The following is a 57,110-nucleotide window of genomic DNA, read 5'->3' on the forward strand; positions in this document are numbered from 1 at the left end:
TCAAGGACCCCGGCGTGCCCGCTGCTGAGGCCGCCGGCCGGCCCGCCGCTGAGGTGGCCGGCCTGTCCGCCGCTCAGCGCGACATCTGGCTCGCGGACCGGCTTGCCGGCGCGACGGCGGCGCACACGATGAGCGCCGCGCTGCTGCTGCCCGGCCCCGTGGACCTGACGGCGCTGCGGCGGGCACTGACCGCCGCCGCTGACCGGCACGAGGTCCTGCGCACCGGCATCGGGGAGGTGGCTGGTGAGCCGGTCGCCCGGACGGTGCCGCCGCCGGTGCCTGAGCTCGCGCCGCAGCCACCGGATCCCGGCGACCCGGCCGAGGTGCTGCGGGAGCTGGCCGGGCGGCCGTTCGACCTCACCGCCGAGGCGCCGCTGCGCGTCCATCTCGTGCCTCTCGGCCCTGGCCGGCACCTCCTGCTGCTGCTCCTGCACCACGTCGCCGGAGACGCGCCCACCCTGCGGATCCTCGTCGAGGATCTCGCGGCGGCCTACCGCGGCGCGGCCCTTCCACCGCCCGCGACGCGCTACGCGGACCTGGCGCGCCACCACGAGGAGCGGGCCGCACGGTCCGCCGCCCGCGCGGGCGCGTACTGGCGGGATCGGCTTCGCGGCGCCCCCGCAGTGCTCGACCTCGGCCCGGTCCCGGCCGTCCGCACGTATCGCGGGCTGGTCCGGACGATCGCGCTGCCGGACGAGCTGATCTCGGCTGCCGGCCGGCTCGGGGTGCGCGCCGGTGGCACCCTGTCCCTCGCGGTGATGGCCGCATGGGTCGCCGTGCTGCGCCGGCACACCCGGCAGGACGACCTCGTCGTCGGCACCGCCGTCGACCTTCGCGAGGCGACGGACGACGAGCGCACGGCCGGCCCCGCCGTCAACCTGGTGCCCGTGCGGGTGCGGGTCGGCCCGATCGCGTCCGCCGACGACCTCCTGGCCGAGACTCGGGCCGCGCTGCTCGGGGCACTCGACCACGCCGCGACACCGTTCGCGCGGCTCGTCGAGGCGGTCCGCCCGGCCCGGGTGCCCGGCCGCCATCCGCTGCTCCAGACGACCGTCGACGTCACCCGCGCCGGCGCGGACCCCGTCGACTTCGGCGACGTGCGGGCCACACCGGTGCCCCTCGACGTCGCGCCGGCGCGCGTGGACCTCGCGTTGTCCGTCGACCGCGCCGCGCCGGGCTGGACCGCCCGGCTGGTCGCCGCCGCCGACCTGTTCACTGTGGACGGCGCCGACGCGCTGCTGGAGGGCTTCGCCGGCACGCTGCGGACGATGACGACCCCGGCGGCCGTGCCCGCACCGGTCGCCGTCCCCGCGGCGCCGACGGTGCTGGAGGCGTTCGACGCCTGGGTCGAGCGGCAGCCGGCGGCGGTCGCGGTCGAGGACGGCACCCGGGCGCTGACCTACGCCCAGCTCGACCGGCGGTCGCGGCGGCTCGCCGAGCAGCTGGCCGGACCGGTGGCCGGGCCGCCCGGGACACCGGTCGGCGTGTTCCTCGATCGTGGCGTCCGGCTCACGACCGCGTTGCTCGGCGTGCTGCGGGCCGGTCGCGCCTACGTGCCGCTCGATCCGGAGCATCCCCCCGCCCGCACCGCCGCGATCCTCGCCGACGCGGGCGTGCGGTGCGTCGTCACCCATCCGGGACTGCACGACCGGCTGCCGCGCCGGCCCGCACCGGCGCCGCCGGGCCGGGTCGGGGACGACGCCGCGTATCTCATCTACACCTCGGGGTCCACCGGCACGCCCAAAGGCGTCGAGGTGACCCACGCGAATCTCGGCACACTGCTGCACGCCATGGCCCACCTGACCGGCTTCGGCCCGACCGACACGCTGCTCGCCGTCACCACGGTCACGTTCGACATCGCGGCCCTCGAGCTCTTCCTGCCGCTGACCGCCGGTGGCCGGGTCGTCCTCGCGCCACCCGCCGCGGCCGGGGACCCGGCCCGGCTACGGGCGCTGATCGCGCGCCACGGGGTCACCGTCCTGCAGGCCACGCCGGTCACCTGGCGCGCGCTGCTCGACACCCCCGCACCGCGGCTACGGGTCGCGCTGTGCGGCGGCGAGCGGCTCCCGGCCGACCTCGCGCGGCGCGTCGCCGCGGCGGCCGAGCGGGCCTGGAACATGTACGGGCCCACCGAGACGACCATCTGGTCCACGGCGCACCAGCTCGACCCGGCCGAGGCGGAGCCGGTGCCGATCGGGCGGCCGCTGCCCGGCACCGGCGTCCACGTGCTCGACGACCAGCTGCGGCCGGTGCTGCCGGGCGACCCCGGCGAGCTGTGCCTGTCCGGCGGGGGCGTCGCCCGCGGCTATCACCGCCGGCCAGAGCTGACCGCGGCGCGGTTCCCGGCCGGGCTCTACCGCACCGGGGACCGGGTGCGGATCCGCCCGGACGGGGCGCTGGAGTTCCTCGGCCGGCTCGACGACCAGCTGAAGATCCGCGGCCTGCGGGTGGAACCCGGCGAGGTCGAGGCCGCCGCGCGCACCGTCGACGGGGTCCGCGACGCCGTGGTGACGGCGCCGCCCGGGCCGGACGGTGAGCCGGTGCTGTGCTGCCATGTCGTCGTCGACCCGGTGCGCGGTGCCCCGCCGGAGCGGATCCGGGCCGCGCTGCGCCGGATGCTGCCCGACCACCTGGTCCCTGGCACGGTGATCGTCCTCGACGCGTTGCCGCTGTCGCCCAGCGGCAAGGTCGACCGCAGGGCGCTGCCGCCGCCGGCCGGTGCGCCGGCCGGACCGGCCGCGGTGCTCGCGCCGCGCGACGACGTCGAGCGGGCCGTCGCCGAGGCCTGGCACGAGGTGCTCGGCCGGCCGGCTCCAGGCATCGACGCTGACCTTTTCGCCGGAGGTGGTCATTCGCTGCATGCGATCCGGATCGTGGCGCGGCTGCGCGAGCGGTTCGGCGTCGAGCTGCCGCTGCCGCGCGTGCTGGAGGAGCCCACGGTCGCGGGCATCGCCCGGATCCTGGGCAACGGCGACGGCAACGGCAACGGCGACGGCGACGGCGACGGCGACCGCCCGCTGGACCTGCCGTCCCTGGACGTCACGGACCACCGCCACGGTGAGCCGGCCCCGCTCACCGCGGCCCAGCTCGCGGTGTGGCGGGTGAGCCTGGACCCGGCCGCGAGCCTGGCCTACCACGTGCACACCGTCCTGCACCCGCCCGCCGGAGCGCCGGTCACGGCGGCCGTCGCCGCGCTGACGGCCCGGCACTGCGTGCTGCGGACCCGCTACCTCGACACCGGCGACGGACCCCGCCAGGTCGTGGACCCGTCCGGACCCGCCGACGTCGACGAGGTGATCGTCGCGGCCGGCGGGGAGGCGGCAGCGATCGCCGCGCACGTCCGCGAGCCGTTCCAGCTCACCACCGCCGCGCCGGTGCGATGGCTGGTCGTCCGCGTGGCCGGCGGCCCGACCCTGCTGTCGCTCACCGCGCACCACGTCAGCCTCGACGGCTGGTCCGTCGGCCTGCTCGCCCGTGAGCTGGCCGCGCTGTGGTCCGGCCACCCGCTGCCGCCGGCCCCGTGCTTCATCGCCGTCGCCCGCTGGCAGCGCGCGGCGCAGTCCGCGCCGGTGCTGGCGCGGCAGCGGCGGTACTGGAGCCGCCAGCTTGCCGGGGCCGGCGCCGCGCCGATCCTGCCCTACGACCGCGAGCCCCCACCGCGGCCCGACTTCCGGGGCGACGTCGTGCACTCGCACGTGCCGGTCGACGCCGCCGCACTGGCCCGGCGGCTCGGCGCGACGCCGTTCACCGTCCTGCTGGCCGCCTTCACGACCCTGCTGCGCAGCCGCAGCGGCCGGGACGATCTGTGCGTGGGCGTCCCGATGGCCGGCCGGCGGCTGCGCGCCCTCGAAGACGTCGCCGGCATGCTCGTCAACCCGGTGGCCGTGCGCTGCGACCTGTCCGGCGACCCCACCTTCGCCGAGCTGGTCGACCGCCTGCGGCACACCCTCTTCGCCGCGCACGTGCACCAGGAGCTGCCGTTCGCCGAGGTGGCCCGCGGCGGCCCCCGCGCCGGCCGCAACCCCCTCTATCAGACGATGCTCGGCCTCGACGAGGGCGCGCCGCGGGCGCATCCGGGCGCGGCGAAGCTGGACCTGACGGTCATGATCACCCCCGATTCGGGCGCCCGGTGGGAGTACGCGACCCAGGTCCTGGACCGGTCCACAGTGCAGGACCTGGCCAGCCGGTTCAGCGCACTGGTCGCCGACGCCTGCGCCGACCCGCACCGGCCGCTGAGCGAATTCGCCCCGCCGCGGGTCACCGCACCCCGGGCACGGCCCGTCCCGGCTCGCGACCGGCGGCGGTCCACCCTCATCGAGGAGATCATCGCTCGCGTGTTCGCCGAGTCGCTCGGGGTGGACGCCGTCGACCCGGACGCCGACTTCTTCTCCCTCGGCGGGCACTCGCTGTCGGCGGCCCGGGTCGCCGCCCTGCTCGGCGAGCGCCTCGGCGCCGGCGTGGCCCCCCGCACCGTCATGGAGCACCCGACGGCAGCCGCGCTGGCCGCCGCCGTCACGCGAGCAGCGGCGCCCAGACCGGCGCCCAGTCCGGCGTCCCGCACCGGGCCCCGGCCCGAGGGCCCCCTGGTCCTCGTCACCGGCGGCACCGGCCTGGTCGGCGCCGCGGTCGCGGCCGAGCTGCGCCACCGTGGTGCACGGGTGCGCATCCTCACCCGGCCCAGCACCCGGCACCGCGCCGAGGCCCTCGCCGACGAGGTCGTCGAGGGCGATCTGCGCGGCGACGGCCTGCGTGACGCGACCCGTGGCGTCGACGCGATCGTCCACGCGGCGTGGTCGTTCACCGACCCCGACCTCAACGTCGAGGCGACGGCCCGCCTGCTGGACGCCGCCGTACGGTTCGTGTTCATCAGCAGCACCGACGTCTACGGCCGCCCCGGCACCCTGCCGATCGACGAGTCGTTCCCGGTGCCGGCGGACGGCCTCACGCCGTACGCGCGGGCCAAGGCGGCCTGCGAGCGCCTCGTCGCCGACCGGGCGCGCGCCGGTCACGCCCTGCTGCGCCCGCCGTACGTGTGGGCGCCCCAGCCGTACTGCCTCTGGCAGCTGCGCGAGACCGCGGCGGCGCCGCTGGAAGCGCCCGGCCCGCTGGTGGTGCCGCCGCCCGGGCGGGGCCACGCCTGGGTCGACGCCCGCGATCTCGCCCGGGTCGCCGCCGGGTGCCTGGACCGCACGCCCGACGGGCCTCTCGACGTCATCGGCGGCCACTTCGCCTGGCGGGACCTGGCCATCACCCTGATCCGGCTGCGCGGGCTGGACCGCACCTGGCGGGACGGCACCCCGGACGGTCTCTACGGCTCGCACCGCAGCTTCAGCGGTGCCCGCGCCGCGCGGCTGGGCTTCCGGCCCCGGCACCGCTGGCCCCGCACCCTGGCCGCGGCGGTGCGCAGCGCCGGGGTGGACCGGTGACGGACACAGTCGTGTTCTGCTTCAAGGGCCGGCACGGCCTCGGGCACACCCGCCGCGCCCTGCTCTCGGCCGAGGCCCTCGCCGCCGCCGACCCGTCGCTGCGCGTCGTGCTCGTCAGCCAGTGCCGGTCGATCGACCTGCTGCGCCGCACCCGGCTGCCCGTCATCAACCTGCCCGTGCTGGAGCGCCTGCCCAACGACGCGGTCGATGCCGCGTTCCTGCGCCTGCTCGACGCGCTCGGCACCCGGCTCGCCCCGGCGCTCGTGGTCGAAGACACCTACCCCGACCCGCGGCACCTGTTCCTGGCGCCGTTCCGCGACGCCGCCAAGGCGCTGCTGATGAGCGGCATGACCAGTGGCACCTATCTGGAGCGCATCCGCCAGGACGGCCTGCTGCGGCACTACGACCGCATCCTGATCGCCCGGGACGAGGCGTCCGTGGCGGGCATCGGCGACCTGACCCCGCCGATGCGCACCGTCCTCGGCCACAGCGCCCGCATCCGGTACACCGGCCCGGTCTACGCCGCCCCGTCCACCGACGAGGTGGCCGCGGCCGCCGCCCGCTTCGGCGGCGGGCCGCTCGTCGTCGTCAACGCGGGCGCCGGCGGCGACGTCACCACCCAGGCGTTCCCGGAGCGCCTCTTCCGGTCCATGACCGAGGTCGCCGCCCGGCTGCTCGACGAGCGCACCGACGCCCACGTGGTGCTCGTCGCCGGCCCGTACTACGCGGGTTCCCGCCCCGCGGCCCTGCCCAACGTGAGTTTCGTGCCGTTCGCGCCGGACCTGCCCGCCCTGCTGCACGCGGCCCGGGTCGCCGTCATCCGGCCGGGCAGCAACGTGCTGCGCGAGACCCTGTCCGGGCCGGCCAGCACCGTCATCGTCCCCAACTTCTCCTGGGCCGAGAACCAGCAGGACACCGCCGACCGGCTCGTCGCGTCGGTGCCCTACGTGGCGCAGGCCACCTGCGACGACGTCGACGCCCTGCACCGGCTCACCCGCGAGGGGCTGCGGCACCCGCCGCGGCCGCCGTGGGAGGAGGCCCGGTCGCCCGCCGCCGACCTCGTCGCCGCACAGCTGCTGGAGGTCCTGCGCGACCCGGTCCCGCCGGTGGCCGATCTGTTCCTGCTCGCGGGCGGCCTCGGCACCGCGGAGCGCCGCGAGGTGCTGGCGCGGCACCTGCCCGGCGCGGCCGACGCGGACGCGGACACCCGGCTGCTGCTCCTCGACCGCGTGCCGGCGGTACACCTGACACCGGCGCTGCTGCACGAGCGGGGCGTGCGGCTGGTCGCGGTGCCGGACGGCGCGTCCCACGATCCTCGTCACGGCGTGAACTACGACGACGGCTACGGCTTCGACCTGCCCGTCTGGCAGCGGGCACACCGGCTCGCCGACCACGGCCTGGCGAGCGTGCGCGTGCACCATCACCGCGCGGTCGCCGACCGGCCCGAAGCGGTGCGCTACCGGCTCGACCGGCTGCGACACGACACCGCGCTGCCGGCGGTCTGGCTCGACCTGCGCGCCGTGCCGACCGGCGCGCTGCCCGCCTACGCGGCCGGCGTCGGCACGGCACTGTCCGGCCTGACCTTCGCCACCGTGACCGACCTGCTCGACCGGCAGGTGTCCGCACAGCTTCTGTGAGGTGCCCGTGACTGTCATCGAGATCAATGTCCGGACGGACGGCGACGCTTCGCTGGACGCCGTCGCGGAGCGGGTGGTCGCGCTGCTGGACCGCGGCGAGGCACAGCTGGTCGACTTCGCGGGGTCCAGCGACGAGACCACCATCCGCGCGGTCGCGTATCCAGGGCCCGGCGATGAGGACTGACCCCGCGCTGCACGACCTCGTCGGTCACGACCCGGAGCGCGTCGCGGTGCGGGCCGGGGCACGGACCCTCACCTACGCCGCCCTGCACACCGCCGCCAACCGCGTCGCCCACGAGCTCGCCGCGCGTGGCGAAGGCCACGGCACGGTGGTCGCGGTCCGGCTGCCCCGCGGTGCCGACCTGCCGGTCGCGATTCTGGGTGTGCTCAAGTCCGGCGCCGCGTATCTGCCGCTCGATCCGCATCACCCGCCGGAGCGGCACCGCCGGCTGCTCGAAGCCGCCGGCGCGCGGACGGTGCTCGACGGCCCGCTGGCGTTCGACCGCCCCGGCACCGCGCCGGACGTGCCGGTTCCCGTCGACGCGCTCGCCTACCTGATCCCGACGTCCGGCACCACGGGCGAGCCGAAGATCGTCGAGATGTCGCACGGCGCGGCCGTCAACACCCTGTCCTTCCTCGGCACGGGCTGGGGTGTCGGCCCCGGCGACGTGGTGCTGCAACTCGCGGACCTGGGCTACAGCGCCGCCGTCCGCGACGTGCTCGGCCCGCTCGTCAACGGCGCGACCCTGGAGCTGCTGGCCGAGGCCGGCGCCCGGGCGGTGCAGCAGGTCGCCGACCGCCTCGCCGCCGGCGGCGTCACCTGCCTGCTGTCCTGCCTGCCGCAGGTGCTCTCGGCGCTGCTCGACCTCGGCGCCCCGGCCGGCGACCTGCGGCTCGTCGTGACCATCAGCGAACCGCTGAGCGCCGACCTCGCCACGCGCGTGCGCCGGGCGTGGGGGAGCGGGGTGCGCCTCGTCCACCAGTACGGCCTGACCGAGTGCGCGATGACCTCGCTGCAGATGGACGTGCCGGCCGATCTCGCCGGGCTCGACCGCCTCCCGGTCGGGCGGCCGCTGCCGGGCACCCGGGTGTACCTGCTCGATCCGCACGGCCGGCCGGTCCCCCCGGACACGGTTGCGGAGCTCTACGTGGCCGGCGCCGGGCTGGCCCGCGGCTACCGCAGCCGGCCCGTGGCGACCGCCGGCCGGTTCCTGCCCGACCCGGCGCACCCCGGGGAGCGGATGTACCGCACCGGCGACCTCGCCCGGCAGCGGCCGGACGGTGTCGTCGAACTGATCGGGCGCGCCGACCGGCAGGTCAAGCTCCGCGGCTACCGGGTGGAACTCGACGAGATCGAGCTCGCGCTGCGATCCCACCCGGCCCTGCGCGACGCCGCGGTGCACGCGGACCTCCGGTCGGGGGAGCCGGAGCTGACCGGCTACGTCGTCCCACGGGCCCCGACCGTGCCCAGCCCCGCCGAGCTGACCGCGCACCTCGTCCGGACCCTGCCCGAGCCCTGGACCGCGCTGCGCTACGTGACCGTGCCCGAGCTGCCGAGACTGCCCGGCGGCAAGGTTGACCGCCGGGCCTTGCCGTCCGCCGAGGTGTCACCGGCCACGGCGGGCGACCAGGAGCACGGGCCGGCGGTCGCAACGGCCGAGGTGTCACCGTCCACGGCGGACGGCCAGCGGCACGGGGCGACGGTCGCAACGGCCGAGGGGTCACCGTCCACGGCGGACGGCCAGCGGCACGGGACGGCGGTCGAGGCGGTCGAGGCGGTCGTGGACGAGGCGTGGCGGGCTGTGCTCGGGCTGGCCGAGCTCGGCCCTGACGAGGACGTGTTCACCCGCGGGGCGCACAGCATGCACGTCGTCCGGATCACCGCGCGGCTGCGGCGGGCGCTCGCGATCCCGCTGCGGGTGCAGGACGTCTTCGAGCACCCCAGTGTCGCCGGGCTCGCCGGTCGACTGGCACTGCTCGCACCGGAGCAGTCCCCGCCACCACCGGCGCCGACCGGCGAGCGGCCCCGGCAGTGGCCGATCACCGCGGCGCAGCGTGGGCTGTGGTTCCTCGACCGGCTCCGCCCGGGCGGCGCGACCTACACGATCGCGTTCGCGCTGGATGTCGACGGACCGTTGGACACCGGCGCGCTGCGGCGCGCCGTCGAACGGGTGGTGCTCCGACACCCGGCGCTGCGCACCACCTTCACCGACCACGACGGCGAGCCGGCCGCCGTGCCGCACGAGGCGGCGGCGTTCGAGTTCACCGTGGGCGACGTCGTCGAGGACACCTGGGTGGCCAGGCCGTTCGACCTGGCGACCGGGCCCCTGCTGCGGGTCGCCGCCGACCCGGCCGGCGGGACGGTGCGCGTCGCCGTGCACCACATCGTCGCCGACGGCTGGTCGGTCGGTGTCCTGCTGCGCGACCTGTGCGCCGCGTACGCCGGTCGGCCGCTACCCCCGCCCCCGCCGCCGCCCGGCCCGGAGCCGGAGCCGGCCGACCTGCCGGAGGCGTGGCTGGATCGGCTGCGCGCGGTCCCGGCGCGGCTGGAACTGCCCGCGGACCGGCCGGTGGTGGCGTCGGACGGCGGCGCGGTGGTGTGGCGGACGCTGCCACCGTCCACCGTGGCCGCGGTCGAGGCCGTCGCGCGGGCGGCGCGGGCCACGCCGTTCATGGTGGTCCTGGCCGCCTGGTCGGCGCTGCTGGCCCGCTGGACGGGTGCGGGGGACCTGCTCATCGGCACGCTGAGTGCCGGGCGGACCGGCCCGTTCTCCGACGACGCCGTCGGCCTGTTCGTCAACACCGTGCCGGTGCCCGTCGCCGTCGCGCCGGACGCCCCGTTCGACGGGCTCGTCGCCGCGGTCCGGGCCGAGGTGCTGACGGCGTTGCAGCACGCGGAGGTGCCGTTCGACACGCTCGTCGCCCGGCTGGCGCCGGCGCGTGAGGCCGGCCACGCGCCGCTGGTCCAGGTCGCCTGCGACTGGTTCGACGAGCCGCCCGGCAGCTGGCCGCTCGGCGACGCCACCGCCCGGCTGCGGGACATCGAGCCGCCGGCGGCGAAGTTCGACCTGTGGCTGTCGGTGCGCCGCCGCGGCGACACCGTCCGGACCCGGGTCGAGTACCGGACCGACCTGTTCGCACCGTCCACGATGGAGCGGTTCGCCGACCGGTTCGAGGCGCTGCTCGGCCACGCGCTCCGCGAGCCGCGGACCCGGGTGTCCGCATTGGACGTCCTGCCGCCGGCCGAACACGACCTCGTCGTGCGGGACTGGAACCGCACCGCGTCGGCGTGCCGTGCCCGTTCGATCCTCGACCTGCTCGACGGCCACGACGGGATCGCGGTGCGCCACGGCGAGCGGACCCTCACCTACACCGAGCTGCACGCCGCCGCCGGCTCGCTGGCCGGGCACCTGCGCCGGCTCGGCGTCGCCCCCGACGACCTGGTCGGCATCCTGCTGCCGCGCACCCCGGAGCTGGTCGCCGCCGTGCTCGGCGTGCTGCGGGCGGGTGCCGGATACCTGCCGCTCGATCCCGCCTACCCCGCGCCGCGGCTGACCGCCGTGCTCGACCAGGCCCGTCCGCCGCTGCTCGTGACGGCGGGCGACCCGGATCCGGCGATCGACCTGCCGCCCGGCATGCGGGTCCTCGACCTCGCGGCGCTGCCGGCCGTGGCGGCGCCGCCGCCGGTCGCGCCGGAGGCCGGCCACCTGGCGTACATGCTGTTCACCTCGGGCTCGACCGGGGCCCCGAAAGGCGTCGCCCTGACCCACCGCGGTGTGCTCAACCTCATCGAGTGGGCGGGCCACGCCTACGACCGGGAGGAGCTCGCCTGCGTCGCCGCCGGCACGTCGGTCTGCTTCGACCTGTCGGTGTTCGAGCTCTTCGCGCCGCTCAGCGTCGGCGGCACCGTCGAGTTGCTCGACGACCTGCTCGCCCTTGTGGCCGGTCCGGCGGCGGCCCGGGTCACGCTGCTCAACACGGTCCCCAGCGCACTCGCGGCGCTGCTGGACAGCCGGGTCGAGCTGCCGGCGCTACGCCGGGTCAACGTCGCCGGCGAGGCACTGCCGGCGGCGCTCGTGGAGCGGGTCGCGGCGGCGCTGCCCGGCCGGCGGCTCACGAACCTCTACGCGCCCACCGAGACGACGACCTACTCGACCGCCGCGGACTGCACGGCGGGGAAGCCGGTGACGATCGGCCGCCCGATCGCCAACACCCGGGTGTACCTGCTGGACGAGCACCTGCGGCCGGTCCCGCCCGGCACCGCCGCGGAGCTCTACCTGGCCGGCGCCGGCGTCGCCCGCGGCTACCACGGCCGGCCCGACCTCACCGCGGAACGGTTCCTCGCCGACCCGTTCCACCCGGGCGAGCGGATGTACCGCACCGGCGACCTCGCCCGCCAGCGACCCGACGGGATCGTCGAGCACCTCGGGCGCGTCGACCGCCAGGTCAAGATCCGGGGGTACCGCATCGAGCCCGCCGAGGTCGAGGCCGCGCTCCTGGCGCAGCCGGCGGTGCGGCAGGCGGTCGCCGGCCCCGGCCCGGAGCCGTCCGGAGCGGCCCGGCTGGTGGCCTGGGTCGTCCTCGACGGTCCGGACCCCGGGGTCACCGTCGCTGATCTGCGGCGCGCTCTCGCCGGGCGGCTCCCGCACTACCTGGTCCCGTCGGTGATCACCCCGGTCGGCGTGATCCCGCTGAACCGCAACGGCAAGGTCGACTGGCCCGCGCTGCCGCCGCCGACCCCACCCACCGACCCCGGGGCGCCGGCTCCAGGGCCGGACCTCTCCGCCGCCGAGCAGGCGGTCGCCCGGCTCTGGCACGACCTGCTGGCCGTGGACGGGGTCACCGCGGACAGCCACTTCTTCGAGCTCGGCGCGCACAGCATCACCGCCACCCGCCTCATGGCCCGCATCAACCGGACGTTCGGGGTGGACCTACCCGTGAGCCTGGTTTTCGCCGCCCCTCGGCTGGGCGAGCTCGCGCGCCGTGTCGAGGATGCCCTCCTCCGTGCGATCATCGAGGAACGCGCCAGCCGGGAGGACGGATGAGCGGAACGCACGTCGAGGTCGACGCGGTCCACGGTGGACGGTGGACGTCGCTGAGAGGCTCGGACGGCAAGCAGTGGCTGTGGCGGCGCGACGCGCCCGGCCGGGACACCGTCGGCCCGGGTGATCCGTTCGTCGACGTGGGTGGCATCGAGGAGTGCTACCCGACCATCAGCGGCACTCCCGACCACGGGCACGTGTGGAGCCGCCCCTGGCTGCCCGACGGCGACGCGCTGCGGGTGCGCGGCGACGACTTCGATCTGACCCGCCGCATCGAGGTGGACGGCGACGAGATCGTTGCCGGATACCGCCTGCTGGCCCCGCCCGGCCAGCGGTTCATCTGGGCGGCCCACGCGCTGCTGGAGTTGTCCACCGCCGCCCGCGTCGTGCTGGCACCGGGGACGCCGATGATCGTGGATCTGCCTGACGACACGTCCGTGCCGACCGCATGGCCGGCGCTCGGCGACACCGACGTCAGCCGGTTCGGCCCGGTTGACGGCACCGTGATGGGGGTGCGCCTGCCGGGGCTGACCGAGGCGGCCGTCGAGGACGGCGACAGCCGGCTGACGTTCACCGTGGAGGTCGAGGGCCAGCCGACGGGGTTCATGCTGTGGCGCAACCTCGGCGGCTGGCCCGAGCCCTCGCCGTACCGCTCGACCGGGGTCGAGCCGATGATCGGGCAACGGGCCACCCTCGCCAACGCCGGCCCGGACGAGGCCGCGACGGTGCCACCGTCCGGCGAGGTGACGTGGACCCTGCGGATACGCACGACCTGATCGACCGACCGGACAACGACGAGAGGCATCGAGGCACGCGTGAAGGAATTCGTTGAGGTCCCGGTGGACGAGGGCCTGGGCCTGATCGTCGAGACGGTCGAGGTGCGCGCCGGCACCGTGGCCGCCGGCCGGCTGCACGACATGGCCGACGCGGCCGTCGAGTCGTTCGACTCCGCCATGAGCCGCGTGCGGGTCGCCGCCGGCACCGTGGTGCGGCGCATGCGCGACATGGCGGACCCGCCGGACGAGGTGACGGTGGAGTTCGCCGTGAAGCTCGCGACCCAGGCCGGCGTGGTCATCGCGAACACCAGCGCCGAGGCGAACCTGTCCGTGACGCTCAGATGGACCCGCGACGCCGGCCAGGCGGAGCCGGTGGTGAGCCCAGTGAACCCCTGATCCCACGCAGGTCCGCCGGGACACCCAGTGAGGGGGCGAGCGGTGATCAGTGCGGCCGGCTTCTGCGCGGCCCTGGACGGCGCGGGTGTGCGGCTGGTGACCGGCGTGCCGTGTTCCTACTTCGCCGGGCCGCTGCAACTCCTCGAACGCGACCCGGGCCGCTACGTCCCGGCCGCGAATGAGGGCGCGGCGCTGGCCATCGCGGCCGGAGCGGAGCTGGCCGGCCGGCGCAGCGCGGTGCTGATCCAGAACTCCGGCTTCGGCAACCTGCTGAACCCGCTCACCTCGCTGCTCATGACATTCGACCTGCCGGTGCTGGTGTTCATGAGTCTGCGCGGCTGGCCCGATCCGGCACTCGACGAACCACAGCACGCGGTGATGGGACGGACCAGCCAAGGGTTGCTCGCCGCCCTCGGGCTGCCCTACTGGGTGCTCGCGCCCGACGAGGACCACCTGGCCGAGGTGCTCGCCGTTGCGGATGCGGCGCGTCGCGGCGGGCAGCCCGCGTTCGTGCTCGTGCCGAAGGCGGTCATCGAGCCGGCCGGGCCGGAGCCCGCCGTCCCGGCGCCGTTCGGGCGGCGGGAGGCCCTCTCGGTGATACTGCCGCACCTGACCGGCGCGCTTGTCTTCACCACCACCGGCTACGTGAGCCGGGAGCTGTACGGGCTCGCGGACCACCCGACGACGTTCTACATGCAGGGTTCGATGGGGCATGCGCTCGCGCTCGGCGTCGGAGCGGCACTGGCCCAGCCGAGTCGCCGGGTCGTGGTGATCGACGGCGACGGTGCGGTGCTGATGCACCTCGGGACGTGCGTGACGGCCGGCGCGTTCGGGTCCGGCGGGCTGGTGCACGTGGTGCTGGACAACGGCGCCTACGAGTCGACCGGCGGGCAGCGGACCACGTCGTCCACTGTGGACTGGCAAGCGCTGGGCGCGGCGGCCGGGTACACCTCGACCGCCGTGACGGACTCCGCGGCGGGACTGTCCGGTGCGCTCGGCGGGCTACCGGACCGGCAGGGCCCGCACCTGGTCGTGGCGCGGATCGACGCCACGCCGGGCGTGCTGCCGCCGCGGGTGACATCCGGGCTCAGCCCGGCCGAGCTGCGCCACCGCTTCCAGCGGGCGGTGTCCGGGGGCGCTGGTTGACCGACGTCGAACTGGTGCGTGGCCGGGGCGCCGTGTCGCGGCTGCCCGAGCTCGTGGACGCCTGGGCGCCGCAGCGCATTCTCGCCGTCGGCGGGCGCACCGCACTGGCCCGCGCCGACGCGGCGGGCCGCCTCGCCGCGCGCCAGGTGACGTGGTTCAGCGACTTCACCCCCAACCCGCGCCTGCCCGAGGTCCTGCGCGGCTGCGCACTGGCCGACGCGGTCCGGCCGGACCTCATCCTAGGCATCGGCGGCGGCTCGGCGATGGACGTCGCGAAGATGGTGCGTGGGCTGCCGGCCGAACCGGCCGCCGCGCACGAGGTCCTTGCCGGTCGTCGACCGCCGCTGTCCCGCGCGCCTCTTGTGCTGGTGCCCACGACGGCCGGCTCCGGCAGTGAGGTCACCGGCTTCGCGACGGTGTACGTCGACGGGGTCAAGCACTCGCTGGATCACCCGTCGACCCACGCCGAGTTGTCCATTGTGGACTCCGCCCTCACCGGGAGCTGCCCGGACGACGTGACCTACGCCGGTGCGCTCGACGCGCTGGCGCACGCGGTGGAGTCAACGTGGTCACTGCGTTCCACGACGCCGTCCCGGGCGCTGGCCGGCGCGGCGATGTCGGCGCTGGTCGCCGTGCTCGGGCGAACCCCGGCCCCGTCGTTGTCCGCATCCGACCGGGAGGCGCTGAGCACCGCCGCCACCACGGCCGGACTGGCGATCGACCGCACCCGCACAACGGCCGGTCACGCGTTCGCGTATCCGTTGACGGCCCGGTTCGGGGTACGCCACGGGGTGGCCTGTGCGCTGAGCCTGGTCTGGCTGCTGCCGTTGACGGCCGAACGGCTCGGGCGCGACTGCCAGGACCCGCGCGGCGAGCGGTTCGTGCGCCGCCGGCTCGACGAGATCGAAACGACGCTGGCCGGCGCCGGCGGGATGGCCGGGGTGCTCGCCCGCACCGGAGTCTCGCCGTGGCTGGCGGACCACGGTGTGACCGAGGCGCACCTGCCCGGGCTCGTCGACGCAGCTCTGGGCTCGGGGCGCGCCACCAACGGTCCGGTGCGGCTGGAACCGAAGGTCGCGCTGCACACGTTGCGGGCCCGGCTGCGGCGCTGACGTGTACGAGCAGCGCACGTCGCGCCTCCATGTCCTATCCGTCGTGGCCCCAGCTCGCCCGGTCACGCCGGCCGCGCCGGGCTGTCGCGGCCGGGTTGTAGGTGTTGGTCAGTTCCACCAGGTCGAGGTAGCCGACGTGCGCGCCGGAGCCGAACTTCAGCAGCGAGGCGTGCCCGGACCAGCGGTGCCGCACGAACGGGCCGACCCAGGCGGACGCGTCGGCGGGCAACCGTGCCGCACGGACCTCGCCGGCCGCGTCGAGCCATTCGAGGGTCGCCTCGCCGGTCGTGACCAGGTAGTGGCACTCGGCCGGTTCGACCAGGTCGGCTTCGCCGCCGGCCCGGTCGGCATCCACGCGCAGGAACAGACCGGTCAGGTCCGGCAGATGTGGCGCGCTCGCCATCGAGGCCACCTCGTACGGCCCGAAGCGCCGCTTCGACGTCCGGGCCTCGTCGAGGCTGAAGCACGTCTTGCCGACGTCGTCGTGACGACGTTCGGGAGGCAGCAGCAGTCGGTAGTCGATGCCGACAGCACGGCCGACCGCGCGGAACGTCGCGAGACCGGACAACGGATCGGCGATGGCCGCGGCCAGTTCCTGCGACGACACGCCTGCGGCCGCGCTCACGCCCTGCCGGTCGTAGCCTCGCCTCGCGATGAGCAGGTCGAAGACGTCGCCTGGGTTGAGCCCGCGATCGAGGCGCTCCAGGTACGCGGCGAAAGCGGTGTCGGACCAGCCGTTCACCTCGTCGGCGAGGGCGGCGATGTTCGACTGCCCGGTGTAGGACACGATCCGTGCGGGCCGTTCGGTGGCCAGCGAGTACGCATGCGGGCAGTACGACGGCTCGATGTACGAGTCGCCGGTGATCCACGCGTCGACGCCGGAGCTGGCGGCCAGCACCTGCCAGGTCTGTGCGGACAGCTGCTCGCCCCACCGTCCATGGATGTCGCCGGGGCCGAGGTTGACGGTGATGGCCGGCTCGAGGTGTCCGTTGTTGAGCGCGGGCAGCCGGCCGGCTGGGCAGAGGATGTCGAGGATGACCGGTGCGATCCGCCCTGTCGGCGCGACCATCGAGTAGTAGTTGTAGAAGTGGATGCCGTCACGCTGGATCGGCCGGCGGGTCTCGTGCAAGGCCTCAGGCGTCTGGTGCAGCACGGTCAGGTCGCCCCGCAGCCGCTCGCCGAGCTGCGACGGGTCGATCCGCAGCGCGCCGGCCACCGCCGTCACCTGCTCGGGCGGCACGGTCGTCGCCCCACCCGCCAGCAGCGCGTCGATCGTCTCCCGCGAAATGCCGGCGAGGTCGGCGACCTGTGCCGCCGTGTACTTCCGCGCGTTCAGCCAGTGTCTGAGCTTGAACGGATCAACGAGCATGGCGATCACGCCCACCCGCTCGCGCGTTGTGCGCGGCGACGAGATCGGGGAGCTCGACGAGTGAGTCCAGCCGGAACAGGCAACGCCGCAAGGCCTCTTCGCCGCGAAGGACGTGACCCCATGGGCCTCGGCGCAGCGCGGCGGTCTGGATGTTCAACGCCTGTGCCGGCCTGATGTCATTGTCCAGCCGGTCACCGACGTAGAGGATCTCGTCCGGTTCGCAGTTCGTCTCGGCGAGCAGACGTTCGAAGAATGCGACGGCGGGCTTCTCCACGCCCCACTCCGCCGACGTCCCGATGACCGGCAGGCCCAGCGAGCGCACGTTCGCCCCGGCCCGGACGGACTGGTTGCCGGCCAGGCCGACGAAGAGGTGCTGCGCGCGCAGCGCCGCCACGCACGGCCGGACGTCGGCATACACGTCCGCCTCGGTGAAAAGCTCGGGGTGGCCCGCGGCGGCGCGCAACTCCCGCTCGCGGGCGAGGTCGAAGCCCGGTTTGAACAGCTGGAACGTCTCCCGCGAGTCCCCACCGCGGGCGATGACCGCCCCGAACACCGCCGAGAAGGTGTGCCGCGGCACACCGAGCCAATCGGCCCAGAGGCCATACTCCGCGGTTTCGTCGATGACTGTCTCGCCGACGTCGAACACCACCGCCCGCAGAAAGGCCATCCCGCCCCCAGCCCGCCGGCAACACAAAACCCACAACCACCGTATCCGATGATGGCGATGCATCGATGCCGCAGCACCGAGATGGCACCCTTTCGCCGGGAAGGACCCATCGTGCACATTGACGATAACTTCGTCCGACGAATCGTCAGTGCGCGGCTGGTGTTCGCGGCCCGACATGTCAGATTCTGGAGCGGGAATCGAGGACAAGGATTCCGCCGCGCGTGCGCTGCACGAGGAGGTCGGAGTGACCGGTGCGCCGAACCGGCCAACCCTGCGAGCCATTGTCGCGGCGGACAAGTTCCGGGGCTTCGCCACGGCGCTGTCGGCGTCACGGGAGATCGCGGCCGGAATGCGCGAGGTCGGCGTCGACGCGGTGCCGTTGCCGGTCGGCGACGGTGGCGAGGAAACGGCCCGAGCCGTGCATCACGTCACCGGCGGCACCTGGGTCGTGGTCGATGCCGTGAACGCCTGGGGACGCCCGGTCGCCGCGCAGGTGCTGCAGGTGCCGAACGGCGACACGCTGCTGGAGGCGGCCGATGTCATCGGACTCCACGCGCGCCCCGCCGACGCGTCGCCCCTGACGCTTTCGTCGGCCGCGCTGGGACAGCTGATCCGCCGGGCCGCGCCACACGTCGACCGCCGTCTGGTGGTATGCCTCGGTGGCACCGCCACGATGGACGGCGGCAGAGGACTCGTCGAGGCGCTCGACGGCCGTCTCCCGGTCGACCGGGTGCTCGTCGCGGCCGACGTCGACGTCGGATACTCCGACTGCGTCCGCCTGTTCGCCCGGCAGAAGGGCGCCACACCGGCGGAGGCGGCGCAGCTGTCCCGCAATGCCCGCCGCACCGGGGCACAGCTCGAGCGGGCGGCCGGCATCGACCCTCGGGTGCTCCCGTTCGGAGGCGCCGGCGGCGGGATCGGCGGGGCGCTCGCCTGCCTCGGCGCGGAGCTGCGCGGTGGGTTCTCGGTGTACTGCGCGCTCACCGGGTTCGCCGATGCCGTGCGGGGTGCGGATGTGCTCATCGCCGGCGAGGGCTGCGCCGACCGGACGACCTGGCTCGGTAAGGCGCCCGGCGAGGTGATCCGGCTGGCACGGCGCGGCGGGATGATCGCTGGCCTGGTGGCGGGAACCATCACCGCCGAGGCGCGCCAGTCGTTCGCCGACGCCTGCACGACGGTGGTCGCCCTCGATGAGCTGGCGAAGCCGGGCGACCGGTGGAGCGCCGATGCCGCGGCGGATGAGCTGTGCCGGGTCGCGGGCCGGGCGGCGGCGCGTTCACTGATCACCTCCGGATCACCGAGGGGGACGGGTTGAATCCACGGACGTATTCGCTTCGCGACGCGCTCTGCGCACCGAGGCTCGTGCGGGCATTCGGTGCACACGACGTCCTGTCCGCGGTCATCGGCAGTCGTGCCGGATTCGAGGCGATCTGGGCGTCCGGGTTCGGCGTCAGCGCTGCCATGGGTCTGCCTGACCTCAGCCTGCTCGGATTGTCCGATCAGCTGACGGCGGCCTCGGCGATGGCGGCCGCGTGCCAGGTGCCGGTGCTGGCGGACGTCGACGGCGGTTTCGGGGGCAGGCTCAACGTGGCGCACACCGTGCAGATGTACGAGCGGGCCGGGATCGCGGGTATCTGCATCGAGGACAAGCAGTTCCCGAAGACCAACAGCTTCGTTCCCGACCGGCAGCGACTGCTCAGCGCGGATGAGTTCGCGGCCAGGCTGGAAGTGGCGAAGCGTGCCCAGCGGCACAGCGACTTCGTTGTCGTGGCACGCACCGAGGCGTTGATCTGCGACGAGAAGGTGGAGGAGGCGTTGCGCCGGGCGCACCAGTACGTGGACGCTGGCGCCGACGCGATTCTGGTGCACTCCAAGTCGAGACGGCCCGATCAGATCACGGACTTCCTGAAGCAGTGGCAGAAGCGGGCGGCGGTCGTGGCCGTGCCGACGACGTACTACTCGTGGCCGGTCGAGGAGGCATGGGAGGCGGGCGTCTCAATGATCATTTATGCGAACCACGGAATCCGCGCGGCGATGCGGCGCATCGCCGAGGTCGCCGACGAGATAGTCCGCAGCGGCTCATCCGCGACGGTCGAGCCGACCATCGCGACAATGGACGAGGTGTTCGAGGCCACCGGACTCCAAGGGTGGCTGGCCCTCGATGGCGATGACCGCTGACGGACCGCGGTCGGCCGCGGAGCGGGCGCAGCACGACCAAGCCATGCGGGAGTCGCCCGGCAGCCCCGTCATTGTTCTCGGAGCCGGGCTTGCCGGCCTTGCGACAGCGCTGCATCTGCGTGACATCCCGGTCGTGCTCGTGGAACGCGACAGCATGGTCGGTGGCAAGGCGCGCAGCCACCGGCGTGACGGGTTCACGTTCGATGTCACCGGCCACTGGTTGCATTTGAAACACCAGACGACGCAGGACCTTGTCCAGGGTCTCCTCGAACCCGGCGCGCTGATCGAGGCGCAGCGGCGCACGACCATCTACACCCACGGCGTCATGCTGCCGTACCCGTTCCAGGCAAATCTCCACGGTCTGCCGTTGGCGGTCATGGGGCAGTGTCTCGCTGGTTTCATCGGCGCCTGGCTGCGGACCAGAAGCGGGAAGGTCATCGAGCCCAGGGACTTCGAGGACTATGTGGTGCGCCGGTTCGGCCGGGGGATGGCGCGGCACTTCTTCATCCCGTACTACTCGAAGTACTGGGGCATGTCGCTCAACGAACTCGCCAGCGACTGGCACGTCAACTATGTGCCCGTTCCCACCTTGCGACAGGTGTTGAGCGGGGCGGTCGGATCGCGTCAGGACGGGCTCGGCTACAACGCGCGCTTCCTGTACCCGGCGGCCGGCGGCATCGACATGATCCCGCAGGCCATGCACCGGGCCTGCACGGCCCTGGACACGTGCACGACGCAGCTCTCCACGAGCGTCGAGGAGATCGACCCGCGGCTGCGGCGAATCAGGCTCACCAGTTCGCCCGACTGGGTGACCTGGCACTCGCTGGTGTCGACCATTCCGCTTCCCGACCTGCTCGACCGGATTCCGGCGCTTCCACCGGAGGTCATGGCGGCGCGCGGCGCGCTCCGGTCCCTCCCGCTGCGATACCTGAACGTGGCGACCCGCACGCGATCGCCGATGCGGGAGCACTGGGTCTACGTGCCTGACCCGGGATTCCCGTTCTACCGCGTCGGCACGTTCAGCAACGCGGTTGCGGCGATGGCACCGCCGGGCTGCGCCGGGTTGTGGGTCGAGCTGTCCGACCACAGCGGTCGCGTTGACATTCCCGATGCGCTCAGGGCGCTGGCTCGGCTGGGCGCGATAACGGACGTCGAGGACGTCTTGTTCGTGGAGCAGCACGAGGTCGAGCACTCATACGTCATCTTCGACAGCGCCCGGAAGGCCGCCGTTCACACGATCCAGTCCTGGCTCGCCGAACACGACATCCACATCTGCGGTCGCTACGGCGCCTGGGCGTACGGCTCCATGGAGGACGCCATCGTCGACGGCATCGCGGCGGCGCGGCGGATTCATACGCGGCACCCGGCCGGCGGATCCTGACGACCGGTTCGGCGACGCTCCACCGTCACGCCAGCCAGGCCGCGAGCCAATCGGCCTGGTGACCGAGGCGGAACGCCTCACCTCCCTCGTGGCCGTTCCATTCGTACGCCAGCATCTGCTTGGGCCCGCCGTACTGATTGAAACAGGCATATCCCCCCGACGGCGGGCACTTCTCGTCGCGCAGCGAGATGCCGAACAGGGCAGGGCAGCGTGCGCTGCGGGCGAGAATCGCGAGATCGAAGTACGCGAGTGTCGCAAAGGCCGCGTCCACCTTGGTGTGCTGCACCTCGCACCACTGCACGAGTTCGCGGTACGGCCCCAGGGTGGCGACCTGTGCGGACCGTTTGATGTTGCACAGGAACGGAACACTCGGCATCGTCCTCGCGACGTTCGGGTGCAGCGACGCGGCCGCCAGCGCCAGCGCACCACCCTGGCTGATGCCCGTTGTCACCAGCCGGTCAGGGTCGCAGAACGGCAACTCGGTCGCGGCGTCCACAGCACGGACAGCGTCGGCGAACAGGCGCCGGTAGTAGTAGCGATCCCGATCGGGCAACCCATCGGTCAGGAACCCGGGAACGTGCGGCAGGCCGGCGGAGCCGCCGTCAACCGTGTCGCCCGACCGCCACGCGCTTCCCTGGCCGCGGGTGTCCATGATTAGGTGCGGGTAGCCGGCGGCCGACCAGAACAGCCATTCCTGCGGCAGGCCCCGGCCGCCGCCGTAGCCGATGTACTCGATGACCGTGGGCGCCGGCCGGTCGAGCTGCCGGGGAACGAGGTACCAGGCGCTGATCCGGTGACCGCCGAATCCCGAGAACGTGACGTCGTACACGATCACCGACCGCAGCGGTGTGTCCCGAACCGGCTCGGCGACGACGTCGAGCGGATGCTCGGCGACCTCGGCCAGCGTGGTCTGCCAGAAGCGGTCCAGATCGTCCGGCACGGCAAGGTCAGGCCGGTACTGCGACAGTTCCGATACGGGCATCTCGGTGAACATGGCGACCTCCGCGGTGCAGATGTCCTGAGCAGGCAGTTCCAATACCAGTGCGGCGCGCCGCACCGCCCGATCCCTGATCCATGCCGACATGTCAGCCGGTCCGCATTCTCGCATTATTGGTCGGTGGCGCGCAGCTCCCACTCGAGCAACACGGTGTAGTCCACGACGGCCGGGGTGCGGACCTTCAGCGGCGCCGCGCCCGGCACCATCTCGCCGAAGGGGTGCGGGTTCGTCAGCGACAGCAGCGTCCGTTCGTAGCCGAGCAACGTGCCGGTGTCGGGGTCCACGATGATCGTGTCGCGGACGGGTCCGGTCATGGCGTCGAAGTCGAGCGAGAACGCCTCGCCGGTGCGTCCGGCGCGGTCCCTGGCCCGGCCGGTGTAGGCGATGCCGGGCAGGTCGGCGAGCACTCGCAGGACCTGCGCCCGCACCCCGGGCGGCAGCACGAGACCGCCGGCCAGGTGCGCGTATCCGCCCAGGGGCGACTGCTCCCCGGTCACGTTGACCATCTTGCCCTGACCGCTGATGAACAGGACATCGCGCAGGAGGTTCGGGTCCATGAGCTTGTCGGTCGGGCAGGACTGCGGGACCACGCCGGTCGTCCAGCAGACGTAGCCCACCTGCGTGCCGGCCGGCTGGCGCGTCTCGTGCCGGCCGAACTGCGGGCTGTCCTGCACGACCCTGGTGGAGCGATCGCTGTCCCTGTACCACAGCCAGGTCTCGGACGGATCCACGGTGAGGTAGACGCCCTTGGGGGCCAGGCTCGGGTTCGCCAGCTGCCACTGCCTGGTGTGGATGTAGCCGTAGCCGCCCGACCCCTTCGTCGGGGAACGCTCGGCGGTGTCGGCGAGGCCGCGCAACAGCTCGGCGGCGGTGGGCCCGCCGGTCGCGCGCTCGTAGCGCAGCGGCGGTGCCGTCGCCGCGTACGCCGGGGCCGGGTCGTGCCGCAGGACGGCGACGGTGCCGGTCGTGGCGGCGGCCGCCACGGCGAGGGCCGCCCCGGCCAGGAGCAGCCGGCGGCGGGGCCGGACGGCGGCGGGGCGGGGCTCGTCGCGCGACGCGGCCAGGATGGTGCTCAGCACCGTGCGCCGGTCAGTGCCTTCGCGGAGATCTCCGTCGAGGTCGGCTGCGGGGTCGAGGCCGGCGAGCACCGATTCGGCTCGCCGTGCGGAACGGGTCATCACGATGCTTCTCCTGTCGTCGAGGGCACAGCGCGGATGCGGGTCGCCGTGGGAGGCGACGGCGAAGGCTCCAGCGCGGCCCGCAGCCGGCGGCGCGCGCGGGCGAGCCGCATCGCGAAGGCCGGAATACTGCAGCCGAGCACCCGGGCGGCATCGGCCGTCTTCAGCCGCTCCCACACGACCAGGCGGAGCACCTCGCGGTCCGGCTCGCCGAGCCGGTCGAACGCGGCCGCGACCGCCGCCCGTTCGGAGATCTCCTCGGCGTGGTCGGTCTCGACCGGCGGCGGGCTGAGCGCCGCGACGCGGTCGGTGAGCCGCCGCTGCCGCTGCCGACCCCGGATCTCGTTGGCCAGGACGTTGCCCGCCACCGCGTAGAGCCACGGCAGCGTCTTGTCCGGCGGCATCCGCTCCCACCGCCGCCACGCGACCAGGAACACCTCGGCCGCCAGGTCATGCACCGATACGTCCGCTGCCCGCCGGTGCAGGTACCGCTCGACGTCGCGATAGTGCCGTTCGAACACGGCGGAGAACTCTTCTTCGGCTGTCACACCCACCTCCACCCCGTCTGTGTCCGGCACCGGCCCGACCATCACACCCGGCGGAGCAGCTTTCTCGGGGTCGAGCGGGCCGACGAACGTTCCAGAACGACGGAAAGCGGCTCTTGCTTCACCTGACGGTCAGATCCAGGCGAGCGGCCACAGGAAGGTCGTCGGCGTGATGCCCTCCACCTCGGTGAACGCCGGGACCGGCGGCGCGGAACCGTCGGCGGGCGCGGTGCGCCAGCCGTTGCCCGTCCACAGCAGCAGCTTGCCGCCGTCGGGCGAGGCGAACGCGCCGATCAGTCCGCCGGGCGGCGGTTCGGCCAGGACGGGACGCAGCGTGGCGGTGTGCCTGGCGGGATCGACGCTCACCGCGACCACCGCGCCGTGCACTGGCCGCGTGTCGGCGAAATCGGCGACGCACCAGACGGTCGTGGCGCCGGGGCGGGCACCGCACTCGTACGGCGGGTCGTCACCGCCGCCGATGCCGCCGTCGGCGAGCCGGGCGTCGGGCGAGATCGCCCACTGGACGACGACGCCGTCCTTCGTGGTCGCCTTCCCCAGCTGGTGCGGGTCGCCGACCGCTGTCGTCTCGTGGCGCGGCTGCTCGCCGGGCCTGGCCGGATCGGCCGAATACCACCGTTCGGAGTCGTCGTCGACGTCGCGCGGGACCGCGTTCGCGACCACGCGGCCGGTGCCGTGGTCGAACCACCCCACGATGTACCAGTTCTTCGGCAGGTCCGGCACCTTCCAGCTGGTCTCGTCCTCCCAGCGGCCCCCGCGTCGGGCCTTGACCGTCACGACACCGTCCCCCATGGCGGCCTTGAGGTCCCAGTCCTTGCTGTGATACCTGCCGTACCCCCAGCGGGGCGTATACCAGTCCTTGGCCCGGACCGCGGGCGTCATCGGCTCGGCGGGATCGAGGCCGGTGTCCTCGTCGTCCGCCTCGGCCTGCGACCAGATCCGCTTGCCGGTGGCCGGGTCGATGACGACCAGCACCCGGTGCTCCCGCCGCGCGTCGGCGACGACCGCCAACAACCCGGCCGGCGGTCGCCCGTCCGTCGGGACGGCCCGCTGTCCGGCCTTCGCCGGCGGTACCGCTGCGGGATCCCCCGCATCGCTGTCGCAGCCTGCGGTAAGCAGCGCCGCCACCGCCACGCCGGCCATCCAGTGTCGCTTGCTCATGTGTATCCCCCCGGGTCCGGGAGGAGTGTAGAGGTTCAGCGCATCGCCACTTGTCCAGCGCGGGGCGGCCGGCTGGAGTAGCGGATCAGGGCGTCGATGCCTCGGCCACCGAGGAACGACAGCCAGGCGGGCGGGACGCTTCGTCGCGCAGCAGCGCGCTACGAAGGGCCCTGCCGGTCGTGCGGTCAGCGGCTCGGCGGGCACGTCGCGGACGATGAGGTCGGCCCCCCGCAGCCACTCACCCGCGTCGATGATTTCCGACGCGCCGCCGAAGGCCGGCTCCTCCTCGTCAGGACCATGCCGGCGACCTTACGCAGGGCTAGGCTTGCCGACGGCAGTCGACGGGTGGACGCGAGGCAGACGATGGTCGCTGGTGCGGTGTTGCTGGATCTCCTGCGACGGTTCGTGTTCTACGACGACGAGACCGTCGTGTGGAGCAAGGACTCCGCGCCGCATGCCGCACTCGCCGTCGAGACCAGCGACCGGCTGTTCAACGTCCGGGTCGTGCCCGACCTGCTGCGCGTCGGTGCGGCACCGTGGGTCGAAGCGCTCGTCGTGGCGATCCGCGAGGACCAGGAGGTCGAGGGCCCGGCGCCGCAGGACGTCTTCCTGCTGCGCACCGACGGCGAGGCCCTGCACCTGCGTGACCCGGGCACCGTCGCCGCGCTCGGTGCCCTCGTCGTCACCGGCGACCTCTGCCCGGTGGCGTATGCGGAGGTGCTCGCCTCGTGCCACTGGCCGGGCGGCTGGTGCAAACAGGTCGTGACCGATCCGGCGGCGTGGCGCGGCGAGCATCCGCCGGAGGCGGACCTGCCGCAGGTTGAGGCGCCGCAGGTGCGGGACACGGATGACGCGACGCAGCTGACGTTCTTCGCGTCCCGGCAGACCACCGAGGTCGTCGGCGGCAGGCCGGTGCTCGACGTGAGCCGGTGGACCGTCCGGATCCCGAAGGCTCCCCACGGCGCGCCCGCGGCCTGGGATCGTGAGGCGGTGGCCGACGCCGTGCCACTGGCGCCGCCGTGGTGACGAACGCAGACGCCGTGGGGAGCTCGTCCTCGCCTGGGAGGCCGGCCGTGAGCGCCTGGACGATCCGCGCCGCCGCCGCCAGCGGACGATCGCCGACGGGGCGGTGAACGGCGCGGATCGATGGCAGGATGGCTGGATGTCGCAGCGACGGGCGGTGCTCGCCGTGGGGGCGTTCGCGTTGACCTTCGCGGTGCTCGCCGTCACGGCGCTGGTGATCGAGCGCATCGAGCCGGTCGCGCCGTCGGCTCCGCCGGCACCGGCGGCCTCGAAGCAGAGGCTGTTCGCGTGTGCCGTGCCCCAGGGAGCCGACGCCGACTATTGCGGCCGGGTGGTGCAGGACCTCAACCAGCGCGCGGAAATCACCGACCAGACCCGAGCGGACCTCAGCGACGAGGCGCGGACCGTCGACGAAGTGTTGAACCCCAGGCAGGCGTGCCGCGCGGTGCAGACGACACCCGGCGGGCCGGCCAGGCAGGTGTGCGACCGGGTGCTGCCCGACCCGGCGGTGCTGCTCGCCAGGCTCGATGACGCCGGGTTCACGGGCGCCGTCGTCCGCCCGGCCGCTGCCGGCGACCCGGCACCCGCGGGCTCGCTCTTCTACGCGGTCCCGGTCCGCGGGGCGTGCATCATCGGCGCGGTCACCGGGCTCCCCGACGGTGTCGGCAGCCGCGTCGCGGGCACACTGGCAAGCGGCGCCTGCGCCTGATCCGGCCGATCGCGTGCCGGGCCACGGCGACGGGCAGCCACAGGTGCCCGGCCGCCTGGACACCTCAGCTGAGAGCCGCCCCCGGCGGTCTGAAGGCGGCGCGGAACGCGGCGACTGTCGCGGCCTCCTCGCCGGCGACCAGGGTGGCGGCGGTCTTGACGGCGTTGATCGCGGCCAGGAGCTGGTTCTCGTCGCGGGCGGAGGTGACCGCGAAGAGCGCCGACACCCGTGGGTCGATCCGGGGCGGTGGCGCGTCGTCGCCGAAGTGGATCGTGACGTGTTGGGTGAGGCTGCCCGGTGGCACCTCCAGGAGGTGGGCGAGGGCGGTGTCGAAGTCCGTGAACGCCGGCGGGGCGGGGGCGCCGCGGTCCAGGGCGTCGAGGGCCTCGGCGACCCAGGGGCGGACGGCAATGCCGGTCCGGTCGCAGACGTTGCGGGCGGCCCACGCGGCCATCGCCCGCAGCGTCGCCGGGGCGGTGGCGTCCAGCTCGTCGACCAGGTCACGGTCCACGGCGGCGAGGCCGACGGCCCACGGCGCGATCTGCAGCAGCCGTTCGCTGGTGGGGACGCGGCCGCTCCAGTACCGTGCCTCGTCCTCGCGGCGCCACTGCTCGTCCTGCCGGTCGCGGGCAGCCTGTTCGAGGCGGGCCGCCTCGGCGCGGGCCTCGCGGGTCGGCGGCGGTGGTGACTGCTGGGCGTGGCGGTGCCAGGAGGCGGCGCCCGCGCTGGTCTGCTTGACGACACGGTCGGGGGCGGGCGGCGCGGGCCAGAACTGCACCAGGTACCGCTCCGGCGGGTCGGTGCGCTCGTCTGCGTCGTTGTCGAACCCGACGCCGCTGAACCGGACGCGGTAGTCACGCGGATCCAGGGCGATCCGGTGGCCGGGCCCGCCCCACTCCTGGAGCCACACGTCGGCGGTGTCCGGCAGGTACGAGACCTCGACGACCTCCTCCCACACCCGGTCCGGCGGCGGCTCCGTGTCGTGCAGCTCGACCCGGACCGGCACCCGGCCGGTGTGCAGGCCGGTGGTGAACGTGAGGCTGCCGGGGTCGGCGGCGCCGCAGAGGCCGTTGCGCTGCCCGCCGACGCCGGTGCTGGTGCCGTATTCGTCGCCGCTGCGGATGGAGAACAGGTGGTAGTGCACCGGGATGACCTGCTCGAACAGCGTCCGCACCACCCGATTCTCACCCGCCGGAGCCGGCGCCGTGGGTGGTTCGTGACGTTTGCGGCTGGCCGTCGCGGTCAGTGTGCGGGCATGGCTGAACTGTTCCTGGTCACCGGGGCGACCGGCAAGACCGGCGCGTACGCCGTCCGTCAGCTGCTGGAGCGCGGCGCGCCGGTGCGGGCGCTCGTGCACCGGGCCGACCCGCGGTCCGCGGAGCTGGCGGCGGCGGGTGCGGAGGTCGTGGTCGCGGACCTGCTCGACCCGGCCGCGGTGAGCGCCGCCACCCGCGACGTCACGGCCGCCTACTTCGCCTATCCGATCATCCCGGGGCTGCTGGAGGCGACCGCCACCTTCGCGCAGGCGGCCGCGGAGGCCAGGGTCGAGGCGATCGTGAACATGTCACAGATCTCCGCGCGCCGGGACGCGGGCAGCCACGCGGCGCGGCAGCACTGGCTGGCCGAGCGGGTCCTGGACTGGTCGCCGGTCGCGGTCACCCACCTGCGTCCGACGTTCTTCGCCGAGTGGCTGATCTCCTTCTACCAGCCCGACGGGACGCTGCGGCTGCCGTTCGGCGCCGGACGGCACGCGCCGATCGCCGCGGAGGACCAGGCCCACGTCATCACCGCGATCCTGCGGGAGCCGGCGCCGCACGCCGGGCGGGTGTACCGGCTGTTCGGCCCGAAGGAACTGAACCACCACGAGATCGCGGCGGAGATGTCGGCGGCGCTCGGCCGGGAGGTCCGGTACGCGCCGGTCAGCCGCGACGCGTTCGCCGACCAGCTGCGCGGCCGGGGGTTCGGCGAGCACATCATCCAGCATCTGCGGGCCGTGGCCGTCGACTATCGCAACGGGGTGTTCGCCGGCACCAACGACGTGGTGCGCACGATCGGCGGGAGCGAGCCGATGGGCGTGCGGGAGTTCGTCACCCGCAACAAGCGGTACTACGACGAGCGGTCGACGATCGACTTCTGGTGATGCGGGGGCGGAGGCGCGGGCAGGAGGCGGCATAATCCGGGGCATGCCGTCGAGCCCGGATGATGCGCCCGCCCGTGGCCGGCGTGGGCGCCGGCCGGGGCAGAGCGAGACCCGGCAGGCGATCCTCGACGCCGCGCGGGCCCGGTTCGCCGCCGACGGCTTCACCGCCACGACGATCCGGAAGATCGCCGCGGACGCCGGCGTGGACGCGTCGCTCGTCATCCAGTTCTTCAAGTCCAAGGACGAGCTGTTCGGCGCCGTGCTGTCCGTGCCGCCGGCGGCGCTGGAGCGCATGACCGACGCCTGGGGCGGTCCGGTGGACGGCCTCGGGGAGCGGGTCGCCCGGGCCTTCCTGAGTGTCTGGGAGCAGGACCCGGAGGCGTCCGGGCCGCTGCTGGCGATGCTGCGCGGCGCGATCGCCCAGGAGCAGGCGGCCGCGCAGCTGCGGGACTTCATCGAGGCGCGGCTGATGCGGGGCGTACACGCCCACCTGCGCGACGACCACGACACCCGGCTGCGGGTCGGGCTCGCCGCGGCCATGCTGATGGGCATCATCGTCGCGCGATGCGTCGTGCGCGTGCCGACCATCGCCGACGAGGACCTCGACGCGATCGTGGCCACGACGAGCGGCGCGCTGCAGACGCTGCTCGTGCCCTGACGGGTTCGCAGGTGGTTCACAGCTGGGTCACGGCTGGTTGTACACGTTCACCGACACAGTGGGTGCTCAGCAGGCAAACTGTGCGTAGTGAGCGGAGGAACGATGCGGAACCAGCCGACATTCGAGGGGCGGCCGCTGGCCCGGCCCGATGAGGAGCTCGTCGACCAGGGGCTGGGGTTCGACCTCGGGACCTTGATGGGGCGCCGGCAGATCCTGCGGGTGTTCGGCATCGGCGCCGCCGCGGTCGGGCTGGCCGCGTGCGGCAGCGACCCGTCCGCCGAGACGGGCACGTCGTCGTCCACCGGAACCTCCGCCGGGTCCACCGGGTCGTCCGGTGAGATCCCCGACGAGACCGCCGGCCCATACCCTGGCGACGGATCCAACGGGCCGAACGTCCTGCAGCAGAGCGGGATCGTGCGCAGCGACATCCGGTCCAGCTTCGGCACCGCCAGCGGCACGGCGCAGGGCGTACCGATGACGCTCGAACTGACGATCAAGGACCTTGCCAACGGCGGCAAGGCGTTCGCCGGCGTCGCCGTCTACGTCTGGCACTGCGACCGGGAGGGCCGGTATTCGCTGTACTCCGAAGGCGTCACCGACCAGAACTACCTGCGCGGTGTGCAGGTCGCCGACGCCGCCGGCAAGGTCCGCTTCACCAGCATCTTCCCCGCCTGCTACTCCGGGCGCTGGCCGCACATCCACTTCGAGGTGTACCCGGACCAGGCCGGCATCACCGCCGCCGGCAACGCCATCGCCACGTCGCAGGTGGCGCTGCCGAAGGACGTCGCCGACAAGGTCTACGCCACCACCGGCTACCAGGCGTCCATCGCCAACCTCGCCCAGGTCACCCTGCAGGACGACAACGTCTTCGGCGACGACGACGGCGTCAGCCAGCTCGGCACCGTCACCGGCGACGTCGCGGGCGGCTACACGGTCTCGCTGACCGTCGGGGTCGACACCGCCACCAAACCGACCGGTGGCAGCATGCCCGGCGGCGCGGGCGCGCCGGGTGGCCCGGGCGGTCCCGGCGGCTCCGGTGGCCCGGGCGGGGCGCCGCCCAGTGGCCCCCGCCCGAGCGGCGCTCCGTCCTGACCGGCATGATCGGTGGCGATGCCGAACACTCGGAACCTCCGCCACGACCGTGTTTCCGCCTCGCTCGCCGCCCGCAGTGACGACGAGCTGACCGCGTCGCTGCGGGCCGCGCCGGCCGGGGCCGTCGGCGTCGGCGGCGGGTCGTCTGTGATCGACGTCGAGGGCGCGCCGGTGTTCGCCAAACGGATCCCGATCACGGACCGGGAGCTGGCCCATCCGCACAGCACGGCGAACCTGTTCGACGTGCCGGTGTTCTGCCAGTACGGCATGCACACATTCGCCGGGCCCGGCTTCAGCGCGTGGCGGGAGCTGGCCGCGAACCTCGCCGTCACCGAAGGGGTGCTCGCCGGTGAGGCGGAGTGCTTCGCGCTGCTGCATCACTGGCGGGTGCTGCCCGGCCGCCCGCCCGTCGCGGACGAACACCTCGACGTCGACGCCGTCGTCGCCCACTTCGACGGAAGCCGGGCCGTGCGGACCCGCTTCGACGAGCTGGCCGCGGCGACCTCGAGCCTCGTGCTGTTTCTCGAGTTCGCCCCGTTCGCACTGCCCGACACGCTGACGGACCCGGTGGCCCGGGCCGCGACGATCGAGCGGCAGTTGTTCGACATCGTGGGCTTCCTCGGTACCCGCGAAATCCTGCACATGGACGGGCACTTCGGCAACATCCGGGCCGACGACGAGCGGATCTACCTCGTCGACTTCGGCCTCGCCACGTCACCGCGGTTCGACCTGTCGGCCGCCGAGCGCGCCTTCGTCGCGCGGAACCTGGGCCACGACGCCGACTACGCGGCGATGCGGCTGGTGAACTGGCTGGTGACCGAGGTGTGCGGGGTGCCGGTGGGGGAGGGCGTCGCGGCCCGCAACGCGTACGCCGGCCGGTGCGCGACCGGCGACATCCCGAGCGACGTGCCGCCGGTCGTGGCGGAGATCCTGGCCCGGCACGCCCCGGCCGCGGCGCGGATGAACGACTTCATCTGGCGCCTGTACGGCGGCGACATCCACGCGGAGTATTCCGCGACGTGATGCCCGGCGTTTCCACGGTCATCGCCCGGGTACTGCCAGGCCATGACAACCCTTCTCCGCGCCGCGGCGCTCGGCGCGGCGGCGGGCGCCCGGAGCGTGACGCCCGTCGCCGTCCTCGCCCTGCGGAGGCCCGGCTGGGGCCGTGCCGTGGCTGGGGTCGCGGCGCTGGGTGAGCTCGTCGCCGACAAGCTGCCGCGGACACCGAGCCGCCTGAAGCCGGCGCCCCTTGCCGGCCGGATTGTGCTCGGTGCCGTCGCTGGTGCCGGGTACGCCCGCCGGCAGGGCGTGGCACCGGTCGTCCCGGCACTGGCAGCGGCCGCCGCGGCGCTCGCGGCCAGTTACGCCGGAGCGCGGTGGCGGGCGTACGCGGCCCGGTCGTCGTTCAGCGTGCCGGCGGCCGTCGCGGAGGACGCCGCGGCGGTGGCGCTGGCCTGGGTCTCAGCCCGGCGGTGAGGCGCCCGGGACCTGAAGCCGGCGTGCGCGGCGCAGAGCTGGCCACAGACGTCAACGACGGTGCGGTGTCGGGCCGGGCCTCATCCGGAAACTGGCGCCGCGATCACACGGACCGATGCTCGTGGAATCCGCCTCACCGCGGTGCCTGGCAGTTCACCACCCAGCAGGGAAGACGGCGCTTTCGACGGAAGCCCGCGATGGCGCATGTCACGCGGCGCGGCGTTGTCCTGCCGCGATCCGCTGCTTAGCCTCGCGCCATGCCCGCCGCCTGGACCTTCGCCGTCGCCCGTGACGATCTCGCCCGGACCACCCTCGTCGACGGGCCGGTGCCCGAGCCGGCCGACGGCGAGGTGCTGCTGCGGGTGGACCGGGTCGGCCTGACCGCCAACAACGTCACCTACGCCGTGCTCGGCGAGTCGATGCGCTACTGGGAGTTCTTCCCGCCCGAGCCCCGCGGCCTCGCCGCCGGCCAGGGACTGGTGCCGCTGTGGGGTTTCGCCGAGGTGGCGGTCTCCACGGTGCAGGGCATCGACACCGGGCAGCGCCTCTACGGCTACCTCCCGCCGGCCAGCCACCTGGTGGTGCGCCCCGTCCGGGTCGACGCGACCGGCTTCCGCGACGGCGCCCCGCACCGCGCCGAGCTGCCGTCGCCGTACAACGCGTACCGGCTGACCACCGGCGACCCGGCGTACCGCGGCGACCAGGAGGACCTGCTGATCCTGTTCCGGCCGCTGTTCTTCACCTCGTTCATGCTCGCCGACCAGCTCCTGGACAACGACTGCCACGGCGCGACCCAGCTGCTGCTGTCCTCGGCGTCGAGCAAGACCGCCTACGCCGCCGCCTTCGAGCTGCGCGGCCGCGGCCCGCGGCTGATCGGGCTCACGTCCGCCGGTAATGTCGCCTTCACCGAGTCGCTCGGCTGCTACGACCGGGTCGTCTCCTACGATGACGTCACCGCTCTCGACGTGGTGCCGACCGTGTACCTCGACCTGTCCGGCGCCCCCGCCACCCGCGCCGCCGTCCGCACGCATTTCGGCGACCGGCTCGTCCGCGACGTCGCCGTCGGCCTCACCAACCAGGTCCCGAACGCCGGCGCCGCCGGTGAGGTCTTCTTCGCGCCGACCCAGATGCGCAAGCGCACCACCGACTGGGGCCGCGACGGCCTCGACCACCGCTTCAGCGACGCCTGGCACCGGTTCGCCTCCGCCGCCGCGGGCTGGGTCGACGTCGAGACCGGCCACGGCCCGGAAGCACTGCGGGCGGCGTGGCTCGACGCACTCGCCGGCCGCACCCCACCTCGGACCGGCAGCGTCGTCCAGCTCTGAACGCCATCCGGATCAACGGTCCTCGGGACGCACCCACTCCCGCTGGTCCGGCTCCTCGTGCTGCGGCTCGTCCTCGTCGTCGACCAGCCCGCACTCGAAGGCGAAGACCAGCAGCTCATATCGCCGGCCGGCGTGCGGCTCGGCCGCGGCGAGTTCGTCGAGGAGCTCGATGAACCGGTCGCGCTGGTCGTCGGGCAGGCCGAGGAGGTGCGAGACGGCGCTCTCCTGCGTCTTGACCGCAACGTGCAGGTCGATCTCGTCCTCGTCGCAGGCGCCCACCCACCACTGCACGTCGACGAAGATGCCGGCGACGGCGGGCAGCGACGCGGCGTCCGCTGCGCCGGCCTCGATGCGGGCACGTTCGTCCGCGGGCAGGCGCGCGAGCAGCCAGTCGACGCTGCGCCGCATGCGGGCCAGCGCGTCCGCGTCGACGTCCGGTTCGTCCCGATCGCCGGTGACGTGGTCGTCGAGCCACGACAAGGTGCCGGTTGCCAGGTGGTAGAGGGAACGGGCGAGCGCGGCGTCGCGCTCAAGGGTGGTCACGGACGGTGCCTCAGATCGTGTCGGTGGGGGCTTTGATGGCGAAGCGGGTGGTGGTGCGGAACCGTGCGGCGTTGCTCGCCGGTGAGCACGTCGATCTGGGTTGCCCAGCGGGATCCCGAAGCCGGCCCGCATCGTCCGGACGGCCTGCGGTGATGCCGGCCGGGACCAGCTCGCCCATGCCGTGCGCAGCGGAGTCCGGGCCGCCAGCAGCAGAGGTCTGGTGCAGCTCTGTGGACGTCGTCAGAACTACCCGGTGCATGGGCCACGGCCGCTCAATGGCCGAGGATGTCGGTCAGGTCGCGGAGGACCTCCGAGGCGGTCACGTCGTCGAGTTCGGCGAACGGGAGCGTGAGGTGCTGGGGGAGCCAGTCGCCCCACGCGCGGTGGTTCAGCCAGACGGTGGTGACCTCCTGCTCCGGGGAGATGTCGTGGGCGCCGATCGGGATGCCGGGGTTGAGGTCGATGACGACGGCGCGGCCGGCCGGGGTGGGGCGCCAGATCCAGCACTGGACGCCGGCGTCCTGTGGCACGCCGCGTTGCCAGCCGCGACGTTCGAGGCCCAGGAGGGTCGTCGTGGGCGCCTTGCGGCCGGCGAACCGGGTGAGCTCGGTGGACGCCCGCTCCTCGGCGGTCAGTGCATGCACCGCACGGCCCAGCTGGGCGAAGGGCTGGAGGATCTCGTAGTCGGCGAAGATCTCCGCCCACCCGGCGACGTGCGGCCCGAGCTGCCGTGGGTGGGCGACGGCGACCGTCGCTGCGGGCGGCAGGTCGAAGGCGTTGTCGTCGGCGTCGGCGAACGTGCCGTCCTCGGCGACCCGGAACGCGACCGGAGCAGCACCGCCGGTGGAGACCGGCGAACCGCCGCCGGTGGAGGCCAGCGAACCGCCGTCGGTGGAGACCGGCGAACCGCCGCCCTCGCCCCCCGGCGAAGCGTCGCCTGTGGAGGCCGACGAACCGCCGTCGGTGGAGGCCGGTGAAGCGCTGTCGGTGGAGACCGGCGAACCGCTGTCGGTGGAGGCGGTCCAGACGAGGCGGCGCACGATGTGGCCCAGGAGGGGGTGGGCGACGAGGTGGTCGCGGAACGACGACGCGGACCAGTGGCGTTGCGACACCATGGCGGCCTCGAGGCGGTGGATCTGGTCCGCGGCGATCGTGCGGACGTCCTTCTTCAGGCCGCTGTAGCGCAGGTACGCCGCCGGGGCGAGCGTCTCGTCGTCGCGGGCGCCCGGCTTCGGCAGGTCCTTGCGGCGGGCGCCGGTGGCGTCGGTGACGTAGGGCTTGAGGTGCTCGTCGAAGCCGACCACGAACTGTCGCGGACCGTAGTCCAGGCGCAGGGTGCCGGTCGCGTCCAGGCCGAGGTCGGGCACGAGCCGGTCGGCCAGCTGCTCGGCGGTGAGCCCCAAACCGGCGGCGACCTCGGCGACCTTCTCCGTCGCGCGCTCCTTGAGGCCCTTGAACTTCGCCTTCCGGGCGATGCCGTGCAGGTGGGTCAGCGCCAGGTCGGTGCCGATGCCGGCGAGCACGTCGAGGCCGGTCACCGCCTTGGCGTGGCCGCCCTCGCCGGGCCAGGCGCGGATCACCGGGGACAGCCGGCGGACGGTGTCGTCGTCGCCGAGCCACTGCAGCGCCTGCAGCGGCCAGGGCTCCTTCGGTGGCGCGCCGACGGACTGCCACTGCGTGAACATGGCCCAGGCGAACTCGGCGACGGACCGCCGGTCCAGCGAGGAGAGCACGAGGGGCACGCCGGCATACACCTCGCCGGGCCGGGAGATGGCCAGCATGGTGCAGAAGTGCCGGGCCGGCTCGGTGCCGAGGGCGGCGGAGCGGTCCTCGAGCAGGATCCTGGGCAGCAGGCCCGGGTCCGCCCAGGCCGGCAGGTCGGGCATCCGCGCCGGGAGTGCCTCCAGCGAACTCCTGCCCAGCAACGACTCCAGGGCTGCTGCGGCGGCGGGGCCGTGCGTGGCGCCCGCGGCGAGGACGTCGTCGCGGTGCCGGATCGGGATCGCGCGCAGCGCCTCCTCGGCGGCTCGGCGGGCGGGGCCGGACGGGCCGAACGCGGCCGGGGTCAGCGCCCGGGCGGCATAGGCCGGGTGCCTGTCGAGCCAGGCCAGCACCACGCCGCGCGACGACTTCAGCCGGACCAGGGTGGCGGCCATGTGCGTGGCGACTTCGGGGCTGGCGAACGGCAGCAGCAGCTCCGTGCACGCGGCCGCGTTCTTGCCAGCCAGGTGCAGGGCGGCGGGCAACGCGGCCAGCTCGTAGCGGGCGGCGATTTGCGGGAACCACTGCGGGGAGTCCCAGATCCGCTTCGGTTGCCACGCCGGCAGCAACGAGACGATGAGCGCCGGAGGCCCGGTGATCATGAGGGTGGCCTCGTAGTGGCCTTGCAGGTCGCCGGCCCGGAACTGGGCAGCGGCAGCGTCGAACGCCCCCTCCAGGTTCCACCACGCCGCGGGCTGTGCGCGCATCGCGGCCCAGGTGTCGCGTTCGCCGGGCGCCCAGTCGATGACGGGCTCCGCAGCGGCGGTGAGGCCCTTGACGACCGTCGGCTTGGAGGAGGCACGCGTAGCCGTCCACGGCGGCGTGACCAGCACCTCGGGCAGCGCCGACGCGGGGGCGTCGGGGACGGCGCTCAGGTCCGCGAGGACCGCCTCGACCCGCTGTCGCGAGGCCGCCGGCAGCGACGGCAGCTCCGAAGCGACGAGGTCCTGGTTGGCGAGGACGTGGACCCGCAGCAGGTCCCGCGCCGCCCGGCCGGTGGTGGCGGCGAGCAGGCGCAGCGCCCGCCGTGGGTAGCGCCGGGCGGCGTCGAGGGCGGCGACGGGCACGTATTTGCGGTCGAGGCGGTCGAGCAGCGCGGTGAACGCCTCGTCGGTCGGGAGCTGGGCGAGCATGCCGAGCAGCCGCTGCTGGACCTGGGCGTCGAGATGGCCGGTGTCCAGCCAGCCGATCAGCTGAGGGGTGACCGCCGTGCCCGCACCGTCGATGGCGGTGGCGAGGGCCGGAAGGTCGCGCGCGAGCGTCCAGGGGGCGGTCGCGGTCAGGTGCTCGGCGGTGCTGGCCGAGCACCACAACAGTTTGCGCAGGAAGTCGTCGTCGGCGGCCACGCTGTCCTCGTCGACCCACGACCCCCGCGAAGGGGCCAGGAACGACGTGGCCGCCCGCCGCTGCGGCGAGTGGTCGCGGTGGCCTTCGAGGACGGCGACCGCCGCGGCGTGCTCGTCTTCGGACGCGACCGCGAGGGCCGCTCGCACCCGCCCGGCGAGCGCGAGCCAGTGCGGGAAATAGGCCCAGCTGCCCTGGGTGCCCGCCATCAGGCGGGTCGGGGTGGGACGGCCGTTGTGATAGTGCCCGCCGACGTCCAGCCCGACGGCCGCCACGGTGGCCTCGGCGGCGAACACGACGCCACGCGTGGCGATCCACAGGTCGGCGAGCCCGGCCAGCCGGGCCAGGTCGACCCAGCCGAGGTGGAACGACACCACCTGGGTCACGGCACCGGCTCCGGCGGCCGGCCCGGTCAGAGGGTCGGCGAGATAGGCCCGAGCCGCCGCGACGAGGCCGGGATCGCTGTCAGGGTGGGCCAGCCGGGCCTCGATCGCCGGCGCCGCCGCCTCGAGCAGCGCAGGACCCGCGGCGCGGTCGAGCTTCAGCGCCGGCCCTGGCGCTCCGCCGCGTCGCGGGATGAACACCTTGCGCCACGCGGCGGAGAACACCAGCAGATCCTCGTCCATGCCGGTGACTGTAACGACGGGGTCTGACAAAAATCGTCAGCCGCCGACGTACGCCGCGAGATGCGAACCGGTCAGCGTGGAACGATCGGCGACCAGCGACGCAGGGGTCCCCTCGAACACGACCCGCCCACCGTCGTGCCCGGCGCCCGGCCCGAGGTCGATGATCCAGTCCGCGTGCGCCATCACCGCCTGGTGGTGCTCGACCACGATGACCGACTTCCCCGCGTCGACGAGCCGGTCCAACAGCCCGAGCAGATGCGAGACGTCGGCGAGGTGCAGCCCGGCGGTCGGCTCGTCGAGCACGTAGATGCCGCCCTTGTCCGCCATGTGGGTCGCCAGCTTGAGCCGCTGCCGCTCGCCCCCGGACAGCGTCGTCAGCGGCTGGCCGAGGCTGAGGTATCCGAGCCCGACGTCGGAGAGCCGGGTGAGGATGGCGTGGGCGGCCGGAACATGAGCGTCCCCGGGACCGAAGAACGACAGCGCCGTGGACACCGACATCGCCAGGACCTCGCTGATGTCCGCACCGCCGAGCTTGTGCTCCAGCACCGACGCCTCGAACCGCTTGCCTTCACAGACTTCGCACACTGTGGCGACGCCCGCCATCACCACCAGGTCGGTGTAGATGACGCCGTTGCCGTTGCAGTTGGGGCAGGCACCCTCGGAGTTCGCGCTGAACAGCGCCGGCTTCACCCCGTTGGCCTTCGCGAACGCCTTGCGGATCGGGTCGGCCAGCCCCGTGTACGTCGCCGGGCTGCTGCGCCGTGACCCCTTGATCGGGCTCTGATCGACGGAAATAACCCCCATGTTCAAAGGGATCGACCCGTGCACCAGCGAGCTCTTCCCGGACCCCGCCACCCCGGTGACCACGCACAGCACCCCGAGCGGGACGTCGACGGACACGTCGTGCAGGTTGTGCAGCTTCGCGCCACGGATCTCCAGCACTTCGGAGAACGGGCGCACCGACGCCTTCAGACGAGCGCGGTCGTCCAGGTGGCGGCCGGTGACCGTACCGCTGGAGCGCAGACCGTCAACAGAACCCTCGAAGCAGACCGTGCCGCCGCCCGAACCCGCCCCGGGACCCAGGTCCACCACGTGGTCGGCGATCGCGATGACCTCCGGCTTGTGCTCCACCACGAGCACCGTGTTGCCCTTGTCCCGCAAGCGCACCAGCAGCTCGTTCATTCGCTGGATGTCGTGCGGGTGCAGGCCGATCGTCGGCTCGTCGAAGACATACGTGACGTCGGTCAGCGGCGATCCCAGGTGCCGGATCATCTTCACCCGCTGCGACTCACCGCCGGACAGCGTGCCCGAGGGCCGGTCCAGCGACAGGTACCCCAGCCCGATCTCGACGAACGAGTCGAGCGTGTGCCGGAGCGCGGCGACCAGCGGAGCCACCGAGGAATCCCCGATATTCGAAACCCACGACGCCAGATCGCTGATCTGCATCGAGCACGCGTCCGCGATGTTCTTGCCGTCGATCTTCGACGAGCGGGCCTCCTCGCTGAGCCGGGTGCCGCCGCATTCCGGGCAGACCGCGAACACCACCGCCCGCTCCACGAACGCGCGCACGTGCGACTGCAGCGCGTCGACGTCCTTGGACAGCATCGACTTCTGGATCTTCGGGAGCAGCCCCTCGTACGTGAGGTTGATGCCGTCGACCTTGATCTTCGTCGGCTCCCGGTGCAGCAGGTCGTGCAGCTCCTTCTTCGTGTACTTGCGGATGGGCTTGTCCATGTCGAAGTAGCCGGAGCCGCTGAAGATGCGGCCGAACCAGCCCTCCATGCTGTAGCCGGGGATCGTGAGCGCGCCCTCGGACAGGGACTTGCTGTCGTCGTACAGCTGCGAAAGGTCGATGTCGTTGACCTTGCCGCGACCCTCGCAGCGGGCGCACATGCCGCCGGTGATGCTGAAGCTGCGGCGCTCCTTCACCGTCTGGCCGGCCTTCTTGATCGTGACGGCGCCGGCGCCGCTGATCGAGGCGACGTTGAACGAGAACGCCTGCGGCGAGCCGATGTGCGGCTGCCCGAGCCGGCTGAACAGGATGCGCAGCATCGCGTTGGCGTCGGTGGCGGTGCCGACGGTGGAGCGCGGGTCGGCGCCCATCCGCTGCTGGTCGACGATGATCGCGGTGGTCAGCCCCTCCAGGACGTCGACGTCGGGCCGGGCGAGCGTCGGCATGAACCCCTGCACGAAGGTGCTGTAGGTCTCGTTGATCAGCCGCTGCGACTCCGCCGCGATCGTGCCGAACACCAGCGAGCTCTTGCCCGAGCCGGACACCCCGGTGAAGACCGTCAGCTGCCGCTTCGGGATCTCGATGCTGACGTCCTTGAGGTTGTTCACCCGCGCGCCGCGCACCCGGATCAGCTCGTTGCCCATCTCGTCTCCAAATCCGTCCGACTGAGGTCCACGCTAGTCGCTGGCCGCCGCGACCAGCCGCGACCCGACAACTCGCGCGGTGTGCCGCAGTTCAGGACCCCCGAGGATCCGGAACGGCACCGGCAGCGCCGCCAGTTGCTCGGCATACCACCACGGGTTCCCGGTCGTGCCGGTGAGGCGGCACGTGTCCGCGTCGGCTGCTTCGAGTTTCCCCAGCGCCGGGGGTACGCGACCGGCCACCGTCGCCAGCGGTGCCGCCAGGATGAGTGAGACGCTGTACTCCCACCCGACCGCGAGATGCTCCTCCAGCACGGCAACGGCGTCGAACGGCGCCGGCGGCGTGAACCCCTCGGCGGACACCTCGACCCGCTGCACCCGGTCGAGCCGATACGCGCGCCGGTCGGCGGCGGCGTGCGACCAGCACACCAGATACCACCGGCCGTGCCGCACCACGACCGCCCACGGGTCGATGACAAAGTCCCTTTCGGAGCCGGATTCGGTGCGGTACCAGATCCGCACCCGCACGACATCGGCGCACGCCTGCACGAGCGTGGCCGTGGTCTGCGGGTCGGGGCGGGCGGCGGCGCGGTCCGGGGCCGGCGCGGTGGTCTTGCGGACCGCGTCCGCCTGCGCCGCGACCTGCGCCGGCAGCGCCCGCACGATCTTGCCGAGGGCCGCACCGACCGGGGTGGCCGGGTCGCTCGCGTCGTGGTGGCCGTCCAGGACCGCCATGACCAGGCTGAGCGCCTCCGCCGAGGTGAACGTCAACGGCGGCAGCCGCAGGCCACGGCCGACGCGGTATCCGCCGTAGGGCCCCCGGACCGACTCGATCGGGATCCCGGCGTCGCGGAGCACCCCGACGGAGCGCCGCGCGGCCCGCTCCGACACGCCGAGCCGCTCCGCCAGCCGGTCGGCGGTGATCCCCGGGTTGGCCTGCACGACCTCGAGCGCGAGCAGCGCCCGCGCGGCGGGACCGGGGCCGGAATCCACCGCATCACCTTAACCGGACGCGAAACGTCCGGAACCTGCCCTACGGTGCGAGGCATGGCCTTCCTGGATGAGCCGTCGGCGACCGCCGGCGAGACCGAGATGCTGCTGTTCGCCCTCGAACGATCCCGTGCCCAGTTCGCCTGGAAGAGCGGCGGCCTGGACGCGGCCGGGCTGCACCGCCCCCAGCCGCCGTCGACGCTGACCCTCGCCGGGCTGCTCAAGCACCTGGCGCTGGTGGAGGAGCGGTACACCATCGACTTCACCGGCGAGGCGCCCGGACCGCCCCTCGACGCGCCCGAGGCGAGGACCGACCCCGACTGGGTGTGGCGCAGCGCCGCCGACGACACCGCGGAGTATCTCTACGGCCTGTGGCGCGGCGCGGTGGCGCACTCCCGGGAAGCTCTCGCCGCCGCGCTCGCCGACGGCGGCCTGGACCAGCCGGCGAAGTACAGCACCGACGACGAGGGCAACCCGCCGAACCTGCGGCGGATCGTCGTGGACCTGCACGACGAGTACGCCCGCCACGTCGGCCACGCCGACCTGCTCCGCGAGGCGATCGACGGCCTGGTGGGGGAGGACCCGCCTTTGGGAAAGCTTTCGTCCGCGTGAAGAGTTGCGCATGCGCCGTCACATGGCTTGCCGAAAAGGTTTTCGCCCAGTTGACTCCTCCGGCATGGACCTGCACGGCAAGCGTCGCTTGATTGTCGTTTTCGGCGTCGGTACGGCGGCAGCCATCGCACTCGCCTCGACCGTCCTCTGGTTCACGGGATCCGGCGGCGACAACGGGACGCCGCAGGCCCGCGCCCAGCAGGCGGGCCTGCCCTCCGAGGGCGCACAGGCCCTGGGCGCCGCCGCCTCGGCGTCCGCCTCGCCGTCGGCCTCGACCGCCGGTGCGTGCGCCCGCCCGGTCGGCGCGGCACCGGCGGTGCGGGTCACCGACGTCCCGGTGGGATCGAGCGTCACCGGCTACGGGCGCGAGGGCGACACCGACCCGCTGCCGATGGCGATCGCGGCCCGGCCCGACGGCGGGTCGTGGCTGGCCTGGCTGGGCACCGACGGCAAGGTCCACCTCGGCCGGCTCGACTGCGCCGACAAGCTCGTCGGCACCCCGACCACGTTCACCGGCATCGACCTGCAGGACGTCCAGGCCGACGCCACCGGCGGGGTCCTGCTGCTCACCCGCAAGGGCACCTGCGGCGGCGGCACCCTGTGCGGCGGCTCCGCCAGCCCCTGCAACACGATGCACATGATCCGGTTCGACCTGAACGGGCAGCAGGTGTGGGAGCGGCAGGTGACGAACCTGACCGGCGGCCGCACCGGCTACGACGACGGCGCCCGGTTCGTCTGGTGGTATCAGCACCACGGCCGGCTCGCGTACGACGGCACCAACTACGCGGCCTACTTCGGCGTCGCCATCACCGTGAAGAACGGCGCCTGCGTCGACATCCACGAGGGCGACCGCATGCAGGTCGTCGGCCCGAACGGCGCGCTGGTGCCCGGCCACGACAGCTTCGAGGTCGGCTGCAGCCACAGCTGGACGACCCGGATCGCCTGGGATCCGCGCACGAAGCACTTCGCGATGGTGTGCGCCACCGACAACGCGTGCCGGATCGCGCAGCCGAACCCGTACCGGACCGTGGCCGCCGGCACCTGCGACGGCACGCTGTTCGGCGGTGACCTCGTCCTCGCGCAGCCGAAGGGGTACTGGACCGCGTGGAGCCAGGGCGGGACGGCCCGCCTCGAACGCTTCACCACCGGCGCGTCCGACCAGCACATCGGTACCACGGCGAAAACGGCACATCCGCACCTGGTCGCCTACGGCAGCGGCCGCATGCTGCTGGCGTGGGAGTCCGGCGCCTCGATGACCGCGCAGGCCTACGACACCACCGTCGGCAAGACGGTCGGCGGCACATTCCCGATCGGCGTGAAGGACCACGCGTATCAGGCGTTCAAGGCCTACCCGGACGGCAGCGTCGCCTACCCAGCGGCCGGCGGCAACGCCACCACGATCAGGGTCGCCCGAGTGCTGCCGATGGGCTGAATCGCCGCCCGCACGTCGCGCGGTGTTCACCGACGCACCGCGATGATGGACCCCATGGTGTTGAACAGACGCGACGTCCTTGCGGTCACCGGACTCGGCCTCGTCGGCGGCGGGGTCGGTGGTGCGTTCCTGAGCTCCGGCCCGGCCGCCGCCGCGCCGGGCGGCAACGGCCGGCCGGTCGACGGATACGGCCCGCTGAAACCGGCCGGCCGGGAGCTGGCGCTGCCCGCCGGGTTTACGTACCGGACGTTCGGCGCGGCCGGCACCAGGATGAACGACGGCCTCGCGACCCCGGGCTGCCACGACGGGCAGGCGCTGTTCGCCGCCGGCCGGGGCAGGGTGCGGCTGATCCGCAACCACGAGCTGGACCTGGACATCCCCGGTGTCACGCGGCGCGCGCTCGGACCGCGCGACGCCTACGACCGCGCGGCGCCGGCCGGGTGCACGTCGTCGCTGTACGACATCGCCGCCGGCCGGCTCGTCGAGAGCTTCCTCGTGCTCAACGGCACGCTGTCCAACTGCAGCGGCGCGCCGACGCCGTGGGGCTCGTGGCTGACGTGCGAGGAGACCACCGACGGTGTCGGCGCCGGCTACGAGAAGCCGCACGGATACGTGTTCGAGGTGCCGGCCGACGCGCGGGGACCCGTGCCGCCGGTGCCGCTGAAGGCGATGGGCCGCTTCGAGCACGAGACCGCGCCGGTGGACCCGCGCACCGGGATCGTGTACATGACCGAGGACAACGGCGACCCGGGCGACGGCTTCTACCGGTTCGTGCCCAGCCGCCCCGGAAAGCTCGCCGCCGGTGGGCGGCTGCAGATGCTCGCCGTCACCGGCGAGAAGGGCTACGACACGGCCACCGGACAGCGGGTCGGCGAGGTCCTCGACACGCACTGGGTCGACATCGACGAGCCGGACCCGTCCGACGCCGAGGACAACCCGGGCGCCGTCTACTCGCAGGGCCGCGCCCGTGGCGGCTGCCGGTTCCTCGGCCTCGAGGGCTCCGCGTGGGCGGACGGCGGCGTGACGTTCGTCGCGAGCGAGGCCGGCGACGGTGGAAACGGCCAGGTGTGGCGGTACGTGCCGGACGGCCACGACCGCGGGACGCTGCAGCTGCTCTTCGAGTCGCCGAACCCGAAGACCCTGAACCAGCCCGACACCGTCGCCGTCGCCCCCGACGGCACGATCCTGCTCGCCGAGGACGGCGACGGCGAGGACGAGGACGGCGGCGACAACTGGCTGCGGGTGCTCACCCCGTCCGGCGGCATCGCCAACCTGGCCCGGGTGATCGAGCCCCTGGACCTGCACTACTGGAACCCGGAGGACTTCCCTTCACCGGGGCCGACCGGCGCCAGCGAACTGGCGGGCGCCGTGTTCACCGCCGACGGGCGGCACCTGTTCATCAACGTGCAGTATCCGGGGGTGACCTGCGTGATCACCGGCCCGTGGCACAACGGGCGGCGATAAGGCTGCGATCCTTGCACGATGGAGCAGGGGTACCGGCGCTCGGCCGGATCGGCACGGGGCGAGGCGCGGCGGCAGGCGCTGCTGGAGTCGGTCACCGAGGACCTGGCGGAGCACGGCCTGGTCGACTTCTCGCTGCGGCGGGCCGCGCGGGCCGCCGGCACGACCCACAAGGTGCTGCTGTACCACTTCGACGGCGTCGACGACCTGCTGGTGCAGGCGGTGGACCGGCTGCGCGCCCGCCGTATCGACAACAGCATGGCGGCCGCCGCGCTGCGGGCCGGCGAGGGCACCCTGGCGGCCCGGATCGAGGCGTTGTGGCCGGTGCTCATCGACCCGCGCTCCGGGCACCGGGTGCTGGAGCAGTCGACCGGGCTGGCGATGTACGACCCGGCCCGCTACGCGAAGTTCGGCCGTGAGGCGACGTCTCAGTACCTGCCGCCGCTGCTCGCCCTGTGCCCGCCGGACTGGTCCGAGCGGCGGCGCACCGAGGTCGCCGAGCTGATCCTCGCCACGCTGCGCGGGTTGCTGCTCAACCGGGTCATCGGCGCGGACCCGGCGAGTGTCGAGGCCGGGTTCGCCGCCCTGCTGCGCGCGCTGGAACGAGAGGAGGCCTCGCCCTGATGTGAACCATGTGGTTCACTTGGCGCATGGCCGTCATCGAGCTGTCCGCCGGAACCATCGACTACGAGGACACGGGCGGCGACGGACCCGCCGTCCTGCTGCTGCACGGGCTGCTCATGGACGGCTCCCTCTGGGACGCCGTCGTGCCCGAGCTGGCGGGGTTCCGGTGCGTGGTGCCGACCCTGCCGCTCGGCGCCCACCGCCGCCCGCTGCCCGGCGCGGACCTGTCGCTGCCGGCCGTCGCCCGCCTCGTCACGGACCTCGTCGAACGCCTCGACCTGCGCGACGTCACCCTCGTCGGCAACGACACCGGCGGCGCGGTCGCCCAGCTGATCGCCGCCGACCCGGCCAGGGCAGAGCGCTTCTCCCGCCTGATGCTCGTGTCCTGCGAGGCGTTCGACAACCTCCCGCCCGGCCTCACCGGCCGCACCCTGGCCGTCACCGGCAAGCTCCCACCGGCCGCGTTCAAGGCGTTCATGCAGCAGATGCGGCTCAAACCCATGCGCCGACTGCCGCTCGCGTTCGGCTGGCTGACGAAACGCGGCGACGCCACCACCGCCCGGTGGATCCGGCCCGTGCTCGACGTGCCGGGCATCGCCGTGGACACCGTGCGGGTGCTGCGCGCCGCGTTCGCCGACCGGGACCTGCTCGTCCGCGCCGCGGCGGGGCTGCCCGGGTTCGACCGGCCCGCCGCCGTCGTCTGGGCGGCCGGGGACCGGGTCATGCCTCCGGACCACGGCCGCCGCCTGGCCGATCTGCTGCCGCAGGGCCACCTGGTCGAGGTCCCGGACAGCTACACCCTGATTCCGCTCGACCAGCCGGCCCTCCTCGCCAAGGTCGTGCGGGAGCTCGCGGCGTGATGGTGTGGTTGCCACTGCCCAGTGCTGTGGTCGGGCCGGCCTGCCACGGGCCCTTTCAGTCGGCCCGGCCGGCGCCCTGCACCGCGATGCGGCGCAGGGCGCTGCTGAGGCGATACTTGGCGGTGCGGCCCCGGCCGGCTGTGTCCATCGCGGCGGGCGGCAGCCGCAGGGCGAAGTCCGCGATGTGGCGCAGCTGCCGCGGCGGCGGCTCCGGCGGCAAGCGCCAGCAGGGGGTCCGCACGTCGTCGGTGTGGATCCAGGTCTCGAACGCCCGCTGCGTCAGCACCTCCCGCAGCGGCCGCCAGGCCGGCGCCCGGCCGGTCAGTGGGGCGGGCCGGTCCAGGGCGGGCGGCTCGGTCGCGGCGATGGTGCGGACCAGTTCGCCCGCCTGCGACCGCCGGCGCCGCCGCACGTCCACTGTGGAGTCGTCCGGCCCGCCGCGCCGCACGATGCGGTCACCCGGCCCCCGTCGCGGTGGCGACCGTGGTCCCCACCGCACCCTCTACGGGGTCGCCTGAGCGGCAGCGGCAGCGGCACGACGGCCCAACGGCTGCGGCGGCGCGGGCGCGTCGGGCACCGAGCGTGCCACCAGCTTGGCGATCGCGGTGACCATCCGCCGCGGCCGGCGGGGCACGAGGTGCGCCGTCACCTGGTTGCCGAGGCCGGGCACGACGTAGGCGCGGTCGCGGTCGAGGCCGCGCAGACCGGCCCGCACCACCGCCTCCGCGGTCATGAACCGGCCCACCGCCGCCCGCTCGCCGACCACGTCGAAGAACTCGGTGCGGGTCGGGCCGGGGCACAGCGCCAGGACCTTCACCCCGCGGCCGCGGTACTCCGACCGCAGCGACAGGCTGAAGTTCAGCACGAACGTCTTGCCGGCGCTGTACGTGGCGAAGAAGGGCGACGGCTGGAACGCCGCCGTCGACGCGACGTTGATGACGGCGCCGTGCCCCCGGGTCAGCATGCCCGGCACGAGTGCCCGGGTCAGGCCGACCAGCGCGACCAGGTTGACCATCAGCTGGTCCTCGTCGCGCCCGTCCGGGATGTCCTCGAACCGGCCGGCGGTGCCGAAGCCGGCGTTGTTGACCAGCAGGTCGACCTGCCGGCCGGCGGCGGTGACCGCCTCGACGACGGCCGCGGCCGCGCCGGGCTCGGTGAGGTCCTGGACCACGACGTCGACCCGGACGCCGCGGGCGGACCGCAGCTGCGCGGCGAGCACCTCGAGGCGGTCGGCCGAGCGGGCGACCAGCACGAGGTCGTGGCCGCGGGCGGCGAGCTGGCGGGCGAACTCGGCGCCCAGTCCCGTCGAGGCGCCGGTCACGAGTGCGGTACGGGAGGTCATGGCAACTCCTTCCTATCGGCTTCTGCGACATCAGCGTAGCCGTTCCGACCATAAATGCAACAGCAGTGTCGCAGTTCATGAGCGAACCGCGACCCGCGGGTATCGTGTTCGCATGACCAGGCCCTTGCGCGCGGACGCCGAGCGGAGCATGCGCTCGATCCTCGAGGCGGCCGAGCGGGTGCTGAGCGTGCAGCCGACCGCGTCCCTCGAGCAGGTCGCGGAGGCCGCCGGGGTGGCCCGCACGACGATCCACCGGCGGTTCGCGAGCCGGCAGGCCCTCGTCGACGCGCTCGCCCTGGCCGCCGCCGCCCAGCTCCGCGACGCGGTCGACAGCGCCCACCCGGACACCGCGCCTCCGCTCGTCGCCCTGCACCAGGCCACGGCGAACGTCCTGCGGACCAAGCGCAGCTGGCGGTTCGCCCTGGAGCAGGCGGACATCCCCGGCTCGGCCGCGTTCGCGGACCAGGTGGCCCTCGCGCAACGCTGCGTGGAACTCCTCGGCCGGGCCCGCGACCAGGGTGTCCTCGCCGCCGACGCCGACCTGGAGTGGACCCGCCGGGTGTTCTACGCGCTGATCGGTGAGGCCATCCACGGCCACACGTTCGACGCCGCCGACGAGACGGACCCCGACCTCCTCGCCGGCCGGATCGTCGACACGCTCCTGCACGGCGCCGGCCCACGCGCCTGACGTCCGAAGCCGCGCGCGGCCCACGCGCCTGACGTCCGAAGCCGCGCGCCGCCCACGCGCCTGACGTCCGAAACCGCGCGGCCCACGCGCCTGACGTCCGGCACCCGGGCCGTCCACGACGCCGATCGGACGAACCGGGGCGCACGTGATTGACAGCGCCGGCGGCGGTACGCACCCTGGGCGGACGCTTCCAGTGGTCGAGGAGTTCACCGCACGATGCCGTTCCGCCGCCGGTGGTGGGTCGCCGCCGCCCTGGGGGTCGCCGCACTCGCCGCAACCACCGCCCCGCAGGTGTCCGCGGGAGGCACCGACGACGCCCGCGTCATCGGCGGCGTCTCCCTGGTCAACGACGCGACCGGCCGGCCGGTCCTGGGTCTGAGCCCGGTCACCGACGGCACCGTGGTCGATCGCACCCGGCTCGCCGGCCGGGACCTCGACCTGCGCGCCGACCTCGCCCCGGGCGCGCACCCGGACGGTGTCACGTTCACGCTGACCGGCGCGGCGGGCGGTAGCGTCAGCCAGAGCGACCCGCGGGCGCCGTACCAACTCCGACTCCCCGAAACTCCGGACACCTACACGCTGACCGTCCGTGCCCAGGCGGCCGGCGCCCCGGTCACGGTCCGTTTCACAGTCACCGGGAACCAGCCCACCAAAACGCCCGTCGACGTGCTGTTCGTCGGCAACAGCCTGCTCGGCACCATGAACGCCGCCGGCGAGGACACCCCGAGGCTGGTGCGGCACCTGGCCGAAGCGGCCGGCCGGACGATCGACGTCACCGAGGTCATCCACTCCGGCTACACGCTGCGACAGACCTGGAACGACGGGCTCCTGGCGACCCCACTGGGCGGCGGCCGGCGATACGACTTCATCGTGCTGCAGGAGTACAGCACGCTCCTCGCGACCGATCCGGCGGCCGCGACGGACACGCTGCTCAACACGTATGCCCCGACGTTCGGCCGGGCGCTGAAACCGGGCGGGCGGGTGGTGCTGGTCAAGAACTGGGCCCTGGTCGACCCGAAGCCGTTCCCGTCCCGCGCCGCCGCCACGGCCGCGATCGACGCCCACGCGGCGGCCCTGTCCGCCGCGCTGAGCACACCGAACCTCCTGGCACCGATCGGCGACGCGTTCGAGACGGTCATCGCGGCCAAGGGGACGTCGTACCTCATCGCCCCCGACGGCAAGCACCCCAACGACGCCGCGATCTACCTCGACGCCGCCATCCTCTACGGCATCCTGTGCCGCGAGTCGCCGGCCGGCCTGGCGGACCTGTACCTGAGCCCGCCCGCGGCCGCCTACCTGCGATCGGTGGCGGCCGCGGCGATCGGGTACTGACCGTCACCGGTGCAGGGCCGTCTCCCGCTCCATGCGCGACAGCTTGTCCGGGTTGCGCACGGCGTAGAGCCCGGTGATCCGGCCGTCGTCGACGCGGACCGCGACGACGGTGTCGACCTCACCGTCGACGTGGAAGATCAGCGCCGGGTAGCCGTTGACGTGCGCCGGCCGCAGCGACGCCAGGGCGGGGACCCTTGCGAGGACCTCGGCGACCCGGTCGACGCCCACCACGGGCACCAGGGCGGCCTGCCGGCGCCCGCCGCCGTCGCTGACGAACACCACGTCCGGCGCCAGGATGTCCAGCAGCGGTTGCAGGTCGCCCGTCTCCACCGCCCGCTGAAACGCGGTGAGGGCGTCGCGGGTCTGCGCCGCGGAGGCGGCCCCGCGCGGGCGGCGGGCGGCGACGTGCGCGCGGGCCCGGTGCGCGATCTGGCGCACCGCCGCCTGACTCTTGTCGACCGCCTCCGCGATCTCCTCGTACTCCAGGGCGAACACGTCCCGCAGCACGAACACCGCCCGCTCCGTCGGCGCCAGGGTCTCCAGCACCAGCAGCATCGCCATCGACACGCTCTCCGCGAGCTCGACGTCCTCCGCCACGTCGGGCGCGGTCAGCAGTGGCTCCGGCAACCACGGCCCGACGTAGGACTCCTTGCGCCGGTCGAGCGCGCGCAGCCGGTCCAGGGCCTGCCGGGTGGTGATCTTCACCAGGAACGCCCGGTGGTCCCGGACGGTGTCGAGCTCGACGCCGGCCCAGCGCAACCAGGTCTCCTGCAGGACGTCCTCGGCGTCCGCGGCCGAGCCGAGCATCTCGTAGGCGACGGTGAACAGCAGGTTGCGGTGGGCGATGAACGCCTCCGTGGCCGGGTCCATGGTTCCTCCTTCGTGTTGCCGGGCACATGACGCCGGCCGGCGCCGTGGTGTGACAGCCCCGGCCGATGTCGTGCGTCACACGCCGGCGCGGTCACACGAGCCGTCCCGCCCGCGTCACATGAGCGAACTCCCTTTGATGAAAGGACCCAGCTCATGACATCTCTGGATCGCGACTTCGGCGGCGACATCATCGAACCGGGTGCGGCGCAGTACGCGGCGGCCAGCCGCACGCTCCTCGCGTCGGGCAGCCCGGCCTACGTGCTCCGCCCGAAGACGGTCGGCGACGTGCAGGCGGCGGTCCGGTTCGCCGCCGGCGCGGGGCTGCCGCTGGCGGTGCGCGGCGGCGGGCACGCCTTCGCCGGCTTCGGCACCAACGACGGCGGCGTCGTGATCGACCTCGGCAACCTCACGACCGTCGAGGTCATCGACGCCAACCGGCACCTTGTCAGGATCGGCGGCGGCGCCACCTGGGGCCAGGTCACGGCCGCCCTCGACCCGCACGGCCTGGCGATCTCCTCCGGCGACACCAGGAGCGTCGGCGTCGGCGGGCTGACGCTGGGCGGCGGCATCGGTTGGAAGGTCCGCAAGCACGGCCTGACCCTGGACAGCCTGGTCGCCGCGGACCTGGTCCTCGCCGACGGTTCGCTGGTGCGGGCCGCCGCGGAGGAGCACCCGGAGCTGTTCTGGGCGATCCGTGGTGGCGGCGGCAACTTCGGCGTCGTGACCGCGTTCGAGTTCCTTGCGCACCGCACGACCGACGTGTTCCACGGCCGCATCACGTTTCCCGCGGCGGAGGCGGCGACCGTGCTGCGCGGCTGGGCGGACCACCTGCGCACCGCTCCCGAGGAGCTGACCTCGATCGCGAACCTGCTCCCCGGCGCGCCACTGGAGATCCTCGTCGCGTTCGATGGCGACGACCCGGAGCACGCGGCCCGGGCCATCGACCCGATCCGGCGGCTCGGCACGGTGCTCGTCGACGACGTCAGGCTGCAGCGGTACGCCGACACACTGGTCGACGGCATGACCCCGCCGCCCGGCATCCGGCTGGTGACCCGCAGCGCGTTCGTCGACCCGGCGTCGGTGCCGGCGGCGGTGGACGTCCTCGCCCAGGTCGCCACGTCGGCGGGGGCACCGGTCATCGCGGTGCGCAGCGTCGGCGGCGCGGTGTCCCGCGTCCCGGCCGACGCCACCGCCTACGCGCACCGCGGCGCGGAGCTGATGGTCGCGACCACGGTCGCGGGTCCGCCGCCGGTCGTCGAGGCCGCCGGCCCGGGGCTGGCGGCGATCTGGGACCGGCTCGCACCGCACGTCACCGGCGCCTACGCGAACTTCCTCTCCGACCTGGACGTCACCGCGGTCTACCCGCCGGAGACGCACCGGCGGCTCGCGGAGGTCAAGCGCCGGTTCGACCCGCGGAACCTGTTCACCGGCAACCACAACATCACGCCGTGAACGCTCTCCGGCTCGAACGGGACGTTCAGCGGCAGCGCCGTCGCAAGGAACGCTCGATGGTCATCGGCGAACTCGAAGCCATACGTCCTCTCCATGCGGCACAGGCGGCGGCAGGGGTCAGTTGGCCGGCTGAGGCCCGCCCCGCCGGCAACCCGGTGGGGAGTCGCTCGACCGCACCCCGCGGCGGGGAACCACAACACCGTCAGTCGTCACAGCACTATGGTGGCGGCGTGGCGCATCCCATCATGTTCGACGACGAAGACCCGATCCTGGCCCGGGTGCGTGAGCTCGCCCTGGCCCTGCCGGACGCCGCGGAGAAGATCTCCCACGGGCATCCGGCGTTCTACACGACCAAGGTCTTCGCCTACTACGGCGGCTCGATCAAGGTCGACGGCGTCTACCGCCAGCACGAGCACTCGGTGATCGTGCTGGTCGACCCGGCCGAGCGCGAGGCCCTCCTGGAGGACGGTCGAAGCTACGTGCCGGCGTATCTCGGCCCGTCCGGCTGGATCGGTGTGGACCTCGCCGAGGACACCGACTGGGACGAGATCGGCGAGCTGCTGGACGCCAGCTACCGCCGCACCGCCGGGGTCCGCCGCGTCGCCGCCCTCGACGCCCGCGCGTCCTGACGGCTCAGGCGCTCTGGAAGATCCTGGTCTGCGGCGCGCCCGCCAGGGCCGGCGCGCGCTGCGGGTCGGCCCACACATTCGTGCGCAGGAACCGCAGGAACCCCTCGGCCGCCTCGACCGTCGGGAAGTCGAGCTCGACGGCCACGTACTTCTCGTCATCGACGGGCCGCATGACGCGGTGGCCGAGCACACCCGCGGTGCTGCGGGCCTCGGCGAAACCGTCGAACGCGCGGCGCCACAGCGCGAAGTCGACGATCGGGTGCTCAATTCGTAAGGTCGTCATGCCATCCGACGCTAAAGACCGCCGGGCGCGCCGCCCATCCCAGAAGTCTGGGATCCCTATGGTGGTGTGGTGTACGCGGCGACGGCGGAACGGGTGCGGCGCATCGGTGCGGCCGCGGCCGGTTCCCGGGCCCTACGGGAGCTGGTGCTGGCCGAGATCGGCCGGGTCGTGCCGTTCGACGCCCACGTCTGGGCGCTGACGGACCCGGAGACCTCCGTCGGGACGGACCCGCTCGCCGCGGTGCCGCCGGCGCTGATGCCGGCCCTGCCACAGCTGATCCGCCTCAAGTACCTCACCACGACCAACCGGTGGACGTCGCTCACCGGCGCCGCCCGGCTCACCAACCCCGCTGACAGCCTGCTGTGGCGCGAGCTCCTCGCCGCCCACGGCGTCACCGACGTCGCCTCGACGGTCTTCCGGGACCGGCACGGCTGCTGGGGGTTTCTGGACCTGTGGCGCACCGGCGGCACGTTCACCGGCCCCGAGCTGGCGGTCCTGGACAGCGTCACCGCGTCGCTGACCGGCGACCTGCGCCGCTGCCAGGCACAGACCTTCACCGTCACCGGCGGACCCGGGCCGGCCGGCCCGGTCGTGCTGCTGCTCACGCCGGACCTGCGGGTCATCGAGCAGACCCCGCACACGCACGAGCACCTGGCCCGGCTGCTGCCGCCGGACGCCGGCCGGCAACCCGTCCCGGCCGGTGTCTACAACGTCGCGGCGCAGCTCGTCGCGGCGGAGGCCGGCGTCGACCCGCACCCGCCGTCCGTCCGCGCGCACCTCGCCGACGGCCGCTGGTTGACGGTGCGCGCCGCCCGCCTCGACGCGACCGGCCGCGCCGACGCCCCGATCGCGGTCACCATCCAGGAGTGCTCCCCGGGGGAACGGACGGCGGTCTTCGCCCGCGCGTGCGGCCTCACCCCACGGGAGACGGAGCTGCTCACCCACCTGACCGCGGGCGCCGACACCCGCGCCGTTGCCGCCGACATGTTCCTCAGCCCGAACACGGTCCAGGACCACCTGAAGTCGATGTTCGCCAAGACCGGCACCAACAGCCGGCGCGCCCTGCTGTCCCGCGCCCTCGGCACCGCCTGACGGTTCAGTCCCACCAGAACGACCACACCCGCGCTTCCAGCAGCAGCGGCGCGTAGTCGCCGATCGTGTGCGGGTGGCCCTGCCACAGGGTGTCGGGGCAGAACGCGAAGTGCTCCGCCGCCAGGTGCAGCGCCGCGTCGAGGTCGTCGGGGGGTGCGGCGACGCTGACCGTCACGGTGTCGCTGTCGAGGTGCAGGACCCGAATGCCGAACCGGTCCTCCCACGAGCGCAGCACCGCGGACAGCATGGCGGTGTCGTTCTCACGGTTCGCGGCGCCCATCCAGCCCATGGCCGTCAGCGCGTCGGCGCCGCCCGGGGCGGGGACGAGCCCGAGCCGCCGGCTGTCCCGCGGCGGGCCGGCGAACCAGTGGTCGAGCACGGCGCCGGCGAACTCGTCCGGGTCGTCCAGCTGCCGCCCGGGCGGCGCGGGCCGCGGCCACCGCTGCCCGTAGGGGACCGTGGTGTCGGCGGATGAGCCGTCGCACGTGATGGTGTGCCAGAACCCGGCCAGGACGAACGCCGCGTCATGCGCGTCCGGCGTGCTCATGAACTCGGGGAACAGCTCGAGCGGCTGGTCGGTCAGCAGCAGCGGCCACAGCCCGGACCGCGGGTGCTCGGCCCGCAGCCGCCGGACCAGCTCGGCGGTCGGTGGCCCGTCGCTGCGCCACAGCATCGGCGCCGGATTCTCGACCGACAGCACCGTGTGCCCAGGTGGCAGCGGCACGGCCAGGTCGGACAGCGCCCGGAGCAGCTCACTCATCGCGGCGATGGTAACGGGCGACGAGGTGCCGGGCGCTCGGCCGGTGCGACCAGACGCCCCGCGGGGACGCGGCCAGGAACTCGGCGCGGAGCCGGGCGACGAACGCCTCACCCCGGGCGATGGCGAGGGGGCGGCCCGGTCCGGCACGGGTGTGGGCGTCGAAGAACGTGGCCGCGTCCGGGTGGGACATCGGGTGAGCGGGTCGCTCGTCGCGCTCCACGACCAGGCCCGCGGCCGTCAGCGCCGGCGTGAGCCGGTCCGGCCAGGTGTCGTCGCCGCGTGGCATGTGCCGGTGGACGACCTCACCGAGGCGGGCGAAGGGGCCGTCGGCTTCGCTGTGCCGCGGCCAGAACAGCACCGACAGCACCCCTCCTGGGCGCAGCGCCGCCGCCCACGACCCGATGGCCACGTCGGGCTCGGGAAGCTGCTGGAGGCCGAACACCGACACGACCGCCGCGCAGCGGCCCGTCCAGCGCTCGGCGAGGGTCGAGGCGTCGCCCTGTTCGACAGTGGCGCGATGGTACGGCGTTGCCCGCTCACGGGCCAGCCGGACCATCCCGGCCGACAGGTCCAGGCCGGTGACGTCGCGGTCCGGCAGGCGCGCGGCGAGCGCGGGCAGCTCCGGGAACGTGCCGCAGCACGGCACCAGGATTGGGCCGTCCGGTAGTGGCCCGGCGGTGACCGCGTCCACGGCGTCGGCGACCCACGGCGCGAAGCGCGGCACGTAGTACGCCTCGTAACCGGCGGCGGCCTCGTCCCAGCCGCGGGCGAGCCGTGCCAGGCGGTCGTCGTCGTGCATGCCCCAGGCCGTCCTTTCCGTCGCTGTGAGTTCATTCTGTCGGGCGGTGGCGCATCCGGGGTCGGCCGGCGGCGCCGCGGGTAGGCTTGCCGCCGGGGGGCGTCACACAGAAGGGGGCAAGCATGGGATTCTTCGACCAGCTCAAGACCCGCACGGCCGAGATGAGCGGCCAGCTCAAGACCCGGGCCGGCCAATTCAAGAGCAAGGAGTTCGCCAACGCCAGCATGGCGATGTGCGCGCTCATCGCCGCCGCCGACGGCAGCATCGACCCGGCCGAGCGGCAGCGGACCGAGGGCGTGATCACCAGCAACGACATCCTTGCGGTCTTCCCGCCCGACGAGCTGCGGCAGAAGTTCGCGTTCTACGCCGACCGGCTGGTCCGCGACTTCGAGTTCGGCAAGGTCGAGGCGATCGCCACGATCGCCAAGCTCAAGTCGAAGCCGGACCACGCCCGCGCGGTCATCCAGATCGGCATCATCATCGGCGGCGCCGACGGCAACTTCGACGACAACGAGAAGAAGGCCGTGCGGGAGGCGTGCTTCGCCGTCGGTATCGCGCCCGCGGAGTTCGATCTCTGATCCTTCCGGGCGTCGTCTGCGGGTGGTGGGGCGGCCGGCCGGCGACGGTCGCGCCGTGCCCCGCCCGTAGGTCATGATGTGGGCCATCTGCCGCAGCCGCCGCGTCGGAAGTTGAGGTTGCATGAGCCAGGCCGGCGCGACCAGCAAGGGCGCCGCGCGGCGGGCCCAGATCCTCGACGCCGCGACCGCCATCCTCGTGGATGAGGGGCAGGGTCAGCTCACCCTGCGCAGCGTCGCGGACCGGGTCGGCATCCGGCTCAGCAACGTCCAGTACTACTTCAAGACCCGCGACACCCTGGTCGCCGCGCTGCTGGAGCACTACCTGAACGGGACCCTGCAACGGCTGTCGGCGCCGCTGTCCGTGCTGACGCTGCCGGAGGTGGTCCGGCGCGTCCTGGACGAGCAGTGCGACCGCCCCGCCAGCAAGTTCTTCGCCGAGCTGTGGTCCCTGGCCGGGCACAGCCCGCAGATCGAGGCCGCCGTCCGCGCCTTCTACCGCACCTACGAGTCCCTGGTCGCCCAGCAACTGCAGGCGTCCCGGCCGGACCTGCCACCGGCCGAGCTGGCGGCCCGCGCCCGGGTGTTCGTCATGCTCCTGGAGGGCGCGTCGCTGTTCCGGGCGGGCGTGGCCGCCGACCCGGACGCCCCCTCCGACGCCCTGCTCTACGAGGTCGCCACCGGCCTGCTCGCCTGACCGCCCCGCGCACCGGTCCGCTCATAGAAGATCGACTGGCATCGAAGCTGTACGCTGCGGCCGTGCCACCAACGGGGAACGTGCAGAGCAAGCGATCGCGCTGGGTGGGCAATCTCGTCATGCTCGCCGTGGCGGCGGTGGTGGCGATCGTCGTGCGCACGTATGTGGTGCAGACGTTCTACATCCCGTCGGGGTCGATGGAGCAGACGCTGCTGGTGGACGACCAGGTCATCGTCAACAAGGTCAGCTACCGGTTCCGGGACCCGGCCCGCGGCGAGATCGTGGTGTTCCGGCCGCCGCCGGAGTGGAACGCCGGCCCGGGCGAGGACTACATCAAGCGGGTCATCGGCGTCGCCGGCGACCGCGTGGTGTGCTGCGACGACCGGCGCCGGATCACCGTCAACGGCCAGGCCCTCGATGAGGACTACCTGTTCCCCGGGGACGTGCCGTCCGCGACGCCGTTCGACGTGGTCGTCCCGGCCGGGCGGCTGTTCGTCCTGGGTGACCACCGCG

The 57,110-nt window shown here is 73.6% G+C and carries 49 protein-coding genes (2 of these 49 cut by a window edge); 32 read left to right on the forward strand and 17 right to left on the reverse strand.

Going from position 1 to position 57,110, the window contains the following annotated elements:
• The 8 genes in view from Dsi01nite_RS16365 to Dsi01nite_RS16400 are tightly spaced (at most 42 nt apart) and all read left to right on the forward strand, a layout consistent with a single transcriptional unit that may run on beyond the window.
• Positions 1–5,426, forward strand: partial view of a non-ribosomal peptide synthetase gene (locus tag Dsi01nite_RS16365; RefSeq protein WP_203847004.1) — the 3' portion only. Its footprint begins 73 nt before the window's first position; the window shows 5,426 of its 5,499 coding nt (coding positions 74–5,499); its start codon lies beyond the left edge, outside the window; its stop codon occupies positions 5,424–5,426.
• Positions 5,423–7,063 (forward strand): hypothetical protein, encoded by a 1,641-nt coding sequence (locus Dsi01nite_RS16370; RefSeq protein ID WP_203847005.1) that lies wholly within the window; start codon positions 5,423–5,425, stop codon positions 7,061–7,063. Before Dsi01nite_RS16365 ends, Dsi01nite_RS16370 begins: the two co-directional genes overlap by 4 nt.
• Position 7,064: 1 nt before the next feature.
• On the forward strand, positions 7,065–7,247 hold the full coding sequence (locus Dsi01nite_RS16375; RefSeq protein WP_203847006.1) for a hypothetical protein: 183 nt from the start codon (positions 7,065–7,067) through the stop codon (positions 7,245–7,247).
• A complete protein-coding gene (locus tag Dsi01nite_RS16380) occupies positions 7,237–12,108 on the forward strand; it encodes a non-ribosomal peptide synthetase (RefSeq protein WP_203847007.1) in 4,872 nt (1,623 codons plus the stop codon). The genes Dsi01nite_RS16375 and Dsi01nite_RS16380 overlap by 11 nt, the downstream gene beginning before the upstream one ends.
• Positions 12,105–12,881 carry a hypothetical protein gene (locus tag Dsi01nite_RS16385; protein WP_203847008.1) on the forward strand — a complete coding sequence of 259 codons (777 nt, stop codon included), beginning with the start codon at positions 12,105–12,107 and terminating at the stop codon, positions 12,879–12,881. Before Dsi01nite_RS16380 ends, Dsi01nite_RS16385 begins: the two co-directional genes overlap by 4 nt.
• A gap of 39 nt (positions 12,882–12,920) precedes the next feature.
• Positions 12,921–13,277 carry a CU044_2847 family protein gene (locus tag Dsi01nite_RS16390; RefSeq protein ID WP_203847009.1) on the forward strand — a complete coding sequence of 119 codons (357 nt, stop codon included), beginning with the start codon at positions 12,921–12,923 and terminating at the stop codon, positions 13,275–13,277.
• A 42-nt stretch (positions 13,278–13,319) separates the two neighbouring features.
• Positions 13,320–14,423 carry a phosphonopyruvate decarboxylase gene (gene aepY / locus Dsi01nite_RS16395; protein ID WP_203847010.1) on the forward strand — a complete coding sequence of 368 codons (1,104 nt, stop codon included), beginning with the start codon at positions 13,320–13,322 and terminating at the stop codon, positions 14,421–14,423.
• Positions 14,420–15,535 carry a phosphonoacetaldehyde reductase gene (locus Dsi01nite_RS16400; RefSeq protein WP_203847011.1) on the forward strand — a complete coding sequence of 372 codons (1,116 nt, stop codon included), beginning with the start codon at positions 14,420–14,422 and terminating at the stop codon, positions 15,533–15,535. The genes aepY and Dsi01nite_RS16400 overlap by 4 nt, the downstream gene beginning before the upstream one ends.
• Positions 15,536–15,569: 34 nt before the next feature.
• Here the strand turns inward: Dsi01nite_RS16400 and Dsi01nite_RS16405 are convergent, their stop codons facing one another.
• Together Dsi01nite_RS16405 and Dsi01nite_RS16410 are read right to left on the reverse strand one after the other, a co-directional pair.
• Positions 15,570–16,904, reverse strand: coding sequence for a helix-turn-helix domain-containing protein (locus tag Dsi01nite_RS16405; RefSeq protein WP_203847012.1), 1,335 nt, complete (start codon positions 16,902–16,904; stop codon positions 15,570–15,572).
• On the reverse strand, positions 16,894–17,571 hold the full coding sequence (locus Dsi01nite_RS16410; protein ID WP_203847138.1) for an HAD family hydrolase: 678 nt from the start codon (positions 17,569–17,571) through the stop codon (positions 16,894–16,896). Before Dsi01nite_RS16410 ends, Dsi01nite_RS16405 begins: the two co-directional genes overlap by 11 nt.
• Before the next feature lie 244 nt (positions 17,572–17,815).
• On the opposite strand from Dsi01nite_RS16410, the gene Dsi01nite_RS16415 reads away from it, so the two are divergent.
• Genes Dsi01nite_RS16415 through Dsi01nite_RS16425 form a run of 3 tightly spaced genes read left to right on the forward strand, consistent with a single transcriptional unit; the run spans position 17,816 to position 21,130 of the window.
• Positions 17,816–18,886, forward strand: a complete 1,071-nt coding sequence (locus Dsi01nite_RS16415; RefSeq protein WP_203847013.1) for a glycerate kinase — start codon at positions 17,816–17,818, stop codon at positions 18,884–18,886.
• Entirely contained in the window at positions 18,883–19,749 is an 867-nt protein-coding gene (locus Dsi01nite_RS16420) for an isocitrate lyase/phosphoenolpyruvate mutase family protein (protein WP_203847014.1), read from the forward strand. The genes Dsi01nite_RS16415 and Dsi01nite_RS16420 overlap by 4 nt, the downstream gene beginning before the upstream one ends.
• A 43-nt stretch (positions 19,750–19,792) precedes the next feature.
• A complete protein-coding gene (locus Dsi01nite_RS16425) occupies positions 19,793–21,130 on the forward strand; it encodes a protoporphyrinogen/coproporphyrinogen oxidase (protein ID WP_203847015.1) in 1,338 nt (445 codons plus the stop codon).
• 25 nt (positions 21,131–21,155) lie between these two features.
• On the opposite strand, the gene Dsi01nite_RS16430 is transcribed toward Dsi01nite_RS16425, so the two are convergent.
• From Dsi01nite_RS16430 to Dsi01nite_RS16445, 4 genes are all read right to left on the reverse strand, one after another.
• Entirely contained in the window at positions 21,156–22,214 is a 1,059-nt protein-coding gene (locus Dsi01nite_RS16430; RefSeq protein ID WP_239135928.1) for an acetylxylan esterase, read from the reverse strand.
• Between the two features lie 23 nt (positions 22,215–22,237).
• The gene (locus Dsi01nite_RS16435; RefSeq protein ID WP_203847016.1) at positions 22,238–23,305 is read right to left on the reverse strand and encodes a CU044_5270 family protein; all 1,068 of its coding nucleotides are present in this window, start codon (positions 23,303–23,305) and stop codon (positions 22,238–22,240) included.
• A complete protein-coding gene (locus Dsi01nite_RS16440; protein ID WP_239135929.1) occupies positions 23,305–23,853 on the reverse strand; it encodes an RNA polymerase sigma factor in 549 nt (182 codons plus the stop codon). The genes Dsi01nite_RS16435 and Dsi01nite_RS16440 overlap by 1 nt, the downstream gene beginning before the upstream one ends.
• 129 nt (positions 23,854–23,982) lie before the next feature.
• Positions 23,983–25,029: a hypothetical protein gene (locus Dsi01nite_RS16445; protein WP_203847017.1), complete on the reverse strand. Its 1,047-nt coding sequence runs from the start codon at positions 25,027–25,029 to the stop codon at positions 23,983–23,985.
• Positions 25,030–25,407: 378 nt separating this feature from the next.
• Here Dsi01nite_RS16445 and Dsi01nite_RS16450 point away from each other — a divergent pair, with 378 nt between their 5' ends.
• Together Dsi01nite_RS16450 and Dsi01nite_RS16455 are read left to right on the forward strand one after the other, a co-directional pair.
• Positions 25,408–26,055: a hypothetical protein gene (locus tag Dsi01nite_RS16450; protein ID WP_203847018.1), complete on the forward strand. Its 648-nt coding sequence runs from the start codon at positions 25,408–25,410 to the stop codon at positions 26,053–26,055.
• A 136-nt stretch (positions 26,056–26,191) separates the two neighbouring features.
• The gene (locus Dsi01nite_RS16455; protein WP_203847019.1) at positions 26,192–26,761 is read left to right on the forward strand and encodes a hypothetical protein; all 570 of its coding nucleotides are present in this window, start codon (positions 26,192–26,194) and stop codon (positions 26,759–26,761) included.
• Positions 26,762–26,825: 64 nt separating this feature from the next.
• Here the strand turns inward: Dsi01nite_RS16455 and Dsi01nite_RS16460 are convergent, their stop codons facing one another.
• Entirely contained in the window at positions 26,826–27,935 is a 1,110-nt protein-coding gene (locus Dsi01nite_RS16460; RefSeq protein ID WP_203847020.1) for a hypothetical protein, read from the reverse strand.
• Positions 27,936–28,016: 81 nt separating this feature from the next.
• Here Dsi01nite_RS16460 and Dsi01nite_RS16465 point away from each other — a divergent pair, with 81 nt between their 5' ends.
• The 6 genes from Dsi01nite_RS16465 (at position 28,017) to Dsi01nite_RS16490 (ending at position 33,452) form a co-directional block, all read left to right on the forward strand.
• Positions 28,017–28,901, forward strand: a complete 885-nt coding sequence (locus tag Dsi01nite_RS16465) for an NmrA family NAD(P)-binding protein (RefSeq protein ID WP_203847021.1) — start codon at positions 28,017–28,019, stop codon at positions 28,899–28,901.
• A gap of 43 nt (positions 28,902–28,944) precedes the next feature.
• Positions 28,945–29,559: a TetR/AcrR family transcriptional regulator gene (locus Dsi01nite_RS16470; protein WP_203847022.1), complete on the forward strand. Its 615-nt coding sequence runs from the start codon at positions 28,945–28,947 to the stop codon at positions 29,557–29,559.
• Between the two features lie 102 nt (positions 29,560–29,661).
• Positions 29,662–30,651, forward strand: a complete 990-nt coding sequence (locus Dsi01nite_RS16475; RefSeq protein ID WP_203847023.1) for an intradiol ring-cleavage dioxygenase — start codon at positions 29,662–29,664, stop codon at positions 30,649–30,651.
• An 18-nt stretch (positions 30,652–30,669) separates the two neighbouring features.
• Entirely contained in the window at positions 30,670–31,674 is a 1,005-nt protein-coding gene (locus Dsi01nite_RS16480; protein WP_239135930.1) for a protein kinase family protein, read from the forward strand.
• A 42-nt stretch (positions 31,675–31,716) separates the two neighbouring features.
• Entirely contained in the window at positions 31,717–32,127 is a 411-nt protein-coding gene (locus Dsi01nite_RS16485) for a hypothetical protein (protein WP_203847024.1), read from the forward strand.
• 257 nt (positions 32,128–32,384) lie between these two features.
• Positions 32,385–33,452, forward strand: a complete 1,068-nt coding sequence (locus Dsi01nite_RS16490) for a DUF2855 family protein (protein WP_203847025.1) — start codon at positions 32,385–32,387, stop codon at positions 33,450–33,452.
• A 12-nt stretch (positions 33,453–33,464) separates the two neighbouring features.
• Here the strand turns inward: Dsi01nite_RS16490 and Dsi01nite_RS16495 are convergent, their stop codons facing one another.
• The 4 genes from Dsi01nite_RS16495 to Dsi01nite_RS58325 all read right to left on the reverse strand — a co-directional run bounded on the left by Dsi01nite_RS16495 (position 33,465) and on the right by Dsi01nite_RS58325 (position 41,092).
• Entirely contained in the window at positions 33,465–33,995 is a 531-nt protein-coding gene (locus tag Dsi01nite_RS16495; RefSeq protein WP_203847026.1) for a hypothetical protein, read from the reverse strand.
• A gap of 272 nt (positions 33,996–34,267) precedes the next feature.
• A complete protein-coding gene (locus tag Dsi01nite_RS16500) occupies positions 34,268–37,726 on the reverse strand; it encodes a DUF4132 domain-containing protein (RefSeq protein WP_203847027.1) in 3,459 nt (1,152 codons plus the stop codon).
• A 36-nt stretch (positions 37,727–37,762) separates the two neighbouring features.
• A complete protein-coding gene (locus Dsi01nite_RS16505; protein ID WP_203847028.1) occupies positions 37,763–40,102 on the reverse strand; it encodes an ATP-binding cassette domain-containing protein in 2,340 nt (779 codons plus the stop codon).
• Between the two features lie 33 nt (positions 40,103–40,135).
• A complete protein-coding gene (locus tag Dsi01nite_RS58325) occupies positions 40,136–41,092 on the reverse strand; it encodes a helix-turn-helix transcriptional regulator (RefSeq protein ID WP_203847029.1) in 957 nt (318 codons plus the stop codon).
• A 54-nt stretch (positions 41,093–41,146) separates the two neighbouring features.
• Between Dsi01nite_RS58325 and Dsi01nite_RS16515 the strand changes: the two genes are divergently transcribed.
• From Dsi01nite_RS16515 to Dsi01nite_RS16535, 5 genes are all read left to right on the forward strand, one after another.
• On the forward strand, positions 41,147–41,701 hold the full coding sequence (locus Dsi01nite_RS16515; RefSeq protein ID WP_203847030.1) for a mycothiol transferase: 555 nt from the start codon (positions 41,147–41,149) through the stop codon (positions 41,699–41,701).
• Between the two features lie 88 nt (positions 41,702–41,789).
• The gene (locus Dsi01nite_RS16520; RefSeq protein ID WP_239135931.1) at positions 41,790–43,133 is read left to right on the forward strand and encodes a hypothetical protein; all 1,344 of its coding nucleotides are present in this window, start codon (positions 41,790–41,792) and stop codon (positions 43,131–43,133) included.
• Between the two features lie 54 nt (positions 43,134–43,187).
• The gene (locus Dsi01nite_RS16525) at positions 43,188–44,597 is read left to right on the forward strand and encodes an alkaline phosphatase PhoX (protein WP_203847031.1); all 1,410 of its coding nucleotides are present in this window, start codon (positions 43,188–43,190) and stop codon (positions 44,595–44,597) included.
• A gap of 18 nt (positions 44,598–44,615) precedes the next feature.
• Positions 44,616–45,218 (forward strand): TetR/AcrR family transcriptional regulator, encoded by a 603-nt coding sequence (locus Dsi01nite_RS16530; RefSeq protein WP_203847032.1) that lies wholly within the window; start codon positions 44,616–44,618, stop codon positions 45,216–45,218.
• A 26-nt stretch (positions 45,219–45,244) separates the two neighbouring features.
• Positions 45,245–46,078: an alpha/beta fold hydrolase gene (locus tag Dsi01nite_RS16535; protein ID WP_239135932.1), complete on the forward strand. Its 834-nt coding sequence runs from the start codon at positions 45,245–45,247 to the stop codon at positions 46,076–46,078.
• Between the two features lie 55 nt (positions 46,079–46,133).
• Here the strand turns inward: Dsi01nite_RS16535 and Dsi01nite_RS16540 are convergent, their stop codons facing one another.
• Entirely contained in the window at positions 46,134–46,526 is a 393-nt protein-coding gene (locus tag Dsi01nite_RS16540) for a hypothetical protein (RefSeq protein ID WP_203847034.1), read from the reverse strand.
• 54 nt (positions 46,527–46,580) lie between these two features.
• Entirely contained in the window at positions 46,581–47,420 is an 840-nt protein-coding gene (locus Dsi01nite_RS16545) for an SDR family NAD(P)-dependent oxidoreductase (protein WP_203847035.1), read from the reverse strand.
• Positions 47,421–47,532: 112 nt separating this feature from the next.
• On the opposite strand from Dsi01nite_RS16545, the gene Dsi01nite_RS16550 reads away from it, so the two are divergent.
• Entirely contained in the window at positions 47,533–48,108 is a 576-nt protein-coding gene (locus Dsi01nite_RS16550) for a TetR/AcrR family transcriptional regulator (RefSeq protein ID WP_203847036.1), read from the forward strand.
• 216 nt (positions 48,109–48,324) lie between these two features.
• Positions 48,325–49,440 (forward strand): hypothetical protein, encoded by a 1,116-nt coding sequence (locus Dsi01nite_RS16555; protein WP_203847037.1) that lies wholly within the window; start codon positions 48,325–48,327, stop codon positions 49,438–49,440.
• Between the two features lie 3 nt (positions 49,441–49,443).
• On the opposite strand, the gene Dsi01nite_RS16560 is transcribed toward Dsi01nite_RS16555, so the two are convergent.
• Complete coding sequence (locus tag Dsi01nite_RS16560; protein ID WP_203847038.1) at positions 49,444–50,310, reverse strand: RNA polymerase sigma-70 factor; 867 nt, start codon at positions 50,308–50,310, stop codon at positions 49,444–49,446.
• A gap of 153 nt (positions 50,311–50,463) precedes the next feature.
• Here Dsi01nite_RS16560 and Dsi01nite_RS16565 point away from each other — a divergent pair, with 153 nt between their 5' ends.
• Complete coding sequence (locus Dsi01nite_RS16565; protein WP_203847039.1) at positions 50,464–51,762, forward strand: FAD-binding oxidoreductase; 1,299 nt, start codon at positions 50,464–50,466, stop codon at positions 51,760–51,762.
• A gap of 230 nt (positions 51,763–51,992) precedes the next feature.
• Positions 51,993–52,391, forward strand: a complete 399-nt coding sequence (locus Dsi01nite_RS16570; protein WP_239135933.1) for an MmcQ/YjbR family DNA-binding protein — start codon at positions 51,993–51,995, stop codon at positions 52,389–52,391.
• A gap of 4 nt (positions 52,392–52,395) precedes the next feature.
• Here Dsi01nite_RS16570 and Dsi01nite_RS16575 read toward each other — a convergent pair whose 3' ends face one another.
• On the reverse strand, positions 52,396–52,674 hold the full coding sequence (locus Dsi01nite_RS16575; protein ID WP_203847040.1) for a hypothetical protein: 279 nt from the start codon (positions 52,672–52,674) through the stop codon (positions 52,396–52,398).
• Between the two features lie 69 nt (positions 52,675–52,743).
• Here Dsi01nite_RS16575 and Dsi01nite_RS16580 point away from each other — a divergent pair, with 69 nt between their 5' ends.
• Positions 52,744–53,766, forward strand: a complete 1,023-nt coding sequence (locus tag Dsi01nite_RS16580; RefSeq protein WP_203847041.1) for a helix-turn-helix transcriptional regulator — start codon at positions 52,744–52,746, stop codon at positions 53,764–53,766.
• 4 nt (positions 53,767–53,770) lie between these two features.
• Here Dsi01nite_RS16580 and Dsi01nite_RS16585 read toward each other — a convergent pair whose 3' ends face one another.
• Both Dsi01nite_RS16585 and Dsi01nite_RS16590 read right to left on the reverse strand, forming a co-directional pair.
• Positions 53,771–54,526, reverse strand: a complete 756-nt coding sequence (locus tag Dsi01nite_RS16585; protein ID WP_203847042.1) for a DUF4253 domain-containing protein — start codon at positions 54,524–54,526, stop codon at positions 53,771–53,773.
• The gene (locus Dsi01nite_RS16590; protein WP_203847043.1) at positions 54,519–55,325 is read right to left on the reverse strand and encodes a class I SAM-dependent methyltransferase; all 807 of its coding nucleotides are present in this window, start codon (positions 55,323–55,325) and stop codon (positions 54,519–54,521) included. The genes Dsi01nite_RS16585 and Dsi01nite_RS16590 overlap by 8 nt, the downstream gene beginning before the upstream one ends.
• Before the next feature lie 122 nt (positions 55,326–55,447).
• Between Dsi01nite_RS16590 and Dsi01nite_RS16595 the strand changes: the two genes are divergently transcribed.
• The 3 genes from Dsi01nite_RS16595 to lepB form a co-directional block, all read left to right on the forward strand.
• Positions 55,448–55,903 carry a tellurite resistance TerB family protein gene (locus Dsi01nite_RS16595; RefSeq protein ID WP_203847044.1) on the forward strand — a complete coding sequence of 152 codons (456 nt, stop codon included), beginning with the start codon at positions 55,448–55,450 and terminating at the stop codon, positions 55,901–55,903.
• A gap of 121 nt (positions 55,904–56,024) precedes the next feature.
• Positions 56,025–56,597: a TetR/AcrR family transcriptional regulator gene (locus Dsi01nite_RS16600; protein ID WP_203847045.1), complete on the forward strand. Its 573-nt coding sequence runs from the start codon at positions 56,025–56,027 to the stop codon at positions 56,595–56,597.
• A 119-nt stretch (positions 56,598–56,716) separates the two neighbouring features.
• Positions 56,717–57,110, forward strand: the 5' portion of a protein-coding gene (gene lepB / locus Dsi01nite_RS16605) for a signal peptidase I (protein ID WP_203847143.1). It continues 158 nt past the right edge of the window; only the first 394 of its 552 coding nucleotides appear in the window; its start codon is at positions 56,717–56,719; the stop codon falls past the right edge of the window.

This window comes from Dactylosporangium siamense (genome assembly GCF_016862795.1).
Classification (GTDB): domain Bacteria; phylum Actinomycetota; class Actinomycetes; order Mycobacteriales; family Micromonosporaceae; genus Dactylosporangium; species Dactylosporangium siamense.

Bases quoted from the DNA above. Each gene is read 5' to 3' on its own strand.
- Dsi01nite_RS16515 (WP_203847030.1), top strand. From the start codon at position 41,147: ATGGCCTTCCTGGATGAGCCGTCGGCGACCGCCGGCGAGACCGAGATG.
- Dsi01nite_RS16405 (WP_203847012.1), bottom strand. From the start codon at position 16,904: ATGCTCGTTGATCCGTTCAAGCTCAGACACTGGCTGAACGCGCGGAAG.
- Dsi01nite_RS16505 (WP_203847028.1), bottom strand. From the start codon at position 40,102: ATGGGCAACGAGCTGATCCGGGTGCGCGGCGCGCGGGTGAACAACCTC.
- Dsi01nite_RS16600 (WP_203847045.1), top strand. From the start codon at position 56,025: ATGAGCCAGGCCGGCGCGACCAGCAAGGGCGCCGCGCGGCGGGCCCAG.
- Dsi01nite_RS16525 (WP_203847031.1), top strand. From the start codon at position 43,188: ATGGTGTTGAACAGACGCGACGTCCTTGCGGTCACCGGACTCGGCCTC.
- Dsi01nite_RS16425 (WP_203847015.1), top strand. From the start codon at position 19,793: ATGCGGGAGTCGCCCGGCAGCCCCGTCATTGTTCTCGGAGCCGGGCTT.
- Dsi01nite_RS16595 (WP_203847044.1), top strand. From the start codon at position 55,448: ATGGGATTCTTCGACCAGCTCAAGACCCGCACGGCCGAGATGAGCGGC.
- Dsi01nite_RS16445 (WP_203847017.1), bottom strand. From the start codon at position 25,029: ATGAGCAAGCGACACTGGATGGCCGGCGTGGCGGTGGCGGCGCTGCTT.
- Dsi01nite_RS16590 (WP_203847043.1), bottom strand. From the start codon at position 55,325: ATGCACGACGACGACCGCCTGGCACGGCTCGCCCGCGGCTGGGACGAG.
- Dsi01nite_RS16530 (WP_203847032.1), top strand. From the start codon at position 44,616: ATGGAGCAGGGGTACCGGCGCTCGGCCGGATCGGCACGGGGCGAGGCG.
- Dsi01nite_RS16380 (WP_203847007.1), top strand. From the start codon at position 7,237: ATGAGGACTGACCCCGCGCTGCACGACCTCGTCGGTCACGACCCGGAG.
- Dsi01nite_RS16565 (WP_203847039.1), top strand. From the start codon at position 50,464: ATGACATCTCTGGATCGCGACTTCGGCGGCGACATCATCGAACCGGGT.
- Dsi01nite_RS16560 (WP_203847038.1), bottom strand. From the start codon at position 50,310: ATGGACCCGGCCACGGAGGCGTTCATCGCCCACCGCAACCTGCTGTTC.
- Dsi01nite_RS16410 (WP_203847138.1), bottom strand. From the start codon at position 17,571: ATGGCCTTTCTGCGGGCGGTGGTGTTCGACGTCGGCGAGACAGTCATC.
- Dsi01nite_RS16535 (WP_239135932.1), top strand. From the start codon at position 45,245: ATGGCCGTCATCGAGCTGTCCGCCGGAACCATCGACTACGAGGACACG.
- Dsi01nite_RS16455 (WP_203847019.1), top strand. From the start codon at position 26,192: ATGTCGCAGCGACGGGCGGTGCTCGCCGTGGGGGCGTTCGCGTTGACC.
- Dsi01nite_RS16475 (WP_203847023.1), top strand. From the start codon at position 29,662: ATGCGGAACCAGCCGACATTCGAGGGGCGGCCGCTGGCCCGGCCCGAT.
- Dsi01nite_RS16545 (WP_203847035.1), bottom strand. From the start codon at position 47,420: ATGACCTCCCGTACCGCACTCGTGACCGGCGCCTCGACGGGACTGGGC.
- Dsi01nite_RS16575 (WP_203847040.1), bottom strand. From the start codon at position 52,674: ATGACGACCTTACGAATTGAGCACCCGATCGTCGACTTCGCGCTGTGG.
- Dsi01nite_RS16550 (WP_203847036.1), top strand. From the start codon at position 47,533: ATGACCAGGCCCTTGCGCGCGGACGCCGAGCGGAGCATGCGCTCGATC.
- Dsi01nite_RS16430 (WP_239135928.1), bottom strand. From the start codon at position 22,214: ATGTCGGCATGGATCAGGGATCGGGCGGTGCGGCGCGCCGCACTGGTA.
- Dsi01nite_RS16480 (WP_239135930.1), top strand. From the start codon at position 30,670: ATGCCGAACACTCGGAACCTCCGCCACGACCGTGTTTCCGCCTCGCTC.
- Dsi01nite_RS16500 (WP_203847027.1), bottom strand. From the start codon at position 37,726: ATGGACGAGGATCTGCTGGTGTTCTCCGCCGCGTGGCGCAAGGTGTTC.
- Dsi01nite_RS16490 (WP_203847025.1), top strand. From the start codon at position 32,385: ATGCCCGCCGCCTGGACCTTCGCCGTCGCCCGTGACGATCTCGCCCGG.
- Dsi01nite_RS16470 (WP_203847022.1), top strand. From the start codon at position 28,945: ATGCCGTCGAGCCCGGATGATGCGCCCGCCCGTGGCCGGCGTGGGCGC.
- Dsi01nite_RS16435 (WP_203847016.1), bottom strand. From the start codon at position 23,305: ATGACCCGTTCCGCACGGCGAGCCGAATCGGTGCTCGCCGGCCTCGAC.
- Dsi01nite_RS16385 (WP_203847008.1), top strand. From the start codon at position 12,105: ATGAGCGGAACGCACGTCGAGGTCGACGCGGTCCACGGTGGACGGTGG.
- Dsi01nite_RS16585 (WP_203847042.1), bottom strand. From the start codon at position 54,526: ATGAGTGAGCTGCTCCGGGCGCTGTCCGACCTGGCCGTGCCGCTGCCA.
- Dsi01nite_RS16485 (WP_203847024.1), top strand. From the start codon at position 31,717: ATGACAACCCTTCTCCGCGCCGCGGCGCTCGGCGCGGCGGCGGGCGCC.
- Dsi01nite_RS16465 (WP_203847021.1), top strand. From the start codon at position 28,017: ATGGCTGAACTGTTCCTGGTCACCGGGGCGACCGGCAAGACCGGCGCG.
- Dsi01nite_RS16555 (WP_203847037.1), top strand. From the start codon at position 48,325: ATGCCGTTCCGCCGCCGGTGGTGGGTCGCCGCCGCCCTGGGGGTCGCC.